General features: G+C 72.1%; 47 protein-coding genes (2 of these 47 only partly in view). 34 read left to right on the forward strand and 13 right to left on the reverse strand.

What is annotated here, in order from left to right; genetic code table 11:
• From J3P36_RS14750 to J3P36_RS14770, 5 genes are all read left to right on the forward strand, one after another.
• Positions 1-1,264 carry the 3' portion of an aldehyde dehydrogenase family protein gene (locus J3P36_RS14750; protein ID WP_210508998.1) on the forward strand. Its footprint begins 203 nt before the window's first position, so 1,264 of the gene's 1,467 nt are visible here — the last part of the coding sequence; its start codon lies off the left edge, out of view; its stop codon occupies positions 1,262-1,264.
• Positions 1,265-1,488: 224 nt separating this feature from the next.
• Positions 1,489-2,043, forward strand: coding sequence for a 5-(carboxyamino)imidazole ribonucleotide mutase (purE, locus tag J3P36_RS14755; RefSeq protein WP_210508999.1), 555 nt, complete (start codon positions 1,489-1,491; stop codon positions 2,041-2,043).
• Complete coding sequence (locus tag J3P36_RS14760) at positions 2,040-3,446, forward strand: LCP family protein (protein ID WP_307807119.1); 1,407 nt, start codon at positions 2,040-2,042, stop codon at positions 3,444-3,446. The genes purE and J3P36_RS14760 overlap by 4 nt, the downstream gene beginning before the upstream one ends.
• Before the next feature lie 62 nt (positions 3,447-3,508).
• Positions 3,509-4,225 (forward strand): SGNH/GDSL hydrolase family protein, encoded by a 717-nt coding sequence (locus J3P36_RS14765; RefSeq protein WP_210509000.1) that lies wholly within the window; start codon positions 3,509-3,511, stop codon positions 4,223-4,225.
• A gap of 14 nt (positions 4,226-4,239) precedes the next feature.
• Positions 4,240-4,887, forward strand: a complete 648-nt coding sequence (locus tag J3P36_RS14770) for a GDSL-type esterase/lipase family protein (RefSeq protein WP_210509001.1) — start codon at positions 4,240-4,242, stop codon at positions 4,885-4,887.
• A 34-nt stretch (positions 4,888-4,921) separates the two neighbouring features.
• Here the strand turns inward: J3P36_RS14770 and J3P36_RS14775 are convergent, their stop codons facing one another.
• From J3P36_RS14775 to J3P36_RS14790, 4 genes are all read right to left on the reverse strand, one after another.
• Positions 4,922-6,040 (reverse strand): glycosyltransferase family 1 protein, encoded by a 1,119-nt coding sequence (locus J3P36_RS14775; protein WP_210509002.1) that lies wholly within the window; start codon positions 6,038-6,040, stop codon positions 4,922-4,924.
• 16 nt (positions 6,041-6,056) lie between these two features.
• Complete coding sequence (locus J3P36_RS14780) at positions 6,057-6,809, reverse strand: ABC transporter ATP-binding protein (protein WP_210509003.1); 753 nt, start codon at positions 6,807-6,809, stop codon at positions 6,057-6,059.
• Positions 6,793-7,665 carry an ABC transporter permease gene (locus J3P36_RS14785; RefSeq protein WP_307807120.1) on the reverse strand — a complete coding sequence of 291 codons (873 nt, stop codon included), beginning with the start codon at positions 7,663-7,665 and terminating at the stop codon, positions 6,793-6,795. The genes J3P36_RS14780 and J3P36_RS14785 overlap by 17 nt, the downstream gene beginning before the upstream one ends.
• 80 nt (positions 7,666-7,745) lie before the next feature.
• On the reverse strand, positions 7,746-9,734 hold the full coding sequence (locus J3P36_RS14790; protein WP_246854828.1) for a DUF6541 family protein: 1,989 nt from the start codon (positions 9,732-9,734) through the stop codon (positions 7,746-7,748).
• 198 nt (positions 9,735-9,932) lie between these two features.
• Between J3P36_RS14790 and J3P36_RS16450 the strand changes: the two genes are divergently transcribed.
• The 18 genes from J3P36_RS16450 (at position 9,933) to J3P36_RS16855 (ending at position 32,726) form a co-directional block, all read left to right on the forward strand.
• On the forward strand, positions 9,933-10,871 hold the full coding sequence (locus J3P36_RS16450; protein WP_307807121.1) for a glycosyltransferase: 939 nt from the start codon (positions 9,933-9,935) through the stop codon (positions 10,869-10,871).
• A complete protein-coding gene (locus J3P36_RS14800; protein WP_210509006.1) occupies positions 10,868-11,749 on the forward strand; it encodes a glycosyltransferase in 882 nt (293 codons plus the stop codon). The genes J3P36_RS16450 and J3P36_RS14800 overlap by 4 nt, the downstream gene beginning before the upstream one ends.
• Positions 11,750-11,921: 172 nt before the next feature.
• A complete protein-coding gene (locus J3P36_RS14805; RefSeq protein WP_246854829.1) occupies positions 11,922-12,884 on the forward strand; it encodes a decaprenyl-phosphate phosphoribosyltransferase in 963 nt (320 codons plus the stop codon).
• Positions 12,881-15,136, forward strand: a complete 2,256-nt coding sequence (locus J3P36_RS14810; RefSeq protein WP_210509008.1) for a hypothetical protein — start codon at positions 12,881-12,883, stop codon at positions 15,134-15,136. The genes J3P36_RS14805 and J3P36_RS14810 overlap by 4 nt, the downstream gene beginning before the upstream one ends.
• Positions 15,137-15,190: 54 nt before the next feature.
• Positions 15,191-17,656 (forward strand): LGFP repeat-containing protein, encoded by a 2,466-nt coding sequence (locus tag J3P36_RS14815; RefSeq protein ID WP_210509009.1) that lies wholly within the window; start codon positions 15,191-15,193, stop codon positions 17,654-17,656.
• 34 nt (positions 17,657-17,690) lie between these two features.
• On the forward strand, positions 17,691-19,295 hold the full coding sequence (locus tag J3P36_RS14820) for an LGFP repeat-containing protein (RefSeq protein ID WP_210509010.1): 1,605 nt from the start codon (positions 17,691-17,693) through the stop codon (positions 19,293-19,295).
• A 337-nt stretch (positions 19,296-19,632) separates the two neighbouring features.
• Positions 19,633-20,019, forward strand: coding sequence for an EamA family transporter (locus J3P36_RS14825; RefSeq protein WP_210509011.1), 387 nt, complete (start codon positions 19,633-19,635; stop codon positions 20,017-20,019).
• Positions 20,019-20,951, forward strand: a complete 933-nt coding sequence (locus tag J3P36_RS14830) for an NAD(P)-dependent oxidoreductase (RefSeq protein WP_210509012.1) — start codon at positions 20,019-20,021, stop codon at positions 20,949-20,951. The genes J3P36_RS14825 and J3P36_RS14830 overlap by 1 nt, the downstream gene beginning before the upstream one ends.
• Positions 20,951-21,595: a histidine phosphatase family protein gene (locus tag J3P36_RS14835; protein ID WP_210509013.1), complete on the forward strand. Its 645-nt coding sequence runs from the start codon at positions 20,951-20,953 to the stop codon at positions 21,593-21,595. The genes J3P36_RS14830 and J3P36_RS14835 overlap by 1 nt, the downstream gene beginning before the upstream one ends.
• A gap of 114 nt (positions 21,596-21,709) precedes the next feature.
• Entirely contained in the window at positions 21,710-22,873 is a 1,164-nt protein-coding gene (gene glf / locus J3P36_RS14840; protein WP_210509014.1) for a UDP-galactopyranose mutase, read from the forward strand.
• The gene (locus tag J3P36_RS14845; RefSeq protein ID WP_210509015.1) at positions 22,870-24,930 is read left to right on the forward strand and encodes a glycosyltransferase; all 2,061 of its coding nucleotides are present in this window, start codon (positions 22,870-22,872) and stop codon (positions 24,928-24,930) included. The genes glf and J3P36_RS14845 overlap by 4 nt, the downstream gene beginning before the upstream one ends.
• Positions 24,931-25,120: 190 nt before the next feature.
• Positions 25,121-25,759 carry a hypothetical protein gene (locus J3P36_RS14850; protein ID WP_210509016.1) on the forward strand — a complete coding sequence of 213 codons (639 nt, stop codon included), beginning with the start codon at positions 25,121-25,123 and terminating at the stop codon, positions 25,757-25,759.
• A 43-nt stretch (positions 25,760-25,802) separates the two neighbouring features.
• The gene (locus J3P36_RS14855; RefSeq protein ID WP_210509017.1) at positions 25,803-26,138 is read left to right on the forward strand and encodes a hypothetical protein; all 336 of its coding nucleotides are present in this window, start codon (positions 25,803-25,805) and stop codon (positions 26,136-26,138) included.
• Positions 26,135-28,378 carry a hypothetical protein gene (locus tag J3P36_RS14860; protein WP_210509018.1) on the forward strand — a complete coding sequence of 748 codons (2,244 nt, stop codon included), beginning with the start codon at positions 26,135-26,137 and terminating at the stop codon, positions 28,376-28,378. Before J3P36_RS14855 ends, J3P36_RS14860 begins: the two co-directional genes overlap by 4 nt.
• A 10-nt stretch (positions 28,379-28,388) precedes the next feature.
• Positions 28,389-29,441, forward strand: a complete 1,053-nt coding sequence (gene pseB / locus J3P36_RS14865; protein WP_307807122.1) for a UDP-N-acetylglucosamine 4,6-dehydratase (inverting) — start codon at positions 28,389-28,391, stop codon at positions 29,439-29,441.
• Positions 29,438-30,565: a DegT/DnrJ/EryC1/StrS aminotransferase family protein gene (locus J3P36_RS14870; RefSeq protein WP_210509019.1), complete on the forward strand. Its 1,128-nt coding sequence runs from the start codon at positions 29,438-29,440 to the stop codon at positions 30,563-30,565. The genes pseB and J3P36_RS14870 overlap by 4 nt, the downstream gene beginning before the upstream one ends.
• Positions 30,565-31,299 (forward strand): cytidylyltransferase domain-containing protein, encoded by a 735-nt coding sequence (locus tag J3P36_RS14875; protein WP_210509020.1) that lies wholly within the window; start codon positions 30,565-30,567, stop codon positions 31,297-31,299. The genes J3P36_RS14870 and J3P36_RS14875 overlap by 1 nt, the downstream gene beginning before the upstream one ends.
• A complete protein-coding gene (locus J3P36_RS16855; protein ID WP_210509021.1) occupies positions 31,296-32,726 on the forward strand; it encodes a bifunctional UDP-2,4-diacetamido-2,4,6-trideoxy-beta-L-altropyranose hydrolase/GNAT family N-acetyltransferase in 1,431 nt (476 codons plus the stop codon). Before J3P36_RS14875 ends, J3P36_RS16855 begins: the two co-directional genes overlap by 4 nt.
• Here the strand turns inward: J3P36_RS16855 and pseI are convergent.
• The gene (pseI, locus tag J3P36_RS14885) at positions 32,723-33,778 is read right to left on the reverse strand and encodes a pseudaminic acid synthase (RefSeq protein WP_210509022.1); all 1,056 of its coding nucleotides are present in this window, start codon (positions 33,776-33,778) and stop codon (positions 32,723-32,725) included. The genes J3P36_RS16855 and pseI overlap by 4 nt on opposite strands.
• 77 nt (positions 33,779-33,855) lie before the next feature.
• Complete coding sequence (locus tag J3P36_RS14890) at positions 33,856-35,133, reverse strand: O-antigen ligase (RefSeq protein WP_210509023.1); 1,278 nt, start codon at positions 35,131-35,133, stop codon at positions 33,856-33,858.
• Between the two features lie 118 nt (positions 35,134-35,251).
• Here J3P36_RS14890 and J3P36_RS14895 point away from each other — a divergent pair, with 118 nt between their 5' ends.
• From J3P36_RS14895 to J3P36_RS14925, 7 genes are all read left to right on the forward strand, one after another.
• Positions 35,252-37,066, forward strand: coding sequence for a DUF4012 domain-containing protein (locus J3P36_RS14895; RefSeq protein ID WP_210509024.1), 1,815 nt, complete (start codon positions 35,252-35,254; stop codon positions 37,064-37,066).
• 270 nt (positions 37,067-37,336) lie between these two features.
• Entirely contained in the window at positions 37,337-37,669 is a 333-nt protein-coding gene (locus J3P36_RS14900) for a GIY-YIG nuclease family protein (RefSeq protein WP_210509025.1), read from the forward strand.
• A gap of 362 nt (positions 37,670-38,031) precedes the next feature.
• Positions 38,032-38,907 carry a glucose-1-phosphate thymidylyltransferase RfbA gene (rfbA, locus tag J3P36_RS14905; RefSeq protein WP_210509026.1) on the forward strand — a complete coding sequence of 292 codons (876 nt, stop codon included), beginning with the start codon at positions 38,032-38,034 and terminating at the stop codon, positions 38,905-38,907.
• Positions 38,907-39,905 carry a dTDP-glucose 4,6-dehydratase gene (gene rfbB / locus J3P36_RS14910; protein ID WP_210509027.1) on the forward strand — a complete coding sequence of 333 codons (999 nt, stop codon included), beginning with the start codon at positions 38,907-38,909 and terminating at the stop codon, positions 39,903-39,905. Before rfbA ends, rfbB begins: the two co-directional genes overlap by 1 nt.
• Positions 39,905-41,299, forward strand: a complete 1,395-nt coding sequence (locus tag J3P36_RS14915) for a bifunctional dTDP-4-dehydrorhamnose 3,5-epimerase family protein/NAD(P)-dependent oxidoreductase (protein WP_210509028.1) — start codon at positions 39,905-39,907, stop codon at positions 41,297-41,299. The genes rfbB and J3P36_RS14915 overlap by 1 nt, the downstream gene beginning before the upstream one ends.
• 221 nt (positions 41,300-41,520) lie before the next feature.
• On the forward strand, positions 41,521-43,077 hold the full coding sequence (locus J3P36_RS14920; RefSeq protein WP_210509029.1) for a LicD family protein: 1,557 nt from the start codon (positions 41,521-41,523) through the stop codon (positions 43,075-43,077).
• The gene (locus J3P36_RS14925) at positions 43,074-43,364 is read left to right on the forward strand and encodes a hypothetical protein (RefSeq protein ID WP_210509030.1); all 291 of its coding nucleotides are present in this window, start codon (positions 43,074-43,076) and stop codon (positions 43,362-43,364) included. Before J3P36_RS14920 ends, J3P36_RS14925 begins: the two co-directional genes overlap by 4 nt.
• On the opposite strand, the gene ispD is transcribed toward J3P36_RS14925, so the two are convergent.
• The 4 genes from ispD to J3P36_RS16865 form a co-directional block, all read right to left on the reverse strand.
• The gene (gene ispD, locus J3P36_RS16860) at positions 43,355-44,758 is read right to left on the reverse strand and encodes a 2-C-methyl-D-erythritol 4-phosphate cytidylyltransferase (protein WP_307807123.1); all 1,404 of its coding nucleotides are present in this window, start codon (positions 44,756-44,758) and stop codon (positions 43,355-43,357) included. The two genes, J3P36_RS14925 and ispD, sit on opposite strands and share 10 nt — an antisense overlap.
• A gap of 127 nt (positions 44,759-44,885) precedes the next feature.
• Complete coding sequence (locus tag J3P36_RS14935; protein WP_210509031.1) at positions 44,886-45,314, reverse strand: type II toxin-antitoxin system death-on-curing family toxin; 429 nt, start codon at positions 45,312-45,314, stop codon at positions 44,886-44,888.
• A gap of 2 nt (positions 45,315-45,316) precedes the next feature.
• Positions 45,317-45,523 (reverse strand): hypothetical protein, encoded by a 207-nt coding sequence (locus J3P36_RS14940; RefSeq protein ID WP_210509032.1) that lies wholly within the window; start codon positions 45,521-45,523, stop codon positions 45,317-45,319.
• 88 nt (positions 45,524-45,611) lie between these two features.
• Positions 45,612-48,098 carry an oligosaccharide flippase family protein gene (locus tag J3P36_RS16865; RefSeq protein WP_210509033.1) on the reverse strand — a complete coding sequence of 829 codons (2,487 nt, stop codon included), beginning with the start codon at positions 48,096-48,098 and terminating at the stop codon, positions 45,612-45,614.
• Positions 48,099-48,212: 114 nt separating this feature from the next.
• Here J3P36_RS16865 and J3P36_RS14950 point away from each other — a divergent pair, with 114 nt between their 5' ends.
• Positions 48,213-49,550 carry a hypothetical protein gene (locus J3P36_RS14950; protein ID WP_210509034.1) on the forward strand — a complete coding sequence of 446 codons (1,338 nt, stop codon included), beginning with the start codon at positions 48,213-48,215 and terminating at the stop codon, positions 49,548-49,550.
• Positions 49,551-49,573: 23 nt separating this feature from the next.
• Here J3P36_RS14950 and J3P36_RS14955 read toward each other — a convergent pair whose 3' ends face one another.
• Positions 49,574-50,158 (reverse strand): hypothetical protein, encoded by a 585-nt coding sequence (locus tag J3P36_RS14955; RefSeq protein WP_210509035.1) that lies wholly within the window; start codon positions 50,156-50,158, stop codon positions 49,574-49,576.
• 181 nt (positions 50,159-50,339) lie between these two features.
• Between J3P36_RS14955 and J3P36_RS14960 the strand changes: the two genes are divergently transcribed.
• The 3 genes from J3P36_RS14960 to J3P36_RS14970 are packed head-to-tail and all read left to right on the forward strand — an operon-like array spanning position 50,340 to position 53,713.
• Positions 50,340-51,824, forward strand: a complete 1,485-nt coding sequence (locus tag J3P36_RS14960) for a polysaccharide biosynthesis tyrosine autokinase (protein ID WP_210509036.1) — start codon at positions 50,340-50,342, stop codon at positions 51,822-51,824.
• A 34-nt stretch (positions 51,825-51,858) separates the two neighbouring features.
• Positions 51,859-52,620 carry a CDP-alcohol phosphatidyltransferase family protein gene (locus J3P36_RS14965; RefSeq protein ID WP_210509037.1) on the forward strand — a complete coding sequence of 254 codons (762 nt, stop codon included), beginning with the start codon at positions 51,859-51,861 and terminating at the stop codon, positions 52,618-52,620.
• Positions 52,613-53,713 carry a glycosyltransferase family 4 protein gene (locus J3P36_RS14970; RefSeq protein WP_210509038.1) on the forward strand — a complete coding sequence of 367 codons (1,101 nt, stop codon included), beginning with the start codon at positions 52,613-52,615 and terminating at the stop codon, positions 53,711-53,713. The genes J3P36_RS14965 and J3P36_RS14970 overlap by 8 nt, the downstream gene beginning before the upstream one ends.
• Before the next feature lie 86 nt (positions 53,714-53,799).
• On the opposite strand, the gene J3P36_RS14975 is transcribed toward J3P36_RS14970, so the two are convergent.
• Together J3P36_RS14975 and J3P36_RS14980 are read right to left on the reverse strand one after the other, a co-directional pair.
• Positions 53,800-56,079: a PKD domain-containing protein gene (locus J3P36_RS14975; RefSeq protein ID WP_210509039.1), complete on the reverse strand. Its 2,280-nt coding sequence runs from the start codon at positions 56,077-56,079 to the stop codon at positions 53,800-53,802.
• Between the two features lie 176 nt (positions 56,080-56,255).
• Positions 56,256-57,671: the 3' portion of an S-layer family protein gene (locus J3P36_RS14980; protein ID WP_210509040.1), read on the reverse strand. It continues 3,825 nt past the right edge of the window; the window shows 1,416 of its 5,241 coding nt (coding positions 3,826-5,241); its start codon lies off the right edge, out of view — the gene reads right to left on this strand; it ends in the stop codon at positions 56,256-56,258.

The following is a 57,671-nucleotide window of genomic DNA, read 5'->3' on the forward strand; positions in this document are numbered from 1 at the left end:
GCTCGCCCGCACCGTCGGCCAGTTCCGCCTCTACGCCGAGGTGATGGAGGAGGGCTCCTGGCTCGACGCGTCCATCACCCATGCCATCCCCGACGCGACGCCGCCGATCCCGGACCTGCGCCGCATCAACGTCCCGCTCGGCCCGGTGCTCGTCTTCGCCGCGAGCAACTTCCCGCTCGCCTTCGGCGTGCTCGGCACCGACACCGCCGCCGCGCTCGCCGTGGGCTGCGCCGTGGTGGCGAAGCCGCACCCGGGGCATCCGCGGCTCGGCGAGCGGCTCTCGGCGGTCGTCGGAGCCGCTCTCGAGGCGTCCGGGGCGCCGGAGGGCGTGTTCTCGCTCGTCGTCGGCGACGACCTCGCCGTCACGGCGCTGCGGGATGCGCGGATCGCCGCGGGTGCCTTCACCGGTTCCATCCGGGGCGGCACCGCCTTGCTCGAGGTCGCCGGCGACCGGCCGCGGCCGATCCCGTTCTACGCGGAGATGGGCAGCGTCAACCCGGTCGTCGTGACCGAGCAGGCGATCGCCGCGCGCAAGGATGAGATCCTCGACGGGTTCCTCGCGTCGCTCACGATCAACGTCGGGCAGCTCTGCACCAGCCCGGGCGTGCTGTTCGTGCCGGACGGCTCCGTCGTGCCCGCCGATCTGGCCGGCCGGATCGCGTCCGTCGGCGCCGCTCCGATGCTGACGCCCGCGATCGCGAGCGGCTTCCGGGCCGGGCAGGAGCGGCTGGCCGAGGCCGGCATCCTCGCCGCGGTGGGGGAGGAGTCCGCCGGGGAGGGGCTCGCCGCTCCGCGCCTCTGGTTCGGCACCGCCGCCTCCGCGCTCGAGCACCCCGAGGTGCTCGAGGAGGTCTTCGGTCCCTCCGCGGTCGTGCTCGGCTACCGGACCCTCGACGAGGTCCTCGCCGTGGTCGACGCCATGGACGGGCAGCTGACCGGCACCATCTGGGCCGAGGAGGGCGGCGTCCCCTCCGGCCTCGCCGCCGCGCTCACGGAGCGGTGCGGCCGCGTCCTGCTGAACGGCTGGCCGACCGGCGTCGCGGTCACCTGGTCGACCCACCACGGCGGACCGTGGCCGTCCGCCTCCTCCGCGAAGTTCGGGTCGGTGGGCGCCGAGTCGCTCGCGCGCTTCGTCCGCCCGGTCGCCTACCAGGGGTTCGCGGACGCGGACCTGCCGGAGCCCCTCCGCGACGAGACGACGTGGCGCATCCCGCGCCGCGTGGACGCCGCGATGACCCATGCGAAGGCGACCCTCGCCGGCTGACGGCTGACGGCTGGGCCTGTTGCGCGGATCAGGAGATCCGTCCCGCGAGGCGGCGTGTCGTCCTGAACCGGGTGCGAAACCGGCGGTTCTTCCTGAACCGCGTGAAATCTCCTGATCCGCGCAGATGGCGTGCGGGAGCGCGGCGGGGGCGCCGGCTCGAGCAGGTTGCGGGCGCGCGGGGAGGTCGCGGGGAACCTCCGGGGAGTCGTCCTACGATGGCGAGCATGTCCGACGAGTACCCGGCCGACAGTTCCGAGAAGAGCCTGGGCGAGGGCCCGCTGGTCGGCGTCGTGATGGGGTCGGACTCCGACTGGTCCGTCATGAGCGCCACCGCGGCCGTGCTCAGCGAGTTCGCGATCCCGCACGAGGTGGCCGTCGTCAGCGCCCACCGCACGCCGGGCCGCATGCTCGACTACGGGCGCAGCGCCTCCTCGCGGGGCATCCGCGTGATCATCGCGGGCGCCGGCGGGGCCGCCCACCTGCCCGGCATGCTGGCCAGCGTGACGACGCTGCCGGTGATCGGCGTGCCCGTGCCGCTCGCGAAGCTCGACGGGCTCGACTCGCTGCTCTCGATCGTGCAGATGCCGTCTGGCGTACCCGTCGCCACGGTGTCGATCGGCGGCGGCGCGAACGCCGGCCTGCTCGCCGCGAAGATCCTCGCCACCTCCGACGACGCGCTCACGGGCCGGCTGGAGGCGCACATGGCGAACCTGGCCGCGACCGTCGAGCAGAAGGACGCCGCGCTCCGCGCGAGCCTCACCACCCCCGACACCCCGTGACCAGAGCTCCCTCGGCGGCCTACGCGGGCGCCGCCCGCCCTGCCGCCGCGCCCGGACTCGGCGCGAGCAGCACCCTGCGCAACCCGTCGCCGGTCACGGCGCCGATCATGCAGCGCCGCGGCTGGTTCCTCGTCGTGATGAACCTGCTGATCCCCGGGTCGGCGCAGGTGCTCGCCGGCAGCCGCAAGCTCGGCCGGTTCGGGCTCGGCGCCACCCTCGTGCTCTGGGCGCTCGTCGCCCTCGCCGCGGTGCTGCTGGTCGCGAACCGGGGCATCCTGCTCGCGATCGTCACCAACCCCATCGGGCTGTGGGCGCTGCAGATCCTGCTCGTCGGCTACGCGGTGCTGTGGGTGATCCTCACGCTCGACACCCTGCGGCTGGTGCGCTTCGTGCGCGTCCGCGGCCTCGCCCGCCCGCTGATCGCCGCGTTCTCCATCATCACCCTCGTGGGGCTGACGAGCGCGGCCGGCTACGGCGCCGTCCTCGCGGGCGTCACCCGGCAGACGATCGGCGACGTGTTCAGCACCGCCCCGCCCGAGCCGCCCATCGACGGCCGCTACAACGTGATGCTCCTCGGCGGCGACGCCGGCCCCGACCGTGAGGGGATGCGCCCCGACAGCGTCTCCGTGATCAGCGTGGACGACTCCACCGGTGCGGTCGCGATGTTCGGCCTGCCCCGCGACCTGACGGAGATCCCGTTCTCGGAGGGGTCGCCGATGCTCGCGAATTACCCGAACGGCTACGGCTACCGCAACACCTGCAACGTCGACGTGTGCCAGCTCAACTCGATCTACACCGAGGTGACGCTGAAGAACCCGGACCTCTACCCGAACGCGGTCGAGGAGGGCAGCGAGCCCGGCATCGAGGCGATGCGGGACGCGGTCGAGGGCGCGCTCGGCATCCAGATCCAGTACTACGTGCTGATCGACATGCAGGGCTTCAGCGACTTGATCGACGCTCTCGGCGGCATCACGATCGACGTGAAGGAGCGGCTGCCGATCGGCAGCGGTGTCGACGAGAACGGCAACGAGGCGTACCTCGAGCCCGGCGTGCAGCACATGGACGGCAACCACGCCCTTTGGTACGCGCGCTCCCGCCACGGCACGAGCGACTACGACCGCATGGCGCGGCAGCGCGAGGTGCAGACCGCGATGATGCAGCAGCTGGATCCGGCGAACGTCCTCGTCCGCTTCGAGGACGTCGCCAAGGCCGGCTCGCAGGTGGTGAAGACCGACATCCCGCAGGGGACGCTCGGCCACTTCGTCGACCTCGCCCTCAAGGCGAAGGGCCAGCCGATCGCCGACGTCGAGTTCGTGCCGCCCCTCATCGACCCCGCGGCACCCGACTACGACGTCATCCGCGCCAAGGTTCAGGAGGCCGTCGCGCCCGCGCCCGCGGAGTGACCCCCTCACCACCGGACGTGGCGATGGCCGCCGCTGACCGATCGGTCCAGTAGCGTTCTCCCGTGCGCCCGGTCCTGCTGCTCCTCGTGGCGGCCGCGTTCACCCTCTCCGGATGCGCCTCCCCGGCCGCCACGGGCGCCACGATCGCGAGCCCGGCGCCCGTCCCCGCGGTGACGCCGGTGCCCGCGGCCACTCCCGTGAGCGGCACCGGGAATCCGGACGCGGAGCGCGTCGCCGTGGTGGGCGACTCGATCACCACCGTCTACAGCCCCGACTTCCCGCGCGGGCGCCTCGATCCCAGCTCCTGGGTGAACCGGATCCTCGACGAGGACCGCGTGTTCGCGGGCGGCTGGGCTGTGCGCGGCGCGAGCACCGAGGCGATGGCCGCCGCGGTGGTCCCGCTCGACGCCGACACCCTGATCCTGCTGGCCGGCACCAACGACCTGCGCCTCGGCGTCCCGTTCCGCGCGTCCGCCGCGAACCTCGCCGAGATCGCGAACACGGTCGGCGCGGAGCGGGTCGTGGTGTCCGCGATCCCGCCCTACGAGCGGATCCCCGGCGCGAGCGAGAAGTACAACGAGCGCCTCGAGGCGCTCGCCGCGGAGCGCGGCTGGGACTTCGTCGAGCCGGCTCGTGGGCTCGCCGAGGGCGGCCGGTTCCGAGCCGGCATGACCGACGACGGCGTGCATCCCACCGCCGAAGGCTCCCGCCTGCTCGGCGAGGCGATGCGCGAGGCCGTGTGGCCTGTCCTCGACGCCTTCGTGGACGCCGCCGCCTGACGTAGCCTCGGCTCGTGCGCCGTGCACTGGTCCCCGTCCTGGCGGTCCTGCTCGCCCTCGTGGGCTGCACGCCCGCGCCGCAGGGCCCGCTGCCGCGGCCCAGCTCGCCCGCGACCGCCCCGGAGGCGGTGCTCGTCGCGTTCGTCGGCGACTCCCTGACCGTCGGCTTCAGTCCCGACTTCTCCCGCGGCGACATCGACCCCGGCTCGTGGGTGAACGAGGTGCTCGACGACCGGTACCGGTTCGGCGGCGGCTGGGCGGTGTGGGGGGCCACCACCGATCAGATGCGGGAGGGCGTCTCGCCCCTCGACGCCGACGTGCTGGTGATCCTCGCCGGCACCAACGACGTCGCCCTCGGCATCCCGTTCGAGGAGACTGCGGGCAACATCGAGGCGATCGCCCGCACCGTCGGGTCTCCGCAGGTGGTCCTGTCGGCGATCCCGCCGCTCGACGGCCTGCCGGATGCGCCCGCCCGGTACAACGCGGCGCTCGAGCGCTTCGCGGCCGACCGGGGCTGGGCGTGGGTGCCGCCCGTGCGCGAGCTGGGCACGAGCGGGCGCTTCGCGGAGGGCATGACCCAGGACGGCGTGCACCTCACGCCCGAGGGGGCGGAGATCCTCGGCCGCGCCATCCGCGAGGTCGTCGTGGACGTCGCGCCCTGACTCGGAGGCGACCGGCGACGGCCCGGAGCCGCCGTCAGAGGTCGGCGTGCAGCTGCCAGACCTTCTCGGCCGAGTCGGTCCAGCTGAACGCCTTCGCCCGGTCGAAGCCGCGCACCCGCAGGCGGTCGAGCAGGGCCACGTCGGTGAGCGTCGTCACGATCGCGTCCGCCAGCCGGTCCGCGTACGCGGCGCCCGGCTCGCGAGCGACGACCACGCCGGCGCCGTCCGACACCTCGACGAGTGCGGGCGCATCCGAATGGATCACCGGCGTGCCGAGGGCGAATGCCTCGAGCAGGCTGAGGCCGAAGCCCTCGGCCGCGCTCGGCAGCACGAACGCCGCCGCGCCGCGGATCACGACCGCGAGCTCGTCGTCGGTGAGGTCCTCGAGCAGGTGCAGCCGAGTGGTGCCGAGCCCGGACTGCTCGAGCAGGGCGTCGAGCCCAGCGGTGCGCACGCCGACGAGCACGAGCGGGACGTCGGGCACGCCGGGCAGCGCGAGCGCCTCCAGCAGGGCCGCCAGCCGCTTGCGGGGGTGCGCGGAGGCCATGGCCACCAGGTAGGCGCGGGGCAGGCCGAGCCGGGCCGCGACGCCGTCCGGGTCGGCGGGGAGCCGGAGCGACGGTGCGCCGCCGATCACGCGGATCCGGTCGCCGAAGTCGAGGTGCTCCGCGAGCTCGGCCGCGACCGCATGAGTGGGCACCACGACGGCGTCGGCGTGCTTCCGCGCCCGCTTCGCCATCGCCCGCGTCCATCCCGCGCGCTCGTCGGCGGTGTCCGGGTTCCACGCCGTCGCGTCGTGGATGGTGACGGTCACCTGGTCCTCCGGCCGCTGAGCGCGGTCGTGGCCGCGCAGCGGGGCGAGCAGGGTGGGGGAGTGCACCATGCCGTGCACCGGCACCGTCGTCACCCCGTGCTGCCAGGCGGCGTAGAGCTCCCGGCGTCCGAGGGCCGTCTTGTGCAGTCCGGCGAGGCCGGGGATCCGTTCGTGCAGCTGGGCGACCTCGCCGTCGGAGGCGGCGGCGGCGATGCCTTCGACGTCGCAGTCGCGCGGCGCGGTGGCGACGAGCCCCCGGGTCAGCTCCTCGGCGTAGCGGGCGACTCCGCGTGGGCGCGCCTCGACGACGCTGTCGACGATCACGCGGAGGGTCACCATGGCGGGAGGGCGGCCGCTACTGGGCGCGCATCGCGGCGACGGCCTCGTGCGATTCGCCGTCGAACACGACCTTGCCCTTCGTGATGAGGATGCCGCGCTCGCACAGGTCGGCGACCATGTTGAGGTCGTGGCTGACGACGACGAGCGTCTTGCCGGCGGCGGAGAGCTCGCGGATCTTCGCGACGCACTTGCGCTGGAAGGGCTCGTCGCCGACGGAGAGGATCTCGTCGACGAGCAGGATGTCGACCTCGGTGTGGATCGCGACCGAGAACGCGAGGCGCAGGAACATGCCCGAGGAGTAGTGCTTCACCTCGGTGTCGATGAACTGCTCGATCTCGCTGAACGCGACGATCTCGTCGAAGCGCTCGTCGATCTCCTTCTGGGTCATCCCGAGGATGGCGGCGTTCAGGTAGATGTTCTCCCGGCCGGAGAGGTCGGGGTGGAACCCGGCGCCCACCTCGATGAGGCCGGCCACGCGACCGCGCGTGAGCACCTCGCCCCGGTCGGGGCGGTACACGCCCGAGATGAGCTTCAGCAGCGTCGACTTGCCCGACCCGTTGAAGCCGAGCAGAGCCACCGACTCGCCCTCGTTGATGACGAAGTCGACGCCGTCGAGCGCCTCGAAGGTGCTCGCGATCTTCTTCCGCCGGATGGCGGCGATGAAGGTCTCCTTGAGGGAGTGCGTGTGCCGCAGCAGGAAGCGCTTTCCGACGCCGCGCACGATGATCGAGGCGCGGTCGGTCAGCACGGGATCAGAGGTCTTGGGCAAAGCGGGGCTCCAGCTTGCGGAACACGAACTGGCCGATCAGCAGGGTGAGCGCGGCGAGTCCGAAGGCGGCGAGGCCGTAGTAGGCCAGGTTCGGCGGGAGGTCGACGGCGCCCTCGGTGGTGGGGTGCCAGAAGCCGGCGTGGAAGAGCTCGACTGCGGCCGTCATCGGGTTGAGCTGGTACAGGACGAGCATCCAGTCGGGCAGGATGTCGCGGACCATCGTCCACTGGTAGAGCACGGGGGAGACCCACGTGGCGACGAGGATGATCAGTTCGACGAAGTTCTGGGCGTCGCGGAACGACACGTTGACCGAGCCGAACAGCATGCCGAGGCCGATCGCGAAGCAGACGATGATCGCCATGCCGAGCAGGATCGCGAGGATGTCGAACACCGTCGGGCGCCAGCCGACGAACAGGCAGACGACGAGCAGCACGAGCGCCTGCGGCAGGAAGTTGACGAACGCGACCAGCGTCGAGGCGACCGGGAACAGCTCGCGCGGCAGGTAGATCTTCTTGATGAGCGCGGCGTTGTCGACCAGCGACTTCGTCGCGTTGGAGAACGCCTCGCTGAAGAGGTTGATGGTGATGAGGCCCGAGAAGAGGTAGATCGGGTAGTTCTCGATCGACCCGTTGAGGCGCAGGAAGACGCCGAGCGCGAGGAAGAAGACGAGGAACTGGGTGACCGGCTTGACGTACGACCAGAGCCAGCCGAGCGCGGAGCCGCGGTAGCGGACCTGCACCTCCTTGCGCACGAGGAGCGTCAGCAGGTACCGGCGCCGGAAGACGTCGATCAGTCCGGCCCCGCGGCCCGGTCGCGTGAATTCGCGCAGATCGGGTCGGGACACGAGTTCGGTCACGAGATGGGTTTCCCCCGTCGATGCTGAGTCGGCCGCGAGCGCGGCGCTTCGATTGTAGACACAGCCCCTCGCGGGGCCCGTCAGGCGCAGGCGGTGATCCGGTGGAGGGCCGCGTCGCCGACGCGCGCCACCTCGTCGCCGATCGCCGCGGGGTCGGTGCGGTCGATCGCGGCGAAGAACCCCGCCTGCGGGTCGCCGTTCCAGAGCAGTCCGGGGGCGGTCAGGAGGTACTCCGCGCCGAGGCGCTCGAGCGCGGCGCACACCTCGGGATCGTCCCGCAGCAGGTCGAGCCGCTGCGCGACCGTCCAGCGGTCCGGATCCCAGTCACCGGTGAGGTGCGGATAGAGGGACTCGCGTCCGCCGACCGCCCAGGTGAGCGTCGAGCCGTTCCAGGGGTTCCCCACGATCACCGCGTCCTCGGGCACCAGCTCCGGCAGCCGCTCGAGGAGCTCGAGCTCGTCCGCGTTGAGCAGCGCGCCCTGCTTCTCGCCGGCGGGCACCGCGTACACGGTGCCGATCGCGGCGCGGGTCTGCGCGAGGCTCGGCCCGAGCCAGGCGGAGGCGAGCACCGCCGCGGCGAGGGCGGCGACCCCGGCCCCGACCAGGATCCGGCGCCCACCAGCGCGACGGAGGGCCGTCCGCGCGAGGAGCGCCAGCGCTCCCGCGGCAAGGGGCGCGGCGATCACCGGCAGCAGCGTGATCAGCCGGTACTTGTCCTTGTACCAGAGGCCGGTCGCGAGCTTCGCGAAGTCGGAGTTGGACCCGGCGGCGAGGCAGTAGAGCACGACGGCGAGCAGCCAGGCGATCGCCGCCCAGCGCCACTCCGGCCGCACCGCGGCGGTGACGAGGGCGCCGAGCACGACGGCGCTGAGCAGCCACGCCGGCGCCACCGGTACCTCGGCGGGCGACACGATCGGGGCGCCGAGCAGCGCCTGCACGAGCGACTCGCCCATCCCCTGGCGGGCGGTGGCGGGGCCGCCGTTGAGGTGGTCGGCGATCGGGCGGTTAGCGACGTCGAAGGTCCGGTAGACGTAGAGCCAGCCCGCGACGCCCACGACGACGGCAGCGGCGAGCAGGCCGCCGCCGACGAGCAGGACGCGGCGCCGCCCGCGGGGCGAAGCCCAGTGCGCGGCGACGACACGAGCGGCCCACCAGGCGGCGAGCGGCAGCGCGAGCACCACGAGCCCGAAGAGGGACCGCGGGTGGGCGAGGCCGGCGGCGGCGAGCCAGAGCAGGGCGGATCCCCAGAGCGGCAGCGCCGGCATCCGCTGCGCCGCGGGGGTCAGGCCGAGGACCTGCAGCACGAGCGCGAGCCCCGCGGGCAGCAGGGCGTACGCGAGGCCCGTGGGGAAGAGGGTGCCCCAGTCGAGCAGCAGGTAGGGCGCCGCGGCGGCGAAGGCCGTCGCGAGCGGGGCGGCGAGGAGGGCGGTGAGCGTGCGGCCCGCCTGCCCGAATGCGGTGGCCGCCAGGTACACGACGCCCGGGATCCAGACGGCGCCGGTGACCGCGATCCAGGCGGCGTTCGTCGCGAGCGGGATGGCGGCGCCGCTCAGCTGCACGGTCGCGGCGACGAGGTCGTGCCAGGCGGCGGGGTAGAACTCGATCGGGTCGTCGCCCGGATGCGCCATCCGGTACAGGTTCACCGACGACCCGTTGCCGCTGTCGAGGATGTACGCGACCGCGTTGAGGTGGAAGACGCCGTCGTAGGTGGAGTTGACGGCGTCGAGGGCGGTGCCCCCGAACGCGAGGAGCGCAGCGACGACGGCCGAGGCGACGATCGCCGCCACGACCGGGAGGTCGGCCCGGCCGAGCGGTGCGGCGAGGCGTCCCCGGCGCGCCGCCATCGCCGCGGCCAGGGCGAGCACCGCGAGCAGGGGACCGTGCCACCACGCGAAGCGGACGCCGGCGAGCGGCAGCACGACCGCGAGGGAAGCGTGCAGCGCAACCCCGATGGGGCCCGCGAACGCGACGAGGGCGAGACCGCGCAGGCCGAGCGCGATGCCGCCCGCGGCGCCGGGGAGCAGCAGGAGGAGCAGGGCCGCGCCGATCGCGGCGAGGTCCGCGGTCATCGTCGGGGGCTCCCGGCGGGGGCGTGTCGGTTCAGGTCTGCTCCGGAATCTCGGGCGGCTCGCACCACCATAACCGGCGGTCGCTGTCCGTCCCCGGGGGCGAGCCGCAGGCGGCGCGGTCCGGTCGCAAGTACGCTGGGGTGTCGTTGTTGCCGATGTGCAGGGGTGTCCGCCGCCCCGCTCGCGGATGGGGTCGAGGTGAGTCCGAGCACTGGCAGACCCGTTGTGGTCGCCGTCGTCGTGTCGTTCAATCGTCGCGATCTGCTGCGTGAGGCGCTCGTCGCCCTCGGCGCGCAGACCCGGCCGCCGGACGCGCTCGTCGTCATCGACAACGGGTCGACCGACGGGTCCCCGAATGTGGTGCGCGAGGTCGCGCCGCACGCCGACCTCGTCGAGACGGGCGTCAACACGGGGGGCGCGGGCGGCTTCGCCCTCGGCATGGAGCGCGCCGTGCAGGCGCACGACGCCGACCTCGTCTGGGTGATGGACGACGACACCGTGCCCGAGCCCACTGCGCTCGCCGAGCTCCTGCGCGGGCGGGACGCGGCCCCGGACGCCGCGATGTTCGCCTCGCGCCCGGTCTGGACGGACGGACGACCGCACCCGATGAACGTGCCGCGGCACCGCCCGCACTGGGCCCGGTCCCGCGGCCTCGGGCAGCTGCCCGCCGGGATGGTGCCCATCCGGACCGCGTCGTTCGTGTCGCTGCTCGTGCGGGCCGACCGCATCCGGCAGCGCGGGCTGCCGGTCGCGTCCTACTTCATCTGGAACGACGACTTCGAGTTCAGCGCCCGGATGGCGCGCGGCGGCTACGGCATCCTGTGCCCGGACAGCGTCGTCGTGCACAAGACGAAGGCGCTCGCCTCGAGTGACCTCGACCCGGGCGAGCGGTTCTTCTACGAGGTGCGCAACAAGCTCTGGACGTTCCGCTTCTCGCGGTGCCTCGCGCCGGGGGAGCGCCTCCTCTACATCGCGGCCACGCTGCGCCGCTGGCTGCGCACCTTCCTGCGCTCCGAGGACCGCGGGGTGCTCTGGCGTGGCCTCCGCGCCGGCGTGCCCGCGGGGCTGCGGCGGCCGCCCGCCAACGATGCGTACTTCCGGAAGCTGGGCGTGCGCGAGGCCGGGACGGCCGCGTGACCGTCCCGTTCTCGGTGCTGCTGCCCGTCTATCGGGGCGACCGCGCGGAGCGGTTCCGGGCTGCGTTCGCGAGCACGGCGCTGCAGCAGACCCTCCCGCCCGACGAGGTGATCATCGTCCGCGACGGCCCCGTCGGCCCCGAGCTCGCGGCCGCCCTCGACGAGGTGCGGGCCACCGCGTCGCCCCGGGTCGTGGTCGTCGAGCTCGCCCGGAACGTCGGCCTCGCCGCCGCGCTGTCGGCGGGGCTCGCCGCGTGCGGCAACGATGTGGTCGCGCGGATGGACGCCGACGACGAGTCCCTGCCGAACCGCTTCGAGCGGCAGATCGCCGAGCTCGAGCGGCGGGGCCTCGACCTCCTCGGCGGCGGGATGTTCGAGGTCGCGGGCGAGGACTCGCACGTGGTCGGCCGGCGGATCCCGCCCGTCGGGCACGACGAGATCACCCGGGTCTCCTCGCTGCGGAGCCCGTTCAACCATCCGACGATCGTGTTCCGCAAGGCCGCCGTCGAGGCGGTCGGCGGGTACGTCGAGGCCGGGAGGATGGAGGACTACTGGCTGTTCGCGCGGCTGCTCCACTCGGGGGCCGCGGTGGACAACCTCGCCGAGCCGGTCCTGCGCTACCGGGTGGACGAGGGCGCCTACGAGCGCCGGGGCGGCATCGAGCAGTTCCGCACGGAGCTCGGCCTGCAGCGCATGCTGCGCGCCGAGGGCTACCTCACCACGCCCCAGTTCGTGCGCAACGTGGTGGTGCGCGGCACCTACCGCCTGCTGCCGCCCGGCATGCGCCGCCCGCTCTACCGCAGGTGGGCCGTGACGCCCTCCTCCGGCGAGGTCGCCACACCCAGTTCAGGGGACGTCCCCGGCCGGGACGTGGGTTAGTCTTTCCTGCGGCAGGGGCGGCCGAGCACTCAGGATGCGACGGCCAGACCGAGGCGGACGCCCGGGCCCACGCGACGGAACAAGAACAACGCATTCGGAATCGGTCGTCGCCGGCTGTCCCGCCTCCGCGGGTTGTCGGCATGCCCGGCCGCAGGAGGAAGGGGTGGCTCCGTTGACCCAGAGCACCGACCGTCGAGCCGTGCCCGCTGAGGCACCCGGCTCGGCAGCCGCGAAGCCGTCGACCGGAGCAGCGCTCAAGGGACTCGTCCGGGGCATCCGCCCGCGCCAGTGGGTGAAGAACGTCCTCGTCCTCATCTCGCCGATCGTCGCGGGCGCCATCTTCGACCCCGAGGTCTGGCCGGCCGTGATCGTCGCGTTCGTGGCGTTCAGCATGGCGTCGTCGGCGACCTACCTCTTCAACGACATCCTCGACATCGAGGCGGACCGCCGGCACCCGAAGAAGCGCCACCGGCCGCTCGCGTCGGGCGTCCTGCCCGTGTGGGTCGCCGCCGCGGCGGCCGTCGCGCTCGCGCTCGGCGCGCTGGCCCTATGCCTGATCACGGGCGAGCTCGGCCTCCTCGTCGTCCTCGGCGTCTACGTCGTGCTGCAGATCTGCTACTGCATCTGGCTGAAGCACGAGGTGCTGCTCGACATCGTCCTCATCTCGAGCGGCTTCCTGCTCCGCGCCGTCGCGGGCGGCGTCGCCACCGACGTCGGCCTCTCCCAGTGGTTCCTCCTCGTCGCCGGCTTCGGCTCGCTCCTGATGGCCGCGGGCAAGCGCTACAGCGAGCTCGTGCTCCTGGAGAGCGCCGATCCGGCCACCGTCGGCTCGACCCGACCCGTGCTGCGCAAGTACACCGGCACCTACCTGCGCCTGCTCGTCACCGTCAGCACCGGCCTGCTCATCGCCTTCTACTCGCTGTGGGCGTTCGAGATGGCGCAGATGCCGGGACGCGGCGGCCTGTGGGCTCCGCTGTCCATCGTGCCGTTCGTGCTCGCGTCCCTGCGCTACGTGTTCGAGATCGACCGCGGCGAGGCGGGCAGCCCCGAGTCGGTCGCCTTCAAGGATCACGCGCTCCAGGTGATGGCGCTCGCCTGGCTCGGCGTCATCGGGTGGGGGATCTACCTCTCGTGAGCGTCGCCGCCACCGAGGCCGAAGCGCCGGTCGCGGCGGAGCCGGCGCTGCGCCGTCCCCGCCGCGCGCACCGCGGGGGGATCGCCCTCGACCTCGCGATCCTCGTGGCGTTCGCGGTCGCCGTGGTCGGCCTCTACGTGTGGCGCAAGGGCGGCTTCTTCCTCATCGACGACGCCCAGAACGAGTTCCTGCCCTACCTGACCGAGATGGGGCGGCAGTGGCTGAGCGGGCACGTGCCCGTCATGACGAGCGACACCATCTTCGGCGGCAACTACTTCATCGCCCTCGAGCGCGCGGTCTTCTCGCCGCAGATCGTCGTCTTCTCGATCATCGCCGCCCTCGTGCCGAACCACCTCCTCGTGGCGACGGCCTTCGCGGGCGCCAGCATCCTCCTCGCCGCGATCGGCGGCTGGCTGATCGGCCGGGTCCTGCAGCTCGGCAGGGTCTACTCCCTCCTGCTCGGCGGCACCGTCGCCACCGTGCCCGTGTTCCTCTTCATGTACACCGCGAGCTGGTGGAACGGCGCGGCCGGCAGCGTCGCCCTCGTCTTCGCGATCGCGGCCCTCCTCCGTGCGATCCGCGTGCCCAGCCTCGGCTCCTCCCTGCTTCTGGGCCTCGCGACGCTGGTCGTCCTCGTCTCCGGCTGGCCGCACGCGCTGATCGGGCTGCTCGCGGTCGGCGCCTGCCTCCTCGTCGCCACCGCCGTCGTGCCCGAGGGATGGCGCAACGTCCTCCGCGACGGCGCGTGGAAGCGGCTCCTCGTCAGCTGGCTGCCCGTGCTCGTGCCCATGGCGGTCGCCGCGATCGTCTCGGTGCCGGTCTACGCCGAGTTCGTCATCCAGGGCAAGCTTCTCTTCCGGTTCAACCAGATCTCGAACGAGGGCGCGTTCTGCGTGCCCGGCCTGGATCAGGCGCTCGCCGTGATGAACCCGGTCGCCTCGACGTACTGGAACTGCTGGGGCGGCTACACCAACTGGCCCTTCCCCATCGGCTTCGTCTCGATCCTCGCAACTCTCGCCCTCGTGTTCCACGTGCCCCGGCGCGGGGACCGGATCGCGGGCGGCCTGATCGCCTCCGCACTCGTCCTGTTCCTGCTCACCCAGCTCCCGAGCGTCTTCCTCTCGACGCGCTACCCGTTCCGGTTCCTGCCGATCCTCGGCGTCGTGCTCGCGGTGCTCCTCTTCCACCTGCTCCGCCACGGCATCCGGCGGGTCACGCGGACGCGGGTCGTGGTCGCTCTCCTGCTGACGGCGGCCGCGGCCTACGTCGGCGTCACGCACGACGTCGACCCGGGCTGGGGCGACGCGGTCGAGGCGGTGGTGTTCGTGGCTCTCACGGTGGCCGGCATCGCGGTGCTGCTGCGGCGGTGGGAGCGGTTCCGCCCCGCCGTGTTCAGCCTGCTCGCCCTCGCCGGCGTCGTGCTCGTCGCGCTGCAGGGCCAGGGGCTCGGCACCCGGTACCTCTACGACGACCGGCCGCAGAGCGAGGTGAACCTCAGCGCGGAGCAGCGGGAGCAGATCGACGCGGGCTTCGTCGCCGTGGCGCAGATGCCGAACGACATCTCGTCGTCGGCGGGCAGCGCGCGCTCGCTCCTCCTCGGCTGGCGGTCGTTCAACGGCTACGACCCGGTCGGGCAGCGCGCCTTCATGGAGCGCTTCGGCAATCACGCCCCGCAGGGCTTCTACGACGCAGGCCTGGTCACCGCCCTCGGCGAGCCGGCGCAGGTCGGCGCGGACGGCGTCTGCGACTTCGAGGTCTACGGCGTGCGGTCCGTCATCGCGCAGGCCGACCTCGACGGCGAGGGGATCAGCGCCCTCGAGCGCTGCGGCTTCACCCTCGAGAGCACCGTCGGGAACTCGTCCTTCTGGGTCTCCTCCGCGAAGCCCGTCGGCGCCACGCTCAGCTACGCCGACCCCGGCATCGAGTACGCCGACGACGTGAACGCCGACCAGCGGCACGAGAGCGCCGAGATCACGGCGAACTCCAACGGCGGCGACGTCGTCTTCGCCCGCCTGTGGTGGCCGGGCTACACCGCCACCCTCGACGGCGAGCCGGTTCCCGTGACCGCCTACGACGGCATCCTCGCGGCGGTCGAACTGCCTGCCGGTGCCACCGGGACGCTGGAGCTCAGCTACACGCCGACCTCCTGGCGCTGGGCGATCCCGGTGTCCGTGCTCGGGGTGCTGCTCGGCGCGGGTGCCCTGATCTGGGGGTACGCGCGGCGGCGGAAAGAGGCGCGGCGACCTAGTTAGGGGGCGCGAAGCCTGCCTATAGTCAGGCTTTACACGTGCACTTGGGGGGTACTTGTGCCGCGGATCCTTACTGCTGCTCTCGCCGCGCTGGCGGTCGTCGCATCGACGTTCGTCGGGCTGACGATCAGCACCACCGTCGACGCCGAGCCCGCTCAGGCGGCCAACCTCAGCCTGTTCGACCCGGGCGACATCATCGCCGACGAGATCTTCTGGGACGCCGGCACGATGAGCGCCGACCAGATCCAGTCGTTCCTGCAGTCGAAGATGCCCTCGTGCGCGTCGGGCTACGTCTGCCTCAAGGACTACCGCGAGACCACGCGGACGATCGCCGCGACCCCGATGTGCCGGCAGTACACCGGGGCGCCGAACGAGTCGGCAGCGTGGATCATCTACAAGGTCGCGCAGGCCTGCGGCGTGAACCCGCAGGTCATCCTCGTGATGCTGCAGAAGGAGCAGGGGCTCGTCGGCGACAGCAGCCCCAGCTCCCGCCAGTACCGCTCCGCGATGGGCGCCGGCTGCCCCGACACCGCGGACTGCGACTCCAACTACTACGGCTACTTCAACCAGGTGCACTACGGCGCGTACCTGCTGAAGCGGTACACGATGCCGGCCGGCACGGGCAAGGGCACCAGCTACTCCACGAACTACGGCGCGATGTACCCGGTCGGGACGACGTCGAACATCCTCTACAACCCGAACTCGGCGTGCGGCACCAAGAGCGTCTACATCCGCAACCAGGCGACGCACTCGCTCTACGTCTACACCCCGTACACGCCGAACGACGCCGCCCTCCGCGCCGGCTACGGCACGGGCGACGGCTGCTCGGCGTACGGCAACCGCAACTTCTACAACTACTTCACCGACTGGTTCGGCTCCACGCACCCGTTCCCTGTGGTCGGGGAGATCGCGAACCGCTGGAACGCGCTCGGCGCGCTGAACAGCTACCTCGGCTGGGCGCGCGGCCCCCAGGTCTGCGGGCTGGTCGACGGCGGCTGCTTCCAGGAGTTCCGTGGCGGCTACATCCTCTGGTCGCCCGCCACCGGCGCCTGGGACATCACCCCCGGCAACCAGAAGTACTGGGGCGCGCGCGGCTACGAGAACGGCTCGTTCGGCTATCCGACGTCGGGCACCAACTGCGGCACGAAGGACGGCGGCTGCTGGCAGTCCTTCGAGGGCGGCTGGATCATCTCGTCGGCGAGCACCGGGATGCGCTCGCTGACGAACGACTTCCGCGGCGCCTGGGCGGCCGTCGGCTTCGAGAACGGCGCCCTCGGCTACCCCAAGGCCGACATGGGCTGCGGCGGCATCGACTCCGGCTGCTGGCAGGAGTTCCAGGGCGGCTGGGTCATCAGCTCCACGAGCACGGGCGCGAAGGCGATCACCAACGCGTTCCGCGACGTCTGGAAGGCCAACGGGTTCGAGGGCGGCTGGCTCGGCTACCCGACCAGCGCCACCACCATGAACCTCAAGAACGGCGGCGGCTGGCAGAGCTTCCAGGGCGGCTACCTCATCTCGTCGCCGGCCGGCGGCATCCGCGCCGTCCGCCCGGACGTCCGCGCCGCCTGGGGCAAGCTCGGCTACGAGGCCGGCACGCTCGGCTACCCGACCAGCGACCTCAACTGCACCCTCGTCGACGGCGGCTGCGCCCAGCGGTTCGAGGGCGGCTACGTCGTCGTCTCCGCCGAGGGCGGAGCGCAGGCGGTCCCGAGCGCCATCCGGACCGCCTGGGGCGCGCAGGGCTACGAGAACGGCTGGATGGGCTACCCGACCTCGGCGTACGCCTGCAGCCTGCGCGACGGCGGCTGCTACCAGAGCTTCGAGGGCGGCTACATCCTCTCCTCGAAGGCCGGCGGGATTCGCGCCCTGACCGCCGAGGTCCGCGCGGCCTGGGGCAAGGTCGGGTTCGAGAACGGGTGGCTCGGCTACCCGAAGTCGGACCTCTCGTGCGTCCTGCGTGACGGCGGCTGCGTCCAGGAGTTCGAGGGCGGCTACATCCTCGTCTCGAAGGCGGGCGGCGCCCAGGCGATCTCGAGCACCTTCCGCACCCGCTGGGGAGCGGCCGGCTACGAGAACGGCGCCCTCGGCTACCCCATCACCCCGACCACGCTGGGGCTGCGTCACGGCGGCGGCTGGCAGCAGTTCGAGGGCGGCTACATCATCGGCGCTCCCGGCGTCGGCTACCACGTCATGCAGTCCACCATCCGCACCGGCTGGGCGACCGTCGGCTTCGAGGGCGGCGTGCTCGGCTACCCGGTGGGCAGCACGTTCTGCAGCCTGCGCAACGGCGGCTGCTACCAGCAGTTCGAGGGCGGCTACGTCATCTACTCGCCGGCCACGGGCGCGCAGCCGCTGCGCACCGCGGTCCGCAACAAGTGGGGCACGGTCGGCTTCGAGAACGGCCGGCTGGGCTACCCGACGAGCGGGGAGACCCGGGTCGACGCCTCGACCACTCGCCAGAACTTCGAGCGCGGCCACATGCTGATCCGCTCGAACGGCGTGATCGACGTCTACTACAGCTGAGTCGCAGCACAGCACGACAGGGGGAGGAGGGACGATGGGGTTCCGCCGTGGGCGCCGCTGGGCGCTGACCGCGATGGTCGGAGCGGCGCTGGCCGGGGTGATCGGCACCTCGGTGGTGGCCGGATCGGCCTCCGCCGCGACGGTGACGCCGGAGATCGCCGCGTCGTTCCAGAAGGCGCATGAGGCGCGCGGCGGAGCCACCGGCTCGCTCGGGCCGGCGTCCGGCGGGATCGTCTGCAGCCTGCGCGACTCCGGCTGCTACCAGGCGTTCGCCGGCGGCTACCTCCTCTCGTCGGCGAGCACCGGCATCAACGCGGTGCCGAACGCCGTGCGTGCCGTCTGGGCGGGCCTTCGCTATCAGGACGGCTGGCTCGGCTACCCGGCGGGCGACCAGGAGTGCGATGCGGAGTCCGGCGCCTGCTACCAGCCGTTCGAGCACGGCTTCGTGGTGGGGACTCCCGGGACCGGGCTGTTCGCGACCAGCGACGCGTTCTGGGACGAGTGGGCCGCGTGGGGCTTCGACCTCGGCGACCTGGGGCTCCCGCTCGGCAACACCAATTGCGGGCTGAAGGCGGGCGGCTGCTACCAGCGCTACCAGGGCGGCTGGATGTTCTCCTCGACCCCCGGCGGCTTCCGCGTCCTCTGGGACGAGATCCGCACCGCCTGGGGCGCGGTCGGCTTCGAGAACGGCAAGCTCGGCTACCCGACCGGCGACTACGTCTGCGCCGAGGACGGCTTCTCCTGCACGCAGCAGTTCGAGGGCGGCCAGGTGGTCGACTCCGCGACCGGCACCTTCGCCGTTCCCGCCGCGGGCCTCGCCGCGTGGAACCGCAACGGCGGCGCCGACGCGATGGGCTTCCCGACCGGGAATCTCGCCTGCCACCTGCGGAACGGGGGCTGCTACCAGACGTTCGAGTACGGCCACGTGCTGACGTCGACGGCAGGCGGAGCTCGCGCGGTATTCCCCTTCATCCGCGACGAGTGGGCCCGCAACGGCTTCGAGAACGGCCGCCTCGGCTACCCGACGACCGAGTACACCTGCGGCCTGGTCGACGGCGGCTGCTGGCAGGGCTTCGAGGGCGGCGTGATCATCGACGGTCCGGTCGGCCTGTGGACCGTGACGAACGCGATGCGCGGCGCCTGGGGTTCGACCGGCTTCGAGAACGGCTGGATGGGGTACCCCGTGTCGAGCACCACCTGCAGCCTGCGCAACGGCGGGTGCTGGCAGCAGTTCGAGGGCGGCTACGTGCTCTACTCGCCCGCGACGGGTGCCCGGGTTCTGGACATCCCGACTCGGGACATGTGGGGCCTGGCTGGGTACGAGAACGGCTACCTCGGCTATCCCACCACCGACAAGATCGGCGGCCTCCGCGGCGGTGGCAGCTGGCAGGGCTTCCAGGGCGGCGTCATGATGGACCCTCCCGGTGTCCACTGGCCGCTGCCCATGAGCACCCGGATGCGCAACGTCTGGGGCACCCAGGGCTTCGAGAACGGCGTGCTCGGCTACCCGACCACCGAGGAGTTCGACTCGGCTCGGGGCAGGATGGAGCACTTCAGCGGCGGCTACATCGAACTCCGGCCCGACGGCACCGCGCTGATCCGCTACTCGAACGGAACCTCGCGCACCGTCCGCGGCTGACCGTTCGCGCACCGCTTCTCGCCGAGCGCGCCCCGAAACACCGAGTGCGCCCCGAAACACCGAGCGCACCCTGGGCACGGGGTGCGCTCGGTGCGCAGGGGCGCACTCGGCGGCACCCGGCGCGCCCGGCGCGGAGCGCGCGCGACCGCAACCTCCGGTGCAAAGCGCAACGTCCGGCGCAAAACGCAACGCTCCCCGGTTGCGTTCTGCGCGGGACGTTGCGTCTAGCGGGCGGAAGCGGGCTGTGCCCCCGTTGCCGCGCCCGCCCCGCGCGGCGTCCGGCCCCTCTACGGGGGCCACGTATAGTGACTGAGGCTTTTTTCGAAGGGGTGGGGAAATGAATCTGGCGAGTTTCGCGCTCGTGCTGACGGGCGTTCTGCTGAACGCCGGCGCTCAGCTGTCCATCAAGGCGGGCACGACCGCACTCGGGAACCTGGTCTCCCCGGACGGCCCGATCATGACCGTGGTCCGGATCGTGTTCCAGCCGTTCATCCTGCTCGGCCTCGCCGCGTACGTGATCAGCGTGGCCATCCAGATCGTCGTGCTCTCGCGCGTCCCGGTCAGCGTCGCCTACCCGATGCTCTCGATCGGCTACGTGGTGAACGCGTTCCTCGCGTACTTCCTCTTCAAGGAGGACCTGACCGTGATGAAGCTCGTCGGCATCGGCGTCATCATCCTCGGCGTCATCCTCGTCGCCCGCTCCTCCCCGGCGCCGGCCGCCTGATGCGGGTCCTCGTCACCGGCGCCGCCGGCTTCCTCGCCCGCCCCCTGCTCGAGCTGCTCCGGCAGGACGGCCACGAGCTCGTCACCACCGACCGCGCGGGCGCCGTCGACCACCGCGGCGACCTCGCCGACCCGGGGTTCACGCAGTCGCTCCCGGACGTCGACGTCGTCGTGCACGCGGCCGCCGTGCAGTACGTCACTGCCGACCTGCCCCGCTTCCGCCGCCAGGGCTTCTTCCGCCGCAACAATATCGAGGCGACGCAGAACCTGGTGCGCCGCTACTCCGGTGGGGTCGAGCTGTTCGTCAACGTCGGCACGAGCATGATGTACGACCAGACCGGGCTCCCCGTCTACACGACGAAGTCCCCGATGAAGGGCGTCGGCGTCTACAGCAAGTCGAAGCTCGACGCGTACCGGCTCGTGCAGGGCATGGCCAACCCGACGGCGACGATGATCCCGTCGATCATCGGCGGCGAGGGCCGCGAGGGCCTGTTCCGCGGCTTCGTCACGTCGATGACGAAGCGCGGCATCGCGATCGTGCCGGGCACCGGCGACCACCGGACCAACATGGTGCACGTCGAGGACGCGGCCGCGCTGCTCGCCCTCATCGTGCGGAAGAAGGGGACGGGCCTCTTCAACGCCGCGTCGCCGAACCCGCTCACCATCAACGAGTGGATCGACGTCATCCAGGAGACCCTGGGGCTGTCGAAGGTGCGCCGCATCCGCTTCCCGTACTGGATCATCAAGGCCGGCTCGGTCGCGACCCGGTACCGGATCATCGCCCGCGAGCAGCTGCTGATGCTCGGCCAGTCGCACGTGCTCTCCATCGACGAGTCGGTCGCGCTCGGCTGGGACCCGAAGTACGACAACCGCAAGGTGGTCGAGGCGATCGCCCGGTACATCAGCTCCTCGTCCGCGCCCGGCGCCCGCTGATGGTCGCATCGCGCATCCACCTCGTCCGGCACGGCGAGGTCGCGAACCCCGGCAAGGTGCTCTACGGCCGCCTGCCCGGCTTCGGCCTGTCCGACCGCGGCAAGCAGATGGCCGCCCGCGCCGCCGACGAGCTCGGCGCGCAGGACCGGCAGATCACGCGCATCCTGTCCTCCCCGCTCGAGCGGGCGCAGGAGTCCGCGCAGCCCATCTCGGAGCGGTACGGCGTGCCGATCGAGACGAAGGACGGCCTCATCGAGGCGATGAGCCATCTCGAGGGCGGCCAGTTCCAGATGGACCTGTCGATCCTCGCGAAGCCGAAGGCCTGGCGGTACCTCGTCAACCCGATGAAGCCGAGCTGGGGCGAGCCGTTCCGCGAGGTCGCGGCCCGCATCCGCGCCGAGATGGACGAGGCGTGGGAGAGCACCGAGAGCGGCGACGTCGCCATCGTCAGCCATCAGCTGCCGATCTGGATGGCGCACCGCTTCGTCGCGAAGAAGCCGCTGTTCCACGACCCGCGCGCCCGGCGGTGCGCGCTGTCGAGCATCACGAGCTTCGAGCGCGCGCAGGGCGACTGGATCGAGGTCGGCTACGTCAGCCCCGCGCAGGAGCTCATCGACGCGAAGCGGGACACCGGCGCGGTCTGACCGTGGGGCATCCTGCCCCGCACCAAGTCGCCCGACGGGGGCGCGTGCCCCCGAGCAGGGGCGGAAAATCGGTCGACTATCGTTGACCGGAGGATTTCAGGGGAGAGGAAGCGTGTGAACGCGGATCTGCTGGTTGTGGGATCGGGCTTCTTCGGCCTGACGGTCGCTGAGCGAGTGGCGGAGGAGCTGGGGCTCCGGGTGATGGTCATCGACCGTCGCTCCCACATCGGAGGCAACGCCTTCAGTGAGAACGAGCCGGAGACCGGCATCGAGGTGCACCGCTACGGCGCGCACCTCTTCCACACCTCGAACGAGCCCGTGTGGGAGTACGTCAACCGCTTCACGAAGTTCACGAACTACGTGCACCGCGTCTACACGAACTACAAGGGCGAGGTGTACCCGCTGCCGATCAACCTCGGCACGATCAACCAGTTCTTCCGCTCGGCCTACGGTCCGGACGAGGCGCGCAAGCTGATCGCCGAGCAGGCGTCCGAGCTGAGCACCGGCGAGGCGCGCAACCTCGAGGAGAAGGCGATCTCCCTCATCGGGCGCCCGCTCTACGAGGCGTTCATCCGCGACTACACCGCGAAGCAGTGGCAGACGGACCCGAAGGACCTGCCCGCCGAGGTGATCAGCCGGCTCCCCGTCCGCTACACCTACGACAACCGGTACTTCAACGACACCCACGAGGGCCTGCCCGTCGACGGCTACACCGCGTGGCTCGAGCGGATGGCCGACCACCCGCGCATCGAGGTCCAGCTCGACACCGACTTCTTCGACACCACCCAGCCGCTCCACAAGCAGGCGACCGTCGGCCAGCTGCCGATCGTCTACACCGGCCCCATCGACCGGTACTTCGACTTCGAGGCCGGCGAGCTGCAGTGGCGCACCCTCGACTTCGAGGAGGAGGTGCTCCCGGTCCGCGACTTCCAAGGCACGTCGGTCATGAACTACGCCGGCAGCGAGGTGCCCTACACGCGCATCCACGAGTTCCGGCACTTCCACCCCGAGCGCGAGTACGCGAGCGACAAGACGGTCATCATGCGCGAGTTCTCGCGGTTCGCGACCCGTGAGGACGAGCCGTACTACCCGGTCAACACCCCGGAGGACCGCGAGCGGCTGCTCCAGTACCGCGAGCTGATGAAGGGCGAGCAGGACGTGCTGTTCGGCGGCCGCCTCGGCACCTACCAGTACCTCGACATGCACATGGCGATCGGCGCCGCCCTCTCGGCCTACAGCAACAAGGTGGCCCCGATGTTCGCGAAGGTCGCCCGATGACGACGACAGCTCCCGCCCCGACCGCTCCCGCGGAGACGGCCACCGGCCTCGACCTGGTCCAGCGCGTCGTCCTCCCGAGCGAGCACGACCCCGACGTCCTCGCGCTCTACGTCGACGCCGACTACTGGACGAGCTTCCCGCTCTACCGCGACCGCGAGCAGGTCGAGGGCGAGCGCGGGTTCATCCACCCGGACACGGACCGGGCGGTCGTGCGCCTCTCCGACATGGGCGTGCTCAGCGCGCTCGTCGAGGACCGCGGCTTCCAGGTCCCGCACCGCCGCAAGGTCTCGTTCGGCACCTACTTCAACGCGTTCCCCGCGTCGTACTGGCGCAAGTGGACGACCCTCGACCGCATCGTGCTGCGCGTCGAGACGAGCGGCTCCGGCCAGATCATCGTCTACCGCTCCAACGCCCGCGGCGTCATCCAGAAGGTCGACTCCGCGAAGGTGTCGGGGGCGAACACGGCCGAGTTCGAGCTGCCCTTCACGTTCTTCGCGGACGGCGGCTGGTACTGGTTCGACCTCGTCGCCGAGGAGGAGGACTTCACCCTTCAGGAGGCCGGCTGGTACGCGCCGGCCGGCACGACGCCCACCCGCGGCCGGTCGGGCTCGACGAGCATCGCCATCACGACCCTCAACCGCGGCGAGTACTGCGCGAAGCTGCTCGCCGACATCGGCTCCCGCGCCGACGTCGTCTCGCTCGTCGACCGGGTGTACGTCGTCGATCAGGGCACCCAGAAGATCGTCGACGCGCCCGGCTTCGACGTGGCACAGCAGCGCCTCGGCGACAAGCTGCGCGTCATCGAGCAGGCCAACCTCGGCGGCTCGGGCGGCTTCGCCCGCGGCATGTACGAGACGCTGTCGGCGGGGGAGTCGGACAACGTCCTCCTTCTCGACGACGACATCGCGATCGAGCCGGAGAGCATCCGCCGCGCCCTGAAGTTCAACGACTACCTCACCAGCCCGGCGATCGTCGGCGGCCACATGTTCGACATGTACGACCGCAGCCGCCTGCTGGCCTTCGCCGAGGGCGTCGACATGTTCAACTTCATGTGGGGCCCGATGACGCCGGCCGGCCACGACTTCGCGAGCTCCAACCTCCGGCAGACCCGGTGGATGCACCGCCGCGTCGACGGCGTCTACAACGGCTGGTGGATGTCGATGATCCCCGTCGAGGTGCTCCGCGAGATCGGCCTCTCGCTGCCGGTGTTCATCAAGTGGGACGACGCCGAGTACTCGCTGCGCGCGAAGAAGGCGGGATATCCGACCGTCACGCTGCCCGGCGCGGCGGTCTGGCACGTCTCGTGGGTGGACAAGGACGACTCCCAGGACTGGCAGGCGTTCTACCACGCCCGCAACCGGCTGGTCGCAGCGCTGCTGCACTCGCCGTACGAGCGGGGCGGACGCCTCACCCGGGCGAACCTGGCGATCGACATGAAGCACCTGCTCTCCATGCAGTACTTCGCGGCCGCCGCCCGCTTCGAGGCCTACCGCAACGTCCTGGAGGGGCCCGACGGCCTGTTCGGCGAGCTGCCGACCCGCCTCAAGAAGGTCCGCGAGCTCACCTCGAAGTTCAGCGACGGGCAGCCGATCAAGGACCGCAGCGCCGTGCCGAAGGTGGTGCAGCCGGAGAAGCCGAAGCGCCACGCTTTCCGCCGCAACAATCCGCCCCGCCGGGTGGTGCTGCCCTGGCTGCTCACCACGGTGGCCCGCCACTACCTGCAGCCCGCGTCCGCGAAGGACGCGACCCCGCCGCAGGATCACATCCCCTACTCCGACGCGCGCTGGTGGGTCGTGCCCACGTTCGACAGCGTGCTCGTGTCGAACGCCGAGGGCTCCGCGGTGCTCTGGCATCGCCGCGACCGGTCGACGTTCCGCGTCGGCATGTGGCGCGCCCTGCGCCTGCGCCGCCAGCTGCGCGCCGGCTGGCCGGAGCTGTCCGCCGCGTACCGCCGCGCCCTCCCGGAGCTGACGAGCGCCGATGCCTGGGGCCGGTTCTTCGCGGACAACGCCCTCCCGGCCCCCGCGTCGGCGAAGAAGACCACCGCAGCCGGCTGACCGGAGGGAGCGCCGCGCGACGCCGCGGTGCTCCCTCCGCTCGCGCGCTCCGCGGAGCGCACCACTGTGCCGGCCGAGGGGCCGCGCCCACGGTGCGGCGACCCCGGGGGAGGGGCGCCGCGCGGTTATCGTTGAGGGCCGTTCGAAGGGGGAGGAAGTTCTGGACGTCCTGGAGTCGAAGCAGTCCTCGGTGATCCTCGACCTCGTGCGCGACCTCGCCGAGAGCTACGCGGGCCGCCACCCGGTGCGCAGGGTCGCCGCCGTCGGCAACCAGCCCCTCGCGCCCTCGGCTTCCCGTGCCGAGGCCATCGACGGGTGCGACCTCGTCTTCCGGGTGAACGGCTTCACGCTCGACGTCGATCAGCCGACGGTCGGCACCGCCTGCCACGTCGTCCTCTTCAACCGCGCCGTCCGGCCCACCCCCTGGTTCTTCGAGGGCTACCGGGAGCGCCTCTACCTGATGCTCGAGCCCGGCCGCATGCACTGGGAGCCGGAGCGCTACCCCGACTGGTGGCCCACCGACCTCGGCTTCGTGACGGTGCCGAACCGCGAGGTCGTCATCCCGATGAACCGGGACATCGGACTCGACGCCGAGCGCGACGGCAACTGGGCGACGACCGGCGCCACCGCCGCCTGGCTCGCCGGCACGCTCTTCCCGGACGCCGAACTGCACCTCGCCGGATTCTCGTTCCTCGACGACCCCGACCAGACGGAGTGGGAGCACTCGTACGGCGAGGGCTCGATCGTCGGTCCGGAGCACCGTCTGAGCAACGAGAGCGCGTGGCTTCGGGGCTGGGTGCAGTCCGGCCGCGCCACGTTCCACCGCTGACCACCGCTGCGGGACCCTCCCGCCCTTGGAAGGACTCTGTCGAATGCTGAACCCTGCCGAGCGCCTGCGCCAGGCCATCCAGTGGCGCGTCAACGTCGCGCTCGACCCGGTGCACCACGAGATCCGCGTGCTGCACGAGGAGGTGGACCGACTGCGCCGCGACGTCGACCGGCTCACGCCCCAGGTCGCGAGCCTCGAGACCCGCCTCGCCGACCTGCGGGAGGCCCCGACGGGCGCCGCCGCCGAGGTGCTCGACGTCCAGCGGGAGCACGAGCGGGTTCGCCTCAGGATGCAGGCGGTGTCGCACTACGAGGAGCGGCTCCGCCGGCTCGAAGAGCGTCTGGGAGACGGAGGCGCGCCGGTCGAAGGCCGCTCGTGACGATCGACCTGCCGAGCGGGGCGCCGGAGGCGGTCCCCGCCGGACGGCTCGAGCCGCTCGTCCGCCGCATCCAGCGGAGGGACGAACGGGAGCGCAGCGGCGGCACCGGGAGCGCCGCCGGGCGCCGCCTCCCGGTCGTGCTCGCTCTCGCGATCGGGACCGGCACCGCGCTTCTCGGAGCGGGCAGCCTGCCCGGGGCCGCCCTGCTCCTCCTCGTCCTCCTCGTCGTCGCCGCGTCCGGTGCGTCGCTGTGGGTGCTCGTCACCGGTCGCCGCGATCCGCTGGAGCTCGCCTTCGCGGGACTGCTGCTCGGCCTCGGCCTCCTCGGCGCCGGCACGGTGCTCGCCGGATACGCCGGAGCGCTGCCCACCCGCTGGCTCCCCACCCTGCTCGGCCTCGCCGCGTGGATCCCTGCCCTCCGCCGGCGCCGGGCGACGGTCCGCCGAACCCGCTCCGGCTGGGAGGTGTGGGGCATCGTCGCGGCGCAGGTGCTCCTCCTGCCCTCCCTTCTCGGCATGCTGGCCGCGGCGCCCCTCGAGTGGGACGGCTGGCGCCGGTTCTACGTGGACGTGCCGTGGCACCTCGGGTTCGTGGCCGAGGGGATCGACCGCGCTCCTGCGGTCTACCCGTACGTCGCCGACCTCTCCCTCGGCTACACCTGGCTCTTCAACGGCGCGCTCGCCGGGCTGGGGCAGCTGACCGGGGCATCGGCTGCGCAGCTCGCCCTGCACGTCGCGCCGGCGCTGATGACGGCGGCGCTGCCGACCATCGTCGCGACCGCCGCGCGAGCCGTCACCCGGTCGCGCCTCGCGGTGCTCCTGGCGCCGCTCGTGCTGCTCGTCGCACACGCGCCCTTCTTCAGCTTCCTGCCCGGCATGGAGATCACGCCGCAGTGGCTCATGTCGAACCGCGACTTCTCGCACCTCACCGCGCTGCTCGTGGTCGCCGTCGCGCTCCTCGGCCGCCCCCTCGGCACCGGCGGGCTCCGCTGGCTGCCGTCCTGGTCGCTGCTGCTGCTCACCGCGTTCGCCGCCGCCGGCGCCAAGGGGTCCGCCCTGCCGATGCTCGCCGGCGCCTTCGGGCTCGTCGCCCTCGTCGCGCTCCTGACGCGGCAGGCGATGGCCCGGCGGATCGGCGACGCCGTCGCCGTCGCGACCGGCATCCTCCTCGCCCAGTTCGGGGTGACGAAGTCGACCGCCTACCTCGGCCTCGACCCGCTGTCGTTCTTCAACGGGCAGGTGCCGGCCGGGAAGACGGGGCTCGCTCTCGTCCTCGCCACCGTCGCCGTGCTGGCCGCGCTCGTGGCCTTCGTCGCCCTCACCGCGCTCGCCGCCCGCGAGCTGCGCGCTCCGCTCCTCTACGCCGTCGGCGGCGGGACCGCGGGCCTGATGTTCCTCGTCCTGCCCGGCCACCCGGGGCTCAGCCAGCTGTACTTCGTGCACGCCGTGTGGCCGCTGCTCGTCGTCGCGATCGTGGCCGCACTCGTCCGCTGGAGCAGGCCCTACCCGCTCTACCTCCCCGCGATCGGCCTCGCCTCCGCGGCGGTCGCCCTGCTGCTCACCGCGCCGCCGGAGGCCGGGCGGCTGCCGTGGGCGATGGGCGTCTTCGCCCTCGCCGGCTTCGCGGCCCTCGCCGGGGTCGTCCCCGTGCTGCCCGGGCTGCTGCGGCGCGGAGCGCGACCCGCCGTCGCCGTCGCCACGGTGGGCGCCGCGCTGCTCGGCGGCGGATTCGCGCTGCAGAACTGGGGCGCGCCCTTCGTCCAGCTCGCCGCCTCGACCCCCTCCGTTGAGGACGACTCCGGCGCGGTGAGCGGCGAGCAGGTGAAGGCCCTGCACGCGCTGCGGGATGCCTCGGACCCCACCGATCTCGTCATGACGAACAAGCACTGCCTGACCGGCGGCGTCGCCGCGGGCGACTGCGATCCGCGCTGGTTCGCGGTCGCCGCGCTCGCCGAGCGGCGCGTGCTCGTCGAGGGGTTCTCCTACACGCGCCTCTCCGAGGGGGTGCCGTTCGAGGACGAGTACTGGGATCCGCGGCTGCTCGCCGAGAACGACGCCTTCCTCACCGACCCGGACGCGCAGTCGTGCCGCGCGTTCGCCGACCGCGGCGTGCGCTGGGTCTACCTCGACAAGCGGCTGCCGTACTCGTCCCAGCTCGCCCAGTACGGGCGGGCCGTGGCCGACAACGGCGACGCCGCGGTGTACGAGCTCACGTGCTCCTCGTCGGAGAGCCTTGGGTAGGCTTGATCGGGTGACTGCAGCGGGGAACGAAGAGCCACGAGCGACCGGCGGAGCGACTCCCGAAGCGGCACCGGAGTCCCTGCTGAGGGGCAGCTCCGTGCTCATCACGGGCGGCACCGGATCGCTCGGCAAAGCCCTCGTGAAGCAGCTGCTCGGCCCCTACGGCGTCCGCCGGCTCGTCATCCTCAGCCGGGACGAGCTCAAGCAGTTCGAGCTGCAGCACCAGTACCCGGGCGAGCCGCGGCTGCGGTTCTTCATCGGCGACATCCGCGACCGGTCGCGCCTGCTGCGGGCCTTCCACAACGTCGACTACGTCATCCACGCGGCGGCGCTGAAGCAGGTGGACACCGCCGAGTACAACCCGTTCGAGTTCGTCGAGACGAACGTGCGCGGCTCGCAGAACGTGATCGAGGCGGCCATCGACGCGGGCGTCAAGCGCGTCGTCGCGCTGTCCACCGACAAGGCGTCGAGCCCCATCAACCTCTACGGCGCGACCAAGCTCGCCGCCGACCGGATGTTCATCGCCGGCAACCACTACGCGTCCGCGTACGACACCCGGTTCTCCGTCGTCCGCTACGGCAACGTGTCCGGCAGCCGCGGCAGCATCGTGCCGAAGTGGCAGGAGATGGCGAGCCGCGGCGAGCCGCTGCCGATCACCGACCACCGGATGACGCGGTTCTGGATCACCCTCCCGCAGGCGGTGGAGTTCGTGCTCGACTCGTTCGACCTGATGACCGGCGGCGAGCTCTACGTGCCGCGCATCCCGTCGATTCGCATCGTCGACCTCGCCGCGGCGATCGCGCCGGGCGCGGAGCTGGTCGAGATCGGCATCCGCCCGGGCGAGAAGCTGCACGAGGAGATGATCGCCCTCGACGACGCCCGCCGCACCTACCGCACCGGCGACCGCATGGTCGTCGCCCCGCATCTGAGCGGCTGGGGCTGGGCGCCGCCCGCCGACGCGGTGTCGATCGACCCCGAGCAGAGCTACCAGTCGCACACCAACGACCGGTTCCTGACCGTCGAGGAGATCCAGGACCTCCTCGACCTGCAGCCGGTCCGATGATCCCGTACGGCCGTCAGTCGATCGACGACGCCGACCTCGACGCCGTCGCCGAGGCGCTCCGCAGCGACTGGCTGACGACGGGCCCGCGCGTCGACGAGTTCGAGCGCGCCGTCGCCGCAGCCGCCGGCGCCGGCACACGCGTCACCGCCGTCACGTCCGGCACCGCGGCCCTGCACGTGGCCTACGCCGCCGCGCGCGTGGCCGGCGGCGAGGTCGTCACGACGCCGCTGACCTTCGCGGCCACCGCATCGACGGCGGTCCTGCAGGGCGCCGACGTCGTGTTCGCCGACGTCGACGAGGACACCGGCAACCTGTCGCTCGAGGCCGCCGCCGCAGCGGTCACCTCCCGCACCCGCGCCATCACCGCCGTCGACTACGCGGGGCTGCCGGTCGACCAGGCCGGCTTCCGCGCGCTCGCCGAGTCGGCCGGTGCACTCTTCGTCGAGGACGCCGCCCACTCCATCGGCTCCACCGTCGGGGGCGTGCCCGTCGGCACGGGCGCGCACCTCACGGCCTTCTCCTTCTTCCCGACGAAGAACCTCACCACGGCGGAAGGCGGGGCGGTCGTCACGACCGACCCCGAGCTCGACCGGCGCGCCCGCTCGTTCCGCAACCACGGCCTGGTGCGCGACAAGTCGCTGCAGCGCTGGCCGGACGAGGGGCCGTGGCACCAGGAGGTGCACGAGTTCGGGCTCAACTACCGGCTGCCGGACGTACTCGCCGCGCTCGGCATCAGCCAGCTGCGCCGCCTGGCCGCCTTCAAGGCGCGCCGCGCCGAGATCGTGGCCCGCTACTCGGCAGCGTTCGCCTCCGTCGACGACCTCCGCGTGCCCGCGAGCCCGGACGGCGCCGAGCCGATGTGGCACCTCTACCCGCTGCGGGTGCCCGCCGAGCGCCGCCGCGCGATCTTCGAGCACCTGCGGGCCGCGGGCATCGGGGTGCAGGTCAACTACATCCCCGTCTACTGGCACCCGGTCTTCGCCGACCTCGGCTATCAGCGGGGCCAGTGCCCGGTGGCGGAGAGCTACTACGCGTCGGAGATCTCGCTGCCGCTCTACGTCGGCCTCACCGACGCCGAGGTCGACCGCGTGATCGACGCGGTGCTCGCGGCGGTGCGCGGCTGATGCCCGCCCGGGTCGTCGCGGTCGTGCAGGCGCGCATGAGCTCGACGCGCCTGCCCGGCAAGGTGCTGCGGCCCCTCGACGGGCTTCCCGTGCTCGACTGGGTCATCCGGGCCGCCCGCGCGGCGACCGAGATCGACGACGTGGTCGTGGCGACGTCGGAGAACCTTGACGACGACGCCATCGCGGAGTGGGGGGCCGCATCCGGGGTCGGCGTCGTGCGCGGCGAGCTCGACGACGTGCTCGCCCGCTTCCTCCGTGCGGCGGACGCCACCGGCGCGGACGCGGTGGTGCGGCTCACCGCCGACTGCCCGCTGCTCGACCCGGCGCTCATCGACGAGGTCGTGCGCACCTGGCGTGCCGATCCCTCCGCCGACTACGTCGCCACGACGCTGCGCCGGACGCTGCCGCGGGGACTCGACGTCGAGCTCATCCGCGCGGACGTCCTGCGCGAACTGGGGAGGACCGCAGAGGGCTTCCACCGGGTGCACGTCACGAGCGCGGCGTATGCGGAAGGCGGCCCGTATCGCACGGTCGGAGTGAGCGTCGACGGCGACTACAGCGGCTACCGCGTGACCCTCGACGAGCCGCAGGACGCGGCCGCCCTCGACGCGCTCGTTCCGCTGCTTCCCCGCCGTCCGCCGTCCTGGCAGGACGTGGTGGCCGCGCTCGCGGCACATCCCGAGGTCGCGGTGCTCAACGCCGAGGTGCGCCAGAAGGAGCTGCGGGAGGCGTGAGGCGCCTCTACGTCCGCTGCGATGCCACCCTCCACGGCGGCGTCGGGCACGCCATGCGCGGCCTCGCGGTCGCCGAGGCCGCGATCGCGGCGGGCTGGCAGGTCCGCTTCGCCGGCCGGATCGAGTCACCGCTCGTCCGCGGGGCGCTCGACGCCGCCGGGATCGGCGTCGAGCCCGTCCAGGACGCGCCGCCGGCCCTGGTCGCCGCCGCGGCCGCCGCGGAGGCCGACGTGCTGCACGTCGACAGCTACACGGAGTTCCCCGGACTGCACGACGCCGCTCGGGCCGCCGGCGTGCTGCTGTCGTCGATGGAGGACGGGGAGTGGGGGCGCCGTCCCGCCGACGTGGTCGTCGACGGACATCCTCGGGCTCTCGACGACTACCGGCCGGAGTCGTCCGGCGTGGAGGTGCTGGCCGGCCCCGCCTTCCTGCCGCTGCGGGCGGCGATCGCCGCGGCGGCGGAGCGGCCGCCCGCCGAACCCGGCCCTCTGCGGCGGGTGCTCGTGCTGATGGGCGGCACCGACGCGTTCGGCGCCACCGACCTGGTGGCGCGCCTCCTCGCCGAGCTGCCGAGCCGACCGGCCGTCCGGGCCGTCGGCGCGACCCCTCAGGAGGGGATCGAGTCCGTCCCCGCCGGCAGCCTGCTCGACCTCCTCGACGGGGTCGACCTCGTGGTGACGGCGGGCGGCACGAGCGTCTGGGAGCTGGCTGCGCTCGGCGTCCCGATGGCCGTGGTGCAGGTCACCGAGAACCAGGCGGAGAACCGCCGGTACCTGGTCGAGCACGACCTGGCCCAGGGCCTCGGCACGCTCGAGGAGCTGCGGAGCGGGGGATTGGCGTCCGGCGTCGCCGACGCGCTCGCCGACCGCTCCCTCGCCGGCGAACGGGCGTCGAGAGCGCGCCTCCTCGTGGACGGCCGCGGCGCCGCGCGCATCGTCGGCGCCTGGGAGGACCGGCTCGGCGCGACCGGGGTCACCGTGCGCCCGGCCCGCGCGGGCGACGCGAGCGCGCTCTTCGACTGGCGCGACGATCCCGCCACCCGCGCCGCCTCCCGCAGCACCGGTGCCCTCGAGTGGACCTCGCACGCCGCCTGGGTCCGCGCGACCCTCGCCGATCCGATGCGCTCGCTGCTGATCGCGCGGACGGAGGGCGCTCCGGCGGGCACGGTGCGGTTCGACCGGCTCGACGAGGGCTCCGCGGAGATCTCGATCACCCTCGCGCCCTCGGCGCGGGGGAGGGGCCTCGCGCAGCCCGTGATTGCGGCGGCGATGGCCTGGCTCGCCGCGCAGCCCTCCCCGCCGCGGCTCGTGATCGCCGAGATGCGCCCCGAGAACGGCGCCTCCCAGCGGGCCTTCCGGGCCGCCGGGTTCACCGGCGACGGGGCGGCCGGTGCTGACGGGATGGTCCGGCTGAGCGCCGCGCTCTAGACCAGGTCCCAGGAGAGGGCGGTGCCCCGCCGCACGTCGGCCGAGAAGCGGGCGCCCGCGAGGTCGTCGAGCGCCGCGGGCGGCAGTCCGCCGGCCGGACGCAGCGACCGCACGTTCTCGGAGGTCACCGGATCGCCGGCCCGGACATCCTGCACGACCCAGAGCGAGCGGCGCAGCCGGAGGCTCTCCGCCTCGCCCGCCGTCACCGCGGGACGGGGCTCGCCGAGCGCCTGCTGCGCCACGCGGGCGCCGTCGACCAGGATCTTCAGCTCGTCCGGCTCGAGGGAGAAGTCCGAGTCGACGCCGCCGTCGCTGCGCGCGAGGGTGACGTGCTTCTCGATGATCGTCGCGCCGAGCGCGACCGCGGCAACGGCGACGCCGACGCCCGGCGTGTGATCCGAGAGGCCCACCTGCACACCGAACGCGTCCGCGAGCACCGGGATCGCGCGCAGGTTCGACTCCCGGGGGTCCGCCGGGTAGGACGAAGTGCAGTGCAGCAGCGCGATCTGGTCGTTGCCCTCCGCACGGATGGTGCGGACCGCGAGGTCGACCTCCGCGATGCCCGCGGCGCCGTTCGACAGGATGACGGGCTTCCCGGTGCGCGCGACCGTGCGCAGCAGGCCGAGGTCGCCGATCTCGAGGGAGGCGATCTTGTAGAGGGGCGCGTCGAGCGACTCGAGCAGCTCGACCGCGGTGTCGTCGAACGGGCTCGAGAACGGGATCAGGCCGTGCTCGCGGGCGCGGGCGAACAGCGCCTCGTGCCACTCCCACGGCGTGTGCGCCTCCTCGTACAGCTCGAAGAGCCGGCGTCCGCCCCACAGCGGGTGGTCCTCGGAGATGACGAAGGCGGGCTCATCCGAGTCGAGGGTGATCGTGTCGGCCCGGTAGGTCTGGAACTTGACCGCGTCGGCGCCGGACTCGGCCACCGCGTCGATGATCGCGAGCGCCCGGCCGAGGTCGCCGTTGTGGTTGCCCGACACCTCCGCCACCACGAACGGCGGCTCATCGGGGCCGATCCTCCGGCTTCCGGCAGTGATGCTCCGACCCGACATGGCCCTCCCTCGTGTGCGCCGCATGGCCAGAACAGCCTAAGTCCGACCGTCCGCGGGGCCGGTCCGCGCGCGGGCGATCAGCGCAGGCCGCGCCGCCAGCTGAGCTCCTGGGCCGCCTTCACCGCGCACACGACGAGGAGGAACCAGCAGTACTCGGTCAGCACGCTGCTCTCCACGGTCGAGAGCAGGGCGAGCACGACGAGCACGAGCGCGGGCCAGATGTGGGTCACGCTGCGCCGGCTCGACGCGACGAGCCACGCGCGGACGAGCGCGAGCCCGAGCAGCACCGCGAAGAGCGCGAGGCCGATGAGTCCCACCTGGAACCAGGAGTCGAGGAACGCGTTGAGCGCGGAGGTGGGAGTGCGGTCGTTGAGCGTGCGGATCGCGAAGAACGGCGCGAGCTCGGGGCGCCACGATCCGACCCAGCCGAACCCCTCGAGGGGATGGATGACGGTGAGTGACTGCACGGAGCGCCACAGGGCGAGGCGCACATCCACCTCGCCACCGATGCCCGCCAGGCCGATGAGGCGGGCCCGGAAGATGTAGCTGACCACGATCGCGATCGCCGCCGAGGTGAGGACGACCGCCTGGATGGCCGGGCGCCCCTCTGCGGGCGCGCGCCGGATCCCGAGCAGCGCGAGCGCGACGAGCGCCGTGACGACCGCGATCCCGAGCGCGACGGGAGAGCGGGTGAGCAGCAGCGTGAGGGCGGCTGCAGTCAGGGACGCGACGGCGAGCCCGCGCGGCACGGAGCGGGTCGCGTGCTCGATCGTGAACGTGATGATCGCGACGAGGGCGAGCGCTCCGAGTTGGTTGCGGGAACCGGCGATGCCCTGGATCGGTCCGCCCATCGCGAGATTGCCCTGGATGCCGAGGAAGGCGATCGGCAGGTCGAGCAGCAGCCCGGACAGGATCTCGAGGGCGAGCGAGACGCCGAGCAGGACGCGCAGGACGTCGCCGAACGCGCGCACCACCTGGATGAGGTCGCGGCTGATCGCGACGAACACCGCGAGGAAGCCGATGGTCAGCTGGTACGCCACGCCGCTGACGGTCGCCCACTGGTACTCGCTCCAGAAGACGCTGATCGTGCACCAGCCGACGAAGAGCAGGATCGAGACCGGCAGGATTCCGGTCCAGTCGAGCACCCGGTGCCGCGCGATGAGCGCGCCGACCGCGAGCACGACGAGGCCGCCGAGCGCCGCCAGGTACCCGGGCCAGCCGATCAGCGAGCGGATCAGGTGCGGGGACAGCACGGCGGCGATGGTCGCCGTGGTCAGCGCGGCGCCGAAGGCGGGGGAGCCGATGAGCTCCGCGACCTGTGCGGGGAGGCGGGGGCGACCGGGCGACGTGGTCATCGTGCGATCCACCGTAGTGCCGGCCCCGCCGTAAACCGGCTCGACGCGGGGCGCGGCCGCCGAGATCCCCGCTCGGGGGGAGGAAGGCGCGCTTCATCAGGCCGTATCGTGTGGCGGGATGGATACCGCGACCGACCCCGCCGTCGACGAGTCGGCCGCGTCGCCGGCCCCGGTGCGCCGGCGGCGGCGCGTCCTCCTCTGGACCCTGCTCGCGGTCGCCGTCGTGCTCGTCGCGCTCGTCGCCGCGGGCGTGTGGATCGGCAGTCGCGCGCTCGCCGCGAAGGACTCGCTGGAGCGGGCCGAATCCCTCGTGGGGCGGCTCCAGGACATCCTCACCGCCGACCCGGCGGCCGCCCCGGCGCTCGCCGAACGGCTCGTCGACGAGACGGCCGCCGCGCGCGCGGACACCGACGGCCTCGTCTGGCGGATGGGCGAGGCGGTGCCCGTGCTCGGCAGGAACCTGTCCGTCGTGCGCGTGCTCGCGGCCTCCGTCGACGATGTGGCGCGCGACGCGGTGCTTCCGCTCGCCCAGGCCGGGACGGCGATCGAGGGCCTGAAGCCGGTCGATGGCGCGCTCGACATGAACGTCGTCCGGCAGCTCGCCGACAGCGTCGCGGGCGCGAACACCGCGCTGACCCGCGCCCGGGACGACGTGGCGGCCCTCGACGCGGACGGGACCATCGGCCAGGTCGCGGATGCGCACGCACGCCTTTCCGCACTGCTCGACGACGCCGCCGACACGGCCGCGCCCGCGGCGGAGGCTGCATCGCTGCTCGTCCCGCTGCTCGGCGGCGATGGACCCCGCAACTACCTGCTGATGTTCCAGAACCCGGCGGAGGCGCGCTCGCTCGGCGGGAACCCCGCATCCCTGCTGCTGATGGGCGTCGACGAGGGACGTGTCGACATCGTGAGCCAGGCGTCGAGCCGCGACTTCGTCGCGTACGCGCCGCCGCCCGTCCCGCTCGAGGAGAACCTCGCGCAGGTGTACGACCCGAAGTTCCCGACCGTCATCATGGACACCGCGACCCGGCCGGACTTCCCGACCATGGCGCAGCTCGGCAAGGGCTACTGGGAGCGGGAGTTCGGCGGCACCGTGGACGCCGTCGTCTCGTTCGACCCGGTCGCGCTCGCGTCGCTCCTCGACGCCGTGGGACCGATCACCCTGCCGAGCGGGGACACGCTGAGGAGCGACAACGCCGTCGACCTGCTCCTCTATGAGGCGTATGCCCGCTATCCCGATCCGGCGGACCAGGACGCGTTCTTCAGTGCCGCGGCCGCCGCGATCTTCGACGGCCTGCTGTCCGGCTCCGCCGATCCGATGCTGCTGCTGCCCGCACTGCAGGACGCGATCGACGAGGGGCGCCTCATGGCGTGGAGCGCGAACCCCGAGGAGCAGGAGGTGCTCGCTCGCACGCCGGTCGCGGGGATCCTGCCGGGCGGCAACGAGGAGTCGACCACGGTCGGCGTGTACTTCAACGACTACTCGGCGTCCAAGATGGACTACTTCGTCGACACGGAAGCATCCGTCCGCGTCGAGGGCTGCCCGGCCGACGGCGACGCCGTCTTCGCGGCCACCTACACGATCACCTCCCCGCTCACACAGGAGCAGGCGGAGCTGCTGCCCTCCTACGTCGCGAGCGGCTGGCTGCCGCGCGGCCAGTTCCGCACCGACGTGTACGTGGTCGGTCCGGTCGGCGCGACGTTCCTCGACTGGCACGTCGACAGCCCGAGCCTCCGCGACGAGCTGCTCTCCACCGGCACGGACCTCGGCCGCCCGGTGACCCGCATCACCTCCTACGCCTCGGTGGAGGGCACGACGACGATCACGGTCCGCTTCACGGCCCCCGCGGGCACCTACGGCCCGCTGGAGCTTCGCACGACCCCGATGATCAACCCGACGGAGGTTGCGGTGGAGCAGCCCGCCTGCGGCTGACCCTCGAGCTCCGGCGGACGAGGAGCGGCCCCTTCCGGTGATTGAGGAGCCGCCCGAAGGGCGGCGTCTCGAAATCGCGCGACTTTGCCTCTGGATCGGACCGCCCGGTCCGGTGATTGAGGAGCCGCCCGAAGGGCGGCGTCTCGAAATCACGCAACGCCCTTTCGGACCCGGCCACGTGTTCCCTCCTCAAGCCAGCGCGACCGGGATCCGCTCACCGCTCGTGAACCGCGGCCTTCGGCGGCAGGCCACCGTGATGAGGTGCATGCCATGCCGTGGATGTACCTCCTGCAGTGTGCCGACGCCAGCTACTACGCCGGCAGCACCTGGGACCTCGCGAAGCGTCTCGAAGAGCATCAGGCCGGTTCCGGGTCCTCCTTCACCGCCGCACGGCGGCCGGTCGAGCTCGTGTACGCCACCGAGTTCGAGCGGATCGAGGACGCGTTCGCGTTCGAGAAGCGAGTGCAGGGCTGGAGCAGGGCGAAGCGTCAGGCGCTCATCGCCGGTGAGTGGGATCAGCTGCCGAACCTGGCGCGTCGCGGCTTCCGGCCCAAGGTGGAACGGCCCGACTCGTCCAATCCGGAATTCCACTGGCGCCGCTGATCGCCTAGGGAGGCGGCGTGGTGATCGGGTCCTGAGACAAGGTCGCGTGATTTCGAGACGCCGCCCTCCGGGCGGCTCCTCGATCACCGGGAGGCAGCGGGGCGCGGGCGGGGCGGGGAGGCCGTCCTGAGACAGGGTCGCGTGATTTCGAGACGCCGCCCTCCGGGCGGCTCCTCAATCACCGGGAGGCAGCGGGGCGGGGATCTCCGTCCTGAGGGAAGTTCGCGTGATTTCGAGACGCCGCCCTGCGGGCGGCTCCTCAATCACCGGAGGTGTGGACGCGGGTCCGCAGGACGGGGGACAGGGGTGTCACCCGGACGGGGAATTGCCTCACGGGAAGGGGCGCCGCCAGACTCGACGGCATGCGTGGCATCATCCTGGCCGGCGGTACCGGCTCGCGGCTGCACCCGATCACGCTCGGCGTCAGCAAGCAGCTCGTTCCCATTTACGACAAGCCGATGGTGTACTACCCGCTGTCGACCCTCATCGCGGCCGGCGTGCGTGACGTGCTCGTCATCACGACGCCGCATGACGCCGACGCGTTCCGCCGGCTGCTCGGCGACGGCACCCAGTTCGGGATCTCGATCCAGTTCGCCGTGCAGGAGGAGCCGAACGGGCTCGCGCAGGCGTTCGTGATCGGCGCCGACTTCATCGGCGACCACGAGGTCGCGCTGGTGCTCGGCGACAACATCTTCTTCGGCCAGGGCATGGGCACCCGCCTGCGCCGCTTCCACGGCCTCCGCGGCGGCGCGATCTTCGCCTACTGGGTCGCCGACCCGACCGCGTACGGCGTCGTCGAGTTCGACCGGAACGGCCGCGCGCTCAGCCTCGAGGAGAAGCCCGCGCAGCCGAAGAGCAACTTCGCCGTGCCGGGCCTCTACTTCTACGACAACGACGTGGTCGAGATCGCCCAGGGCCTCACGCCGTCCGCCCGCGGCGAGTACGAGATCACGGACGTCAACAAGGCCTACCTCGAGCGCGGCACCCTCCAGGTGGAGGTGCTGCCCCGCGGCACCGCCTGGCTCGACACCGGAACGTTCGACTCGATGACCGACGCGAGCGACTACGTGCGCACCATCGAGCGCCGGCAGGGGCTCAAGATCGGCGCCCCCGAGGAGGTCGCCTGGCGGCAGGGGTTCCTGACGGACGAGCAGCTGCGCGAGCGCGCCCAGACCCTCGTGAAGTCCGGCTACGGCCAGTACCTGCTCGGCCTGCTCGAGCGCGGGAAGGAGAACTGATGGCGCACCTCCTCGTGACCGGAGGCGCGGGCTTCATCGGCTCCAACTTCGTCCACCACGCCCTCGGCGCCACCGACCACACGGTGACCGTGCTCGACAAGCTCACCTACGCCGGCAATCGCTCGTCTCTCGACTCTCTCCCGGAGGACCGGTTCCGCTTCGTGCAGGGCGACATCGCGGACGCGGAGCTCGTCGACGGCCTGTTCTCCGAGGTCGACGCGGTCGTGCACTTCGCGGCCGAGTCGCACAACGACAACTCGCTCGCCGACCCGCGGCCGTTCCTCGACACGAACATCGTCGGCACCTACACGCTGCTCGAGGCGGCCCGCCGGCACGGCACCCGCTTCCACCACATCTCCACCGACGAGGTCTACGGCGATCTCGAGCTCGACGACCCGCAGCGGTTCACCGAGTCGACGCCGTACAACCCGTCGAGCCCCTACTCGTCGACGAAGGCGGGCAGCGACCTGCTCGTGCGCGCCTGGGTGCGCTCGTTCGGCGTGCAGGCGACGATCTCGAACTGCTCCAACAACTACGGGCCCTACCAGCACGTGGAGAAGTTCATCCCTCGGCAGATCACCAACGTGCTCCGGGGCGAGCGGCCGAAGCTCTACGGCGCCGGCCTCAACGTGCGCGACTGGATCCACGCGAACGACCACTCCTCAGCGGTGCTGCGCATCCTCGACGCGGGCACGATCGGCGAGACGTACCTGATCGGCGCCGACGGCGAGAAGAGCAACAAGGACGTCGTCGAGCTCATCCTCACCGCGCTCGGCCAGCCGGCGGATGCGTACGACCACGTCACCGACCGTGCCGGCCACGACCTCCGCTACGCGATCGACTCCACGAAGCTCCGCACCGAGCTCGGCTGGGAGCCGGCGTACCGCGACTTCGAGGCGGGCCTCCGCGCGACCATCGACTGGTACCGCGATCACGAGGACTGGTGGGCGCCCGCGAAGGACGCCACCGAGGCCTTCTACGCGTCGAAGGGCCAGTAGTGCCCGTCGAGTACGGCAAGCCGCTCGGCGTGCGCGGCACCGACATCCCCGGCCTGCTCGTGCTCGACCTGCCGGTGCACGGCGACGCGCGCGGCTGGTTCAAGGAGAACTGGCAGCGCGCGAAGATGGTCGCCGCCGGCCTGCCCGACTTCGCGCCCGTGCAGAACAACGTGTCGTTCAACGGCAAGGTCGGCACGACGCGCGGCATCCATGCGGAGCCGTGGGACAAGCTCGTCTCGGTCGGCTCCGGCCGGGTGTTCGGCGCCTGGGTCGACCTGCGGCCGGGGGAGTCCTTCGGCACGCTCGTGACCATCGAGCTCGACCCGTCCGTCTCGGTGTTCGTGCCGCGCGGGGTCGGTAACGCGTTCCAGACCCTCGAGCCCGACACCGTCTACAGCTACCTCGTCAACGACCACTGGAGCGCGGACGCGGAGTACACCTTCGTCAACCTCGCCGACGAGACCGTCGCGGTGCCCTGGCCGGTGCCGCTGTCGGAGGCGGAGCTGTCCGACAAGGACCGTGCGCACCCGCGCCTCGCCGACGTGGTTCCGATGGCCCCGCGCCGCACGCTCGTGCTCGGCGCAGGCGGCCAGCTCGGCACCGCGCTGCGGGCCGTCCTGCCTGACGCCGACTTCCGAACGCGCGCCGAGTTCGACCTGACCGACCCCGCGGCCTACGGGTCCGTCCGCTGGAAGGACTACGGCGCCGTCGTCAACGCGGCCGCCTACACGAAGGTGGACGCCGCGGAGACGCCCGAGGGACGGGTGGCCGCGTGGCGCGCGAACGTGACCGGCGTCGGACTCCTCGCCCGGGCTGCCGCCGAGAACGGGCTCACGCTCGTGCACGTGTCGAGCGACTACGTCTTCGACGGCACCGCCGACGGGCACCCGGAGGACGAGCCCTTCAGCCCGCTCGGCGTGTACGGGCAGACGAAGGCCGCCGGCGACGCGCTCGTCGCGACCGTGCCGCGGCACTGCATCGTCCGCACCAGCTGGGTCATCGGCGAAGGCGCCAACTTCGTCCGCACGATGGCCTCGCTCGCCGAGCGCGGCGTCGCTCCGTCGGTCGTCGACGACCAGATCGGCCGGCTCTCGTTCGCCGACGACATCGCCGCGGGCATCGCGCACCTGCTGTCCGCTGAGGCGCCCTCCGGCGTCTACAACCTCAGCAACGAGGGACCGGCGATGTCGTGGGCCGCGATCGCGGCGCGGGTGTACGAGCTGACCGGGCACGACCCGGCGGCCGTGACCGGGGTCAGCACGGCCGAGTACTTCGCCGGCAAGCAGGCCGCCCCGCGGCCCCTCAACAGCGTCCTCCCGCTCGACAAGCTCCGCGCGACCGGCTTCGTCCCGCGCGACGCGGACGCCGCCCTCCGCGCCTACCTGGGGGCTTGACCGCGCAAGGCTGCCCTCACCCTGCCGTCAGCGGGCCTCTCCGCAATCGGCAGGACTTTCTGCAATCAGCAGGACTTTGGAAAGCCGGACCTCCTGCTGATCGCAGAAAGTCCTGCTGACTGCGGGACGACTCGTGCCCGGAGAGGGACGGGCCGGCCCTCCGCGTCAACCTCCGGGATGCACCATCCGCCGGACGGGGGCGTCGGCCTAGAGTGGGCGAGATGATCCCCGACGGCGTCGAGCTCCCCTCTGCTGCGGAGCCCGCCGTCGTGGCGGTCCTCCCCACGGGCCTCGTCGTCGCGAGGACTCCCGACTTCGGCGCTGCGGTCGACGTGCTGATCAACGGCCGGCGCGTCTGGTCGGCACCGGTGCCCGCCGGCGCCGAGCCCGTGACCCTCGCCTGGCCCCCGGCGCTGCTGCCGTTCCTCGACGGGACAGCCGACGTGCGGCTGCAGGATCCGGCGACCGGCGTCGTGGTCGCCACCGGCAGCGCCCGTCTCGGCACCTCGTCCGAGCCCATCACCGTGGCGGACGAGCGCGGCCGGCGCCTCGCGATCAACAAGTGGGGCAACCTCGGCATCGCCCTCGAGGGAGCGGACACGGGGCTCGCCGAGCGGATGCTCACGAGGGCCCAGGACCTCGTCGCGCTGCTCGCCGCCGACGGCTGGACCCCGTTCGTCGTCGGCGGCACCCTGCTCGGCGCGGCGCGAGCCGGCGCCCTGCTGCCGAACGACGACGACATCGACCTCGCGGTGCTGATGCCCGATGGCAGCCATCCCGCCGACCTGGTGCTCGAGTCGTTCCGGCTGCAGCGCCTCGTCGAGAGCCAGGGGCTCCTGGTGGTGCGGCACAGCGCCTCCCACCTGCAGGTGACCTGGCTGTTCGAGGACGGGTCCGCCGACCACTACGTCGACATCTTCCTCGCGTTCTACCGGGACGGCTGGTTCTACGAGCCGCTCGCCATGCAGGTTCCCGCCGAGGCGGTCGCGATCGAGCCGCTGTCGAGCATCACGATCGAGGGCCACGAGCTGCCGGCGCCCGCCGACATCGAGGGGTGGCTCGCCGCCTGCTACGGACCCGGCTGGCGGGTGCCCGACCCCACCTTCAGGTTCGACGTGCCGCTGCGCACCCGCCGGCGGTTCTGGAACTGGTTCGGCAACTACGACCTCCACCGCATCTTCTGGAGCGGGCCGGGCCGGCTCCGTGACGAGCTGCCCGAGGATCCGGAGGCCCTGCTGTCGCTGTTCCCCCAGGACTCGGTCGTCGTCGACGTCGGCTCCGGGCGTGCGGCGATGAGCCGCCGGCTCGCCGAGGCGGGGCACCCGACGATCGCCGTCGACTTCGCCCTCCCGGCCGTGCAGGCGGCGGCCGGCGTCCGCGGTGTGCGGGCGCGCCGCGCCAACCTCAACGACACCTCCGACGTCCTCGACCTCGCCGCCGACCTTCTCCGCGACGGGCGCTCCGCGTCGTACTACTGCGGGCACACGTACGAGGGGCTGAGCGGCGACGGCAAGGCGAACCTGCTCCTCCTGCTGCAGCACACGCTGACGGCGGGCGCCGTCGCCGTGCTCGACTTCTACACGGCGATCACGGGCGACTTCGTGTTCGAGGACCCGACGACGTGGCACGTCGAGCCCGAGGACCTCGAGCGGGATGCGCGCGCTCGCGGCCTCGCCGTGGAGCGGCTGTCGAGCGGCACCCGCGAGACGCCGCACGGCAGCAGGCCCTGGGTCCGGTGCCGGATCACGAAGGCAGTCACAGGAACGGAGACAGCATGACCGATCACGCCGCGACCGGGACCGAGCCGGAGCCGATCGTCGAGGACGGGACCGAGACCGAGGCGATCGCCGGGGACGGGACCGAGCCGGAGGACCTGCACGCCGGCGTCGAGGACGTGCCCGCCGGCGCCGGGGCGGTCGTCGCGGCACTCGAGGCGCGCATCCGGACCCTGGAGACGGCGGTCGACGAGCTCCGGGAGGAGATCGACGAGACGCGCCGCGACGGGCGCCGCGTCGCCGAGCTCTACGACCTGGTCTTCGAGCGGCTCAAGTCCGGTCAGCTCTGACGCACGTCGACGACCTGACCCGTCAGGTCGGAGGCGAGCGTGTCGATGGACGCCGCGGCGACCTGCTCGGGCCGCAGCAGGGTCGTCTCGTCCTCGTGGCCGAACGCCCGCTCCCGCATCCCCGTCTTGGTGCGCTGCGGGTTGATGCAGTTGACCCGGATCCCGTACTCGGCCCACTCCTCCGACAGGGCCTGCGTGAGGTTCACGAGGCCGGCCTTCGCCGCGGAGTAGAGGCTGTAGCCGGCGCGCCCGCGCGTGTAGGAGCTCGAGGTGAAGAACAGCAGGTGCCCGCGGCTCTCCTTGAGGAACGGGAACGCCTCCTGCGCGATGATCACCGGCCCGAGCAGGTTCACGTCGAGGCTGCTGCGGGCCTGGTCGGCGTCCACCTCGCTGAGGGGCGCCACCTCGAGCACGGCCGCGGCGTTCACCACGAAGTCGATGCGGCCGGTCTGGGCGGCGACCTCGGCGATCGCGGCCGCGACCTCCTCGCGGCGCTCGACGTGGGTGCCGGTCGCGTTCCGGCTGAACGAGAAGGCGCGGGCGCCGTACGCCTCCGCCTGGGTGCAGATGGCACGGCCGATGCCCTCGCTGCCGCCGAACACCACGACGGTGGCCCCGTCGAGGGCCCGGCGCCGCGAGTCGTCGTCGAGGAAGCCGGAGCCGGCCGTCCTCAGCTGGAAGAGCTTGTCGGCGAACGAGATGTCGACGGGCTCCGTGATCTTCATGTTCTCGTCCGACCCGCGCACGACCGCGATCGGGACCTCGGGCAGGTAGCGCAGCACCACCGTGCAGTCGTCGGTCGCGGTGAAGGTCCTGTCCTCGGCCGCCCGTGAGTACGCCTCGCGGATGACGGAGAGGCGGAAGGCCTGCGGGGTCTGGCCGCGGCGCAGCCGGGCCCGCTTCGGGACCTTGCGGATGAACTCGCGCCCGTGGTCATCGGCGGTGATCCGGATGATGGTGTCCGCCGACGGGATCGCGGTGTCGACGGCGTCGTACTCGTCGAGGGCCTCGACGCACTCCCGGATGATGCGCGAGTCGACGAAGGGGCGCACCGCGTCGTGGAGCAGCACCTTCGCCTCCTCGTGCTCGATCGCGTCGAGGGCGAGTGCGGTCGTGCGGTTGCGGGTCGAGCCGCCGGGCAGCACCTTCGTCAGCTTCGGGTAGGTGCCCGCCCGCCGGAGCGCGTCGATCGCGTCGAGATGGTGCGGCTCCATCATCACGAGGACCTCGTCGATCTCCGGAGCGGCGTCGAGCGCGGCGATCGTGTGCTCGATCACCGTCTTCCCAGCGATGCGCAGGAGCTGCTTGGGCACCGAGGCCCCCATGCGCTCGCCGACCCCGCCGGCGAGGACGACCGCTACGGTCCGGAGCGGAAGAGAGGGAGATGCAGCCACGGGGGAGTCCCTTCGCCGGGGGAAAAGGCGCCATCAGCGTATCCTCCGGGGGCGTCCGGAGCGCGCCCCCGGACCGATGTGGGCCGCGACCTTGACAGGAGCGGCGGAAGCCGGGAAGGGGCGCCCGTCAGGCGACGGGAGGCCAGGGCCCGAGGCGGGAGGCGATGCGCTGCGCGAGCTCCTGCGTCGAGATGTAGCCCTGCGCCACCTCGCGGAGGAGGCTGAACGTCTCGTTGTCGCTGAAGTGCATCTCGGCGCGGTTCAGCTCGAGGAACACGTTGGTCGCGAGCCAGGCGAGCCGCTTGTTGCCGTCGAAGAGGGCGTTGTTGCGGGCGAGGCTCTCCATGAGCACCGCAGCCTTCGCGGGGAGGTTCGGGTAGACGTCGTGCCCGGCGTAGCGCATGGCGGGACGGTCGACGGCCGAGATCAGGAGTCCCATGTCGCGGACGGACTCGCGCAGCGGCGCGTCGGTGAAGATCTCGATGATCTGCACGACGTCGTCGACGCTGAGGTACTCGAACGAGGGGGCGTCGGCCGGTGGGGTCCCGGCTGACACGGCTAGGCGCTGGCCAGGCGGGTCATCAGGTCAGCGTAGCGGGACAGCTGGCGGCGCATGGAGTCGGCGACGAGGTCGGGGTGGTTCGGCCGTGGGGCTGCCATCGCGATCGCCTCCGCCGCCGCCATGTTCTTGCTCAGGTGGAGGGTCTCCGCCATCCGCTCGAGGGCGATCTCCTTCTCTTCGCTGAGCCGCAGGGTCATAGCCACGAGCCTTACGCTAAGCGTGAGGCTTCCCGGCGAGGGGAAGGACCCGCGGAGGGTCGTGCGCCGCCTCCGTCCCCACTTCGGGGGGCCCTCAGGCGCCGGTGGGCCAGGCGCGCTTCAGGCTGAACCAGAAGCGGCCGCCGTGCATGCGCTCGTGGTACTCGGCGGCGAGCAGCGCGCCGGCCCGGAGCAGCAGCTCGTGGTCCGCCGGACCCGGCAGTCCGGCCGCGGCGTGCAGGGCGCCGAAGTCGGCGTCGAGGCGACCGTCGCGGAGCGCCGCGAGCAGCTCGGCGTCGCGGAGCAGCAGCACGTAGGGGTCGTAGAAGTAGGGACGCGGACCGGCGTCCTCGAAGTCGATGGCGCTCCAAGCTCCGTCGGGGGTGACGAGCAGGTTGAGGCCGGTGAGGTCGCCGTGGCTGAGCGCCAGCGGCCACGCGGCGGCGGCCTCCCGCAGCGCGGGTGCGAGCGCCTCCACCTCAGCCCGGATCGAGGAGGACGCGCCGTCCGTGGGCGCGAGGGCGCGGGCGAGCGCGCCCTCCATCGCCGCACCCGACGACCCCGAAGCGGTGTCGCGCGTCAGCTCCGTGTACGCGGCCGTGATCCCGCGCACCGCGGCCAGCCGGGCATCGAGGGGCGCCCGGGAGAACTCCGTGCCGGCGGCGAGTCCCTCGCGCAGCACGGTGCGGTCGCCGGACAGCGACCAGGACGGGTTCGGCAGGACGCGCGACAGGGCGGCCCGGTTCTCCTCGTACCCCTCGGGGAAGGGTGCGCGCCGGACGTGGGTGACCGCGCCGCCGTCCCTGTCGAAGAGGACCAGCCCGCGCTCCTTGGTGAGCAGCGCCTCGACGGCGCCGCCCGACCCGGTGGTGACCGCCACCGAGCGGGGTGCCGCGATCGCGGTGCGCCGGCGGACGAGCCGCTCCTTCACATCCCGCGGCGGACGGCGGGACGCCTGCGCCCGCCGCTCCGCCCGCCGCCCTTCCGGCCCGGCGTGGAAGGCGGACGAGACGGTGGGCAGCGACCAGCGGCCCGCCCGGAGGTGCGGGGCGGCGTCCTGCAGGAGGCGGGCGAAGATGCGCTTCTGCTCCCGCTCCCAGGCGATCCCCTTCCGGCCGGCTCGGCGGGCGAACATGCGGCGGGCGAAGGAGAGGACCACGGTGACGTCGTCGCGCACGAACGGGATGACGAGCGCTGCGAGGGCGACGTAGGCGAGCGCGAAGCCGACGCCCGCGAGGAGCTGCACGATCGGCGGGGCGGGCAGGAGGGTACCGAGCCAGGCGAGGACGCCGCAGGGCACGCTGATCGTGAAGACGGTGCGCAGCGCGTTCGCGAACAGCGGCTTCGTGTCCACCCCGGTGACGACGCCCACGCGCCACAGTGAGACGACCCAGTGCAGCGCGTAGGCGACCGTCTGGCCGATCGCGACGCCGACGGGACCCCAGGGGAGTCCCGCGAGGATGATCACGATCATGATGGGGCGCACGGCGAGGAACATCCGCAGCTGCGCGCCGGTCCTGCCCGTGGCGAGGTACATCCAGTACGAGATCTGCGCGATCGCGCGGAACATGCCGCCGACGGCGAGGGCCGCGAAGATGGCGGCCACGCCGATCCAGCGCTCACCGAACAGCACGAGCACGAGCGGCGTCGCGAGCCCGGTGGCGACCGCGAACACGGTGGCGGTGAGGTAGGCGCCCACCAGCTGCGACTTGCGCAGGTACCGGGAGAACACGTCCTTGTCCTCGTGCACGCGGGACAGGATGGGCAGCGCCACGCGCGTCATCGGCGCGTTGATCTGGTTGAGCGGGGTCATGAGCAGCTGGTACGCCCGGTCGTAGAGGCCGAGCGGGGATGCGCCCCAGACGGCGCCGATGGCGACGCTGTCGACGTTCTTCGTGACGTAGGAGATGCCCTGGGTGCCGAGCACGCCGAGCCCGAACCGGACGAAGCGGCGGATCGACACGTGCCGCTTGGGCAGGCCCGGCTTCCACCGCGACGCCGCCACGTTGAGGACCGTCGCGACCGCGACCGTGGCGACCTGCTGGAGCACGATCGCCCAGTACTCGAGGCCGAGGACGGCGCCCACGATGCCGAGCACGAAGCCCGCGACGACGCCCGCGACCTCGATGCCGGTGAGGAGGGCGAAGCGCAGGGAACGGGTGAGGTCGGCCTTGAACTGCGTGTTGATGCCGCTGAACACGAACGTGGTCGACATCGCGGCCACGATCCAGAACAGGCGCGGCTCGCCGTACAGCAGGACGATGAGCGGGCTCAGCAGCACCATGAGGAGCGCCGTCGCGACACCGAGGCCCGTGTTGACCCAGAACAGGTTGGTGCGCTCGTCGTCGGTGACGTTCTTCGCCTGGATGGCGGCACTGGAGAGACCGAAGTCCCTGATCAGCTCGGAGATGCCGATCACCGCGGCGACCATCGCCACGAGACCGAAGTCCTCGGGCGCGAGCAGCCGGGCGAGGATGACCGTCGAGGCGAACTGCAGCACGACCCGGACGGCCTGTCCGAGCAGGGTGACGCCCGTTCCTCGCGCGGCGGAGTCGCCGAGACTCGGGGTGGTCGTCGTCACGAATCCATAACCTAGCCCGGCCGCGGGGGCCGAGCGGCCCCCAACTATAGGGGGCGTGCCAGCAGAAACCCTGGCCGCTACAGTGATTGCCTACCCGAACCCCCGAAGGAACCCGTGTCCGCTCAGACCTCGCAGCTCGAGGCGCAGGCATCCGCCGCCCCGCGCGGCGCCGCGCCGCTGTCCGGCGCCTGGCTCGTCGTCGCCCAGGTCCTCGCGATCGCCGCCATCTTCCTCATCTCCTCGCGGCAGTTCCTCGGCCAGGGCGTGACCCTCGGCCACGTCGCGTCCCTCTTCCTGCTGCCGCTGTGGGTGCCCGCGTTCCGCCGCTATGTCGGCGGCGTCACTCTCGGCGTGCTCGCGGTGCTCGGCACTCTCGCCTCGGTGTGGCTCACCCGCTACTCGTCGGTGGATCACGTCGTCACCTACAGCGACTCGATCGCGAACACCCTCCTCCTCGTCGGGACCGTCGCGGCTGTCGGCGTGATCTTCTGGGCGCGCGAGTACCTCCCGCTCTGGGCGATCGCCCTCACGTACGGCATCGGCATGCTCGCCTCGGCCTTCACGCGTGAGGACAGCTGGGTGACGAATCCGTGGAAGTCGGCGCTCGCTGTGCCCCTCGCGGTCATCACGCTGGCGATCGCCGAGCGCACTGGGCAGCGGTGGCTGCAGATCCTCGTGCTCCTCGCCCTCGCCGCCGCGTCGGCGCTCCTCGATTCCCGCTCCTACTTCGCCGAGTTCCTGCTGGCGGCGCTGCTCGTCGCGTGGCAGATGATCCCGAAGTCGAAGACCCGCCGTGCCTCGGCGTTGCGGGTGCTCGCGGTCTTCGGGGCCTTCGGTCTCGTCATCTACAACCTGGGCATCGCTCTCCTCGTCGAGGGCGTCCTCGGTGAGCGTGCGCAGGAGCGGTCCGTCGAGCAGATCGAGCGGGCCGGAAACATCCTGCTCGGCGCCCGTCCCGAGGCCGGCGCGACCGTCGCGCTCTTCCTCGACCGCCCTCTCGGTTTCGGGGCGGGGGTGCTCGCGAACGGCGAGGACATCGACACGGCGAAGGCCGGCATGCGTGTCCTCAATTACGACCCGGACAACGGGTACGTCGAGAACTTCCTCTTCGGCGCGAAGTTCGAGCTGCATTCGATGGCCGGTGACCTGTGGGCCTACTTCGGTCCGGTCGGGGTCGTCGTCGCGATCGTCGCGCTCGTGATGCTCCTGCAGATCATCACGAGGGGGGTGGCCTTCCGCATGGTCGGCGGCCTCGGCATGTTCCTGGCGGTGCAGAGCCTCTGGAATCTGTTCTTCAACCCGCTCTACACCTCCGCGCCGGTGCTCGCCATCGCGCTGGGGGTCGGCCTCGCGCTCACGGCCGATCGGCGGAACCCACTCGGTGGGGATCCGGCGTCCGCGGATGCGCCGGCCGCTCCGGCCGGCGTGCCGGTCGCACCCGCAATCCGATAGGCAGCCGGGCGTCGCCCCGGGGATCAGGACGCGGCGGCGAGAAGTCCGGCGATCTGCTCCACCGAGTCTCGCACCCGGCGCAGCGTCGCCCGGTGCTCCGCCGCCGACATCACGTGCCCGTCGACGATGTCGATGGCCGCGGTGGAGACGCTCGGCGGGCGATGCCGTCCGTGCCGCTCCATGCGGCCGCTCGCCAGAAGGGGCCGCGCGGCCTGGAGGTCGTGCACGAGGTCCGGCAGACGGGGAGCGCCGACCGGCATGCGGACCACGGAGCCGAGTCGCACGGCCTCCGCGAGGGTGAACGTGCGGGCGGTCGCTCGCGGGGACAGCCTCGCCACCTCCGCGCGGTGCTCCGCCGACGCGACGAGCACCAGATCGGCGGCCTCGACATCAGCCGAGTCCAGCGGGCGCGAGTGGTGGGCGAAGGCCTGATCGCCGAGACCGGCTTCGACCAGGCGCTCCGCGGCGAGGGGGCAGATCCGCTGCCCGGCGACGCTGCCCGTGCCGGCGCTCCACACCCCCCACTCGGCGGTGGTGCGGCTGCTCAGGGCGCTCTGGAGCAGGATCGCGGCGTACGGCGAGCGGCACACGTTTCGGGTGCAGACCACGAGGATTCTTGGCATTCCGGCCCCAGATTCGGGTTAGGGGGGAAGGGGGCTCTCATAGTAGCGGCAAAGGACTCGCCCGCCAGGGGTGGAAAACGACTTTCCGTGCCCCTATCTGGGGGCGCACGAAAAGGGTGACCCGGTCATACCATGGGATCTCCCTTACCCGAAGGAAGAACACGCCGTGGACCCCCGCAGATATCTCCTGGCCTTGCGCAAGCACTGGGCTGTGCTCGTCGGCCTCACCATCGTCGGCGGTCTGCTCGCCGGCCTCTATGCCGCGACCCAGCCCGTCCTCTATCAGGCGACCAGCAGCGTCTTCCTGTCCACCCAGCGCGGTGAGACGACCCAGGAGCTCGTGCAGGGTGGCACGTACACGCTCGACAGTGTCCAGTCGTACGCCGATCTGGCGGTCATGCCGAAGGTCCTCGACCCGGTCATCGACGAGCTGGGCCTCGACACCACCGTCGAGAAGCTGGCGACCCAGATCGAGACGGACATCCGCCTCAACACGGTGATCATCGAGGTGACGGCGACCGCCGACTCCGCGGAGGGCGCCGCCGAGCTGGCCAACGCGATCACCGACTCGCTCGCCCTCGCTGTCGCGGATGTGGCGCCGAAGACGGGCGGCGACAACCCTCAGCCCGCGGTCTCGCTGCAGTCGGTCGCCGAGGCGCAGGCGCCGAGCGCCCCGTTCTCGCCGCGCTACTTCTTCCTCATCGCGTCCGGCGCAGCACTCGGCCTGCTGCTCGCGATCGCCTACGCGGTCATCCGCGATCTCTTCGACACCCGCTTCCGCACCGAGGACGAGGCGAAGGCCGCTGCGGCGGCAACCGGCGCCCCGTTCCTCGGAGGTGTCGAGCGCCGCCACGGGCAGAACCTGCCGCACCTCGTCATCCTCGCCGAGCCGAACGGCCGCGCGGCCGAGGACTATCGGCGCCTCTGCACCAACCTCGAGTTCGCCGGCGTCGACCGCCGCGTGAGGTCGATGACGGTGACGTCGGCCCTGCCCGGCGACGGCAAGACCACGACCGCGCTGAACGTCGCGGGCGCGATCGCCGAGCGCGGCCACCGTGTGCTGCTCGTCGACGCCGACCTCCGCCGCCCCGCGGTCGCCGCCTACGTCAACATCGAGGGCTCCGTCGGCCTCACCAACGTGCTCCTCGGTGGCGTCAGCGCGGAGGACGCCATCCAGCAGGTCGGCACCTTCGACGTGCTGCCCTCCGGCACCACCCCGCCGAACGTGACGCAGGTGCTCTCGAGCGAGTCGATGGCCCGTCTCTTCGCGGAGCTGCAGGCGCGCTACGACTACGTGGTCGTCGACTCGCCGCCCGTGCTGGCGGTGCCGGACGCCCTCACCATCGCCCACCTCACCGACGGCGCGCTCATCGTGGCCCGCCAGAAGGTGACCCGCTCGAAGCAGCTGGCCGAGGCGGCGCAGTCGCTGACCTTCGTCGGCGCGAACGTGCTCGGTGTCGTGCTCAACGGCGTCGCCCGGCGTGCGACGTCGAGCTACGGCTACGAGACGGTCGAGCGCGGCGACGAGTCGGCGCTGCGCCCGGCGGCGACTCCGCCGAAGTCCTTCTTCCGTGAGGACGCGGCGGTCGAAGCCCCCGCCGTCTCGCAGAAGCTGGCCGACGACGAGGACCTCGCGAAGGTCGCGAAGTAGGCCCGCTCGCGGACCGCAGATCGGGGGGAATCTCATGGCCACACTGGCCGATCATCCGCAGGGCGAACGGCTGACCGTACCGGTCGCACTCGAGCGGCTCCGCAGCTCGCAGAAGTCCAACAAGGGGGCGGCGGCCTACTCGCGCTACGTGAACCGGCCACTCGGTCGCGTATTCGCGGCGGTCGCCGCCACTCTCGGCCTGAAGCCGAACCAGGTGACGGCGATCAGCGCGGTCCTGACGTTCGCGGGCATCGTGCTCGTCGCCACCGTGCCCCCGAGCCTCGGGCTCGGCGTCGCGGTGACGCTGCTCCTGCTGCTCGGGTACGCCCTCGACTCGGCCGACGGACAGGTCGCCCGCCTGCAGGGCGGCGGCTCGCTGGCGGGGGAGTGGCTCGACCACGTCGTCGACGCGGTGAAGACGACGTCGATCCACGTCGCCGTGCTGATCTCCTGGTACCGGTTCACCGACCTCGACCCGGTGTGGCTGCTCGTTCCGCTCGGCTATCTGATCGCCGACAACGCGCGCTTCTTCGGCCTCGTGCTGAGCGACTTCCTGCGCCGCCTGCACCGCGGCTCCTCGAAGATGATTCTCAAGCGCGAGGGCACGACGAGCCTGCTGTACTCGCTCGCGGTCCTCCCGTTCGACTACGGGCTGCTGCTGCTCAGCTTCCTGCTCTTCGCCTGGATGCCGCTCTTCGTCGGGCTCTACGGCCTCCTCTTCCTCGCGAACCTCCTGGTGGTGCCGGTCGCGTTCCTGCGCTGGTTCCGCGAGATGAAGCGACTCGGACGTGCGTGATGCGCGCATCCTGGTCCTGCACTCCTCGATCGAGCTGTACGGATCGGACCGGATGCTGCTCACCGTGCTCCGCACCCTGCCCCCGGGCGTCCGCGCGGAGGTGTGGCTCCCGGACGACGTCCCGTTCGTCGCGGACGGTCTCCCGGCGGCCCTGACCGAGCTCGGGGTCGACTGGTCGGTGCGCCCCCTGCCCGTCCTGCGCCGGCGGTACCTGTCCCCGCGCGGTCTGCTGCAGCTCCTCCCGCGCATCGCGGCCCTGAGGGCTGAGCTGCGGCGCAGCCGTCCCGACGCCCTCTACGTCGCCACCTCGGCGATGCTGCTCGCGGCGCCCGTCGCACGCCGAGCCGGCGTGCCCGGCATCCTCCTGCATGCGCAGGAGATCTGGAGCGGCTTCGAGGGGCGCCTCCTCTCCGCTCTCGCCGCGTCCGTGACCACCACGGTGTGCATCTCGCGTGCCGTGCAGGAGTCGCTCGGCGGGCGGGTGCGCGCGCACTCGATCGTCATCGACAACGCCGTGCCGGACTCCCCGGACGCTCCCGCATCTCCTGCTGATGAGGATCGGCCGCTCGAGTTCGTCGTCGCAAGCCGCTGGAACGCCTGGAAGGGCTACGAGACCCTGCTGCGCGCCTGGGACCAGGGTGAGCCTCCCGGCCGCCTCACCGTCCTCGGCGGCAAGCCGCCGGTCGGCGCGGGGGTCGACGTGCCGGCCCTCGTGCAGGGCCTGACCCACCCCGAGTCGGTGCGGGTCGTGGGTGAAGTGGAGTCGGTGCGGCCCTACCTCGACAGCGCCGACGTCATGGTCGTGCCGAGCGACCAGCCCGAGCCCTTCGGCCTCGTCGCCATCGAGGCGTTCAGCCGCGCCCGTCCCGTCATCGCGAGCGACGGCGGCGGCCTCGCCGACATCGTCGGCTCCTCGACCGGCTGGCGCTTCCCGCTCCGCGACCCGGACGCGCTGCGCGCCGTCCTCGACAGCGTCAGCCGCGACGCCGTCGTGGAGCGCGGCGCCTGCGCCCGCGCCGTCTACGAGGAGAAGTACTCGCCGCAGCGCTTCGCCGAGCAGTTCCGCAGCGTCTGGGCCGCCCTGCTCGCCTGAGCTCGCTGCAGCTCCCCGCGTGCGAAACGTCCTCGCCGCCCCGGAAACAACGGGGGCGGCGAGGACGTTTCTGCAGCGCCGACGATCTACGGGGCCGTGAGGGCGAAGTCGTCGAACGCGATCACGGCAGGCCCGTTCGTGACGCCGCTGCCGACGTAGCCGCCGAGGCCCGTGTGACCCGCAGTCTGCAGACCCGAGGTGCTGTCGGTCGTTGTCACGGTCCACGCGGTGGGCTCGGTCGTGCCCGCCCGCCAGACCTTCGCACGGATCGTGGTCGGCGATGCGCCCGTCACCTGCAGGCGCACCTGCAGGGGCGTGTTCGCCGCCGCGGTGAGGCCCGTGTTGGCCGAGGTGAGCGTCGTGCCGCTGCGCTGCAGCTGCAGGGTCACCGCGCCACCCGAGGCGATCACGACCCGGGCTCGGTAGTCAGCGGTGCCGGCCCGCCGCCCGATCACGGAGGCGAAGACGCTGCCACCCGCCGGCACGGCGCCGACGCTGACGGAGGCCGTCACGTTCGCGCTGCTCGATGTCACACCGGTCAGGTACGACTCCGCCGTCCGAGCCGCGGGAAGCGTCAGCCGGCCCGTGGTTCCGTTCACGGAGTAGTACGAACTCGTGCTCGAGCTCGGCGTCCACGCGCCGCCGGCCGTCGCGCTGCCCCAGCCGCCCGAGACGGTGCGGTTGAAGTTGTCGGACGCGGTCCCGGTGGTGCCGCCTCCGCCCCCACCGCCGCCGGTTCCGCCGGTCACGCTGATCGACACCGCGTTGCCGGTGACGACGTTGCCGAACGGATCGGTGACCCGGACGCGGTAGCTGTGCGAGCCGCTGCTGACGCCCGTGTCGAGGTAGGTGAGCGCCGGCCGCTGATACCAGATGCGCGATCCCGCGGTCTGCGTGTTCACGGTCACCCCGTCGCGCTGCACCTCGTACGTGAGGAACTCGTTGTCGCGGTCGTAGTTGGCGGTCCAGTTGACGCGCACCTGACCTGCCGCCGGCGAGCTGAGGGTCGGCGCGAAGTTCGCGCCGGTGACTCGCGGCCCGTCGTCGTTGGGCGCGATCGTGTCGGTCGCGAAGCGGACGAGACCCTGCTGCCCGACGTTGTTCACCCGGGTGAACTCGCCGGCGTAGACGACGTAGTTGCCGCTCGCGGCGACGCTCCACGGGCCCTGGCTGGCGCCGGACACGGTGCCCGTGTTGAAGTCGGGCCACCAGTTGAGCAGGGTCGGCGCGGGACGGCCCGACCAGATCCCGGAGCGCACGGTGCCCGTCTGCGCCTTCGACCACGCCATGCCCCGCTGGTAGACCCGCGGATCCTGGTCCGCGAACGCGCCCATGCTCGAGCAGTCGTGCGGATGCCCGGCGACGTAGACGACGTTCGCGCTCGGCGCCGCGTCGTAGCTGTCACCCGCGCACGCCTCCATCCAGACGAGGTCGCCGTTCGCCCAGTCGGCGCGGAACGCCCCCTCGAGGGTCTGCCCGCCGAACGGGAAGATGTAGGCCGTCCCGTACACGCCGCTGGAGTCCGACTGCAGGCTGTAGATCGCGGCGTTGTCGCCGCCCTGACGGATGATCGAGTTCACTCGCCACGTCATCGAGGCGCCGGTGGACGCGTTGAGGGCGCCCATGCCGAGGCCCGGGTTGTTCGACCCGTTGAGGGTGGTGAAGTGGCCGCCGACGACGACCTTGTCGGCGGTGGGGGAGATGGCGAGTGCGAGCACGCGCCCGCCTTCGGCGCGGGCGTTGAACGAGGTGACAGCGCCGTTGCTCGCGCTGAGTGCGGCGACGCGAGTGCGGGTCGTGCCGCCGACGGCGGTGAAGTTGCCGCCGATGTAGACGGTGCTGTTGGTCGCCCGGACCGCCTCGACGGTGCTGTTGACGCTGGGGGCGAAACCCGAGACGAGGGTGCCGCCCGGGATGCTGAATGCGGCGACCCGGTTGCGCGCCTGGCCGTTGACCTGGGTGAACGTGCCGCCGATGTAGAGCCGGGTGCCGTCGGGCGAGGCGGAGACCGAGTTGATCGTGCCGTTCACGTTCGGCGCGAAGCTCGTCATCTGCCCGGTGGTCAGGCTGAACGCCATCAGGTTGTACCGGCGCTGCTGGTTGCTGCCTGCAGCGGCGCCGGCGGGCCGGGCATAGCTGAAGCTGCCGCCCGCGTAGACCGTGGTTCCCACGATGGCGGTGGACCACACGATGCCGTCGATCTGCGCGGTCGGCAGCACGTCGGTGGAGACGGTCTCCGGCACGCCGGAGGCCGGGGCGGTGTCCGCGTACGCGGCCCCGCTCGTGAAGGCGGCGCCGGTGACGAGCGCCAGGATGGCCAGGATGGCCGCGAGAGCGCGGGTGCGCGCCGTGATGCGTGAGGACACGGGTATCAGCCTCTGGGTAGCGTCGGGTGCCGACTCGGGTAGCCGGTGAAGGAATGGTAGGTGCGGGACCGCCCCCGTGTCGCCCCCGTCCGGGGGACAATATCGTCCGGATCCGGGTACGGAAAAAGGCGTCGCCGCCCCGGAGACCGGGACGGCGACGCCTGGAGGGTCCTTCGTCAGGGCTGGGTCACGACGAAGTCGTCGAACCGGATGTCCTGCGGAAGGGTGGTGATGCCGCTGCCGACATAGCTGCCGAGGCCGAACGAGCCGGCGGTCTGCAGGGCGGCAGTGGTGTCGGTCGTGGTGAGGTTCCAGGCGGTGGGCTCGGTCGTGCCGACCTTCCAGACCTTCGCGCGGATGGTGGTCGGGTTGGTGCCCGTCACCTGGAGGCGGATCCGGAGCTGATCCCCCGCCGCGTAGGTGAGGCCGCTCACCGTCTGGCTGACGAGGGTGGTGCCCGCGCGCTGCAGCTGCAGCTGCACGCTTCCGGTCGCCGCGATGACCGCCCGGGCCCGGTAGTCGGCCGTGCCGACGCGACGGCCGATGACCGAGGCGAACACGCTGCCACCCGCGTTCATCGGGCTGAGCGACACCGTGGCCTGCACGTCGGCGTTCGAGCTGGTCACACCGTTCAGGAAGATGTCGAGCGTCTTCCCCGCGGTGGTCGGGGTGAGGTGGCCGACCCCACCGCTGACCGAGTACATGGACGAGGAGCTGCTGCCGTTCGTCCATGCGCCGCCGAGCGTCGCCGTGCCCCAGCCGTTCGTCGCGTTGTCCGCGAAGTCGTCGCTCGCGATCGCGTTCGCCGGCGGGGGAGTGGTGCCGCCCGTCACCGTGACGGAGCCCGTCCGGGTGTGCGTGGCGCCGTCGTCGTCCGTGACCGTGAGCGTCACCGTGTAGGTGCCCGCCGAGGCGTAGGTGACGCTCGGGTTCGCGGTCGTCGCCGTCTGCCCGTTGCCGAAGTTCCAGGCGTAGGTGGCGATCGTGCCGTCCGAGTCGGTCGAGGTTGACGTGAACTGCGCCGTCAGCCCGTTGGTGCTGCTGGTGAAGTTCGCGACCGGGGCGACGTTCGCGGGAGGCGTCGTCGAGGTCACGGTGACCGACCGGGTGGTGGTCGCCGTGGCGCCGTCGTCGTCCCGAACGGTGAGGGTCACCGTGTAGGTGCCCGCCGCCGCGTAGGTGTGGGTCGCCGTCGCGCCGGTGCCGGCTGCGGTGTTGTCGCCCCAGTTCCACGAGTAGGACGCGATGGTGCCGTCCGAGTCGGTGGAGCCGCTGCCGTTCACGCTGACCCCGAGGCCGTTCACCGTGCTGGTGAACGCCGCGGTGGGCGCCGCGTTGGCGGGAGGCGGCGTGGTGCCGCCGGACGCGCTGGCCGACACGTTGTCCCACGTGTAGACGACGCTCGTCGGCGAGGCGCTCGCGCTGAGGTAGTTGTACAGGCCGACCCCGCCCGCGGACTGGAGGCCCGCGGTGCTGTCGGTCGTCGTCCGCTGCCAGGCGGTGGGCTCGGTGGTGCCGACCTTCCAGACCTTCGCGGACAGCGTGGTCGGGCTGGTGCCGACCGCCTGCACCCGGATGCGGAGCTGGTCGCC

Source organism: Naasia sp. SYSU D00057 (genome assembly GCF_017916505.1).
GTDB lineage: Bacteria > Actinomycetota > Actinomycetes > Actinomycetales > Microbacteriaceae > Naasia.

Excerpts from the sequence above, each read along its gene's own strand:
- rfbB (WP_210509027.1), top strand. The coding sequence starts at position 38,907 with ATGGCGCACCTCCTCGTGACCGGAGGCGCGGGCTTCATCGGCTCCAAC.
- J3P36_RS14875 (WP_210509020.1), top strand. The coding sequence starts at position 30,565 with ATGCCCGCCCGGGTCGTCGCGGTCGTGCAGGCGCGCATGAGCTCGACG.
- J3P36_RS14920 (WP_210509029.1), top strand. The coding sequence starts at position 41,521 with ATGATCCCCGACGGCGTCGAGCTCCCCTCTGCTGCGGAGCCCGCCGTC.
- J3P36_RS14925 (WP_210509030.1), top strand. The coding sequence starts at position 43,074 with ATGACCGATCACGCCGCGACCGGGACCGAGCCGGAGCCGATCGTCGAG.
- J3P36_RS14890 (WP_210509023.1), bottom strand. The coding sequence starts at position 35,133 with ATGACCACGTCGCCCGGTCGCCCCCGCCTCCCCGCACAGGTCGCGGAG.
- J3P36_RS14830 (WP_210509012.1), top strand. The coding sequence starts at position 20,019 with ATGCGGGTCCTCGTCACCGGCGCCGCCGGCTTCCTCGCCCGCCCCCTG.
- pseI (WP_210509022.1), bottom strand. The coding sequence starts at position 33,778 with ATGTCGGGTCGGAGCATCACTGCCGGAAGCCGGAGGATCGGCCCCGAT.
- J3P36_RS14835 (WP_210509013.1), top strand. The coding sequence starts at position 20,951 with ATGGTCGCATCGCGCATCCACCTCGTCCGGCACGGCGAGGTCGCGAAC.
- purE (WP_210508999.1), top strand. The coding sequence starts at position 1,489 with ATGTCCGACGAGTACCCGGCCGACAGTTCCGAGAAGAGCCTGGGCGAG.
- J3P36_RS14775 (WP_210509002.1), bottom strand. The coding sequence starts at position 6,040 with ATGGTGACCCTCCGCGTGATCGTCGACAGCGTCGTCGAGGCGCGCCCA.
- J3P36_RS14965 (WP_210509037.1), top strand. The coding sequence starts at position 51,859 with ATGGCCACACTGGCCGATCATCCGCAGGGCGAACGGCTGACCGTACCG.
- J3P36_RS14845 (WP_210509015.1), top strand. The coding sequence starts at position 22,870 with ATGACGACGACAGCTCCCGCCCCGACCGCTCCCGCGGAGACGGCCACC.
- rfbA (WP_210509026.1), top strand. The coding sequence starts at position 38,032 with ATGCGTGGCATCATCCTGGCCGGCGGTACCGGCTCGCGGCTGCACCCG.
- J3P36_RS14855 (WP_210509017.1), top strand. The coding sequence starts at position 25,803 with ATGCTGAACCCTGCCGAGCGCCTGCGCCAGGCCATCCAGTGGCGCGTC.
- J3P36_RS14820 (WP_210509010.1), top strand. The coding sequence starts at position 17,691 with ATGGGGTTCCGCCGTGGGCGCCGCTGGGCGCTGACCGCGATGGTCGGA.
- J3P36_RS14870 (WP_210509019.1), top strand. The coding sequence starts at position 29,438 with ATGATCCCGTACGGCCGTCAGTCGATCGACGACGCCGACCTCGACGCC.
- J3P36_RS14790 (WP_246854828.1), bottom strand. The coding sequence starts at position 9,734 with ATGACCGCGGACCTCGCCGCGATCGGCGCGGCCCTGCTCCTCCTGCTG.
- J3P36_RS14900 (WP_210509025.1), top strand. The coding sequence starts at position 37,337 with ATGCCGTGGATGTACCTCCTGCAGTGTGCCGACGCCAGCTACTACGCC.
- J3P36_RS14825 (WP_210509011.1), top strand. The coding sequence starts at position 19,633 with ATGAATCTGGCGAGTTTCGCGCTCGTGCTGACGGGCGTTCTGCTGAAC.
- J3P36_RS14895 (WP_210509024.1), top strand. The coding sequence starts at position 35,252 with ATGGATACCGCGACCGACCCCGCCGTCGACGAGTCGGCCGCGTCGCCG.